At 59.6% G+C, this 57,133-nt stretch carries 51 protein-coding genes and 1 pseudogene (2 of these 52 cut by a window edge); 35 read left to right on the top strand and 17 right to left on the bottom strand.

The features are described 5' to 3' along the window. Nucleotides 1–1,043, bottom strand: the 5' portion of a protein-coding gene (locus HKK53_RS15140; protein ID WP_169371485.1) for a leucyl aminopeptidase. 448 nt of this gene lie to the left of the window's left edge; the window shows 1,043 of its 1,491 coding nt (coding positions 1–1,043); its start codon is at nucleotides 1,041–1,043; its stop codon lies off the left edge, out of view. A 308-nt stretch (nucleotides 1,044–1,351) separates the two neighbouring features. Between HKK53_RS15140 and lptF the strand changes: the two genes are divergently transcribed. The 8 genes from lptF (at nucleotide 1,352) to pdxJ (ending at nucleotide 9,713) form a co-directional block, all read left to right on the top strand. Next, nucleotides 1,352–2,470: an LPS export ABC transporter permease LptF gene (gene lptF, locus HKK53_RS15135; protein WP_169371484.1), complete on the top strand. Its 1,119-nt coding sequence runs from the start codon at nucleotides 1,352–1,354 to the stop codon at nucleotides 2,468–2,470. Further along, nucleotides 2,463–3,524, top strand: a complete 1,062-nt coding sequence (gene lptG, locus HKK53_RS15130) for an LPS export ABC transporter permease LptG (RefSeq protein WP_169371483.1) — start codon at nucleotides 2,463–2,465, stop codon at nucleotides 3,522–3,524. The genes lptF and lptG overlap by 8 nt, the downstream gene beginning before the upstream one ends. A gap of 171 nt (nucleotides 3,525–3,695) precedes the next feature. Further along, nucleotides 3,696–5,495 carry a translation elongation factor 4 gene (gene lepA, locus HKK53_RS15125; protein ID WP_133837151.1) on the top strand — a complete coding sequence of 600 codons (1,800 nt, stop codon included), beginning with the start codon at nucleotides 3,696–3,698 and terminating at the stop codon, nucleotides 5,493–5,495. A 5-nt stretch (nucleotides 5,496–5,500) separates the two neighbouring features. Continuing rightward, on the top strand, nucleotides 5,501–6,355 hold the full coding sequence (lepB, locus tag HKK53_RS15120) for a signal peptidase I (RefSeq protein WP_169371482.1): 855 nt from the start codon (nucleotides 5,501–5,503) through the stop codon (nucleotides 6,353–6,355). Nucleotides 6,356–6,538: 183 nt separating this feature from the next. Continuing rightward, nucleotides 6,539–7,228 (top strand): ribonuclease III, encoded by a 690-nt coding sequence (rnc, locus tag HKK53_RS15115; RefSeq protein WP_123405548.1) that lies wholly within the window; start codon nucleotides 6,539–6,541, stop codon nucleotides 7,226–7,228. Continuing rightward, a complete protein-coding gene (gene era, locus HKK53_RS15110; protein WP_054054777.1) occupies nucleotides 7,221–8,123 on the top strand; it encodes a GTPase Era in 903 nt (300 codons plus the stop codon). The genes rnc and era overlap by 8 nt, the downstream gene beginning before the upstream one ends. A gap of 104 nt (nucleotides 8,124–8,227) precedes the next feature. Next, nucleotides 8,228–8,917, top strand: a complete 690-nt coding sequence (recO, locus tag HKK53_RS15105; RefSeq protein ID WP_169371481.1) for a DNA repair protein RecO — start codon at nucleotides 8,228–8,230, stop codon at nucleotides 8,915–8,917. Nucleotides 8,918–8,966: 49 nt separating this feature from the next. Then, nucleotides 8,967–9,713 carry a pyridoxine 5'-phosphate synthase gene (pdxJ, locus tag HKK53_RS15100; RefSeq protein WP_169371480.1) on the top strand — a complete coding sequence of 249 codons (747 nt, stop codon included), beginning with the start codon at nucleotides 8,967–8,969 and terminating at the stop codon, nucleotides 9,711–9,713. Between the two features lie 137 nt (nucleotides 9,714–9,850). On the opposite strand, the gene mltF is transcribed toward pdxJ, so the two are convergent. Beyond that, nucleotides 9,851–11,311 carry a membrane-bound lytic murein transglycosylase MltF gene (gene mltF / locus HKK53_RS15095; RefSeq protein WP_169371479.1) on the bottom strand — a complete coding sequence of 487 codons (1,461 nt, stop codon included), beginning with the start codon at nucleotides 11,309–11,311 and terminating at the stop codon, nucleotides 9,851–9,853. A 274-nt stretch (nucleotides 11,312–11,585) separates the two neighbouring features. On the opposite strand from mltF, the gene purL reads away from it, so the two are divergent. The 3 genes from purL to HKK53_RS15080 all read left to right on the top strand — a co-directional run bounded on the left by purL (nucleotide 11,586) and on the right by HKK53_RS15080 (nucleotide 16,366). Continuing rightward, nucleotides 11,586–15,482 carry a phosphoribosylformylglycinamidine synthase gene (gene purL, locus HKK53_RS15090; RefSeq protein ID WP_169371478.1) on the top strand — a complete coding sequence of 1,299 codons (3,897 nt, stop codon included), beginning with the start codon at nucleotides 11,586–11,588 and terminating at the stop codon, nucleotides 15,480–15,482. A gap of 5 nt (nucleotides 15,483–15,487) precedes the next feature. After that, nucleotides 15,488–15,799, top strand: coding sequence for a Nif3-like dinuclear metal center hexameric protein (locus HKK53_RS15085; RefSeq protein ID WP_133837157.1), 312 nt, complete (start codon nucleotides 15,488–15,490; stop codon nucleotides 15,797–15,799). Nucleotides 15,800–16,021: 222 nt separating this feature from the next. Then, entirely contained in the window at nucleotides 16,022–16,366 is a 345-nt protein-coding gene (locus tag HKK53_RS15080) for a hypothetical protein (protein WP_169371477.1), read from the top strand. A 95-nt stretch (nucleotides 16,367–16,461) separates the two neighbouring features. Here the strand turns inward: HKK53_RS15080 and nagE are convergent, their stop codons facing one another. The 7 genes from nagE to HKK53_RS15045 all read right to left on the bottom strand — a co-directional run bounded on the left by nagE (nucleotide 16,462) and on the right by HKK53_RS15045 (nucleotide 25,307). After that, nucleotides 16,462–18,171 carry an N-acetylglucosamine-specific PTS transporter subunit IIBC gene (gene nagE, locus HKK53_RS15075; RefSeq protein WP_169371476.1) on the bottom strand — a complete coding sequence of 570 codons (1,710 nt, stop codon included), beginning with the start codon at nucleotides 18,169–18,171 and terminating at the stop codon, nucleotides 16,462–16,464. A 33-nt stretch (nucleotides 18,172–18,204) separates the two neighbouring features. Beyond that, nucleotides 18,205–20,721, bottom strand: a complete 2,517-nt coding sequence (ptsP, locus tag HKK53_RS15070) for a phosphoenolpyruvate--protein phosphotransferase (RefSeq protein WP_169371475.1) — start codon at nucleotides 20,719–20,721, stop codon at nucleotides 18,205–18,207. A gap of 169 nt (nucleotides 20,722–20,890) precedes the next feature. Then, nucleotides 20,891–21,913 carry an SIS domain-containing protein gene (locus tag HKK53_RS15065; protein WP_169371474.1) on the bottom strand — a complete coding sequence of 341 codons (1,023 nt, stop codon included), beginning with the start codon at nucleotides 21,911–21,913 and terminating at the stop codon, nucleotides 20,891–20,893. Then, entirely contained in the window at nucleotides 21,894–23,000 is a 1,107-nt protein-coding gene (gene nagA, locus HKK53_RS15060; protein WP_169371473.1) for an N-acetylglucosamine-6-phosphate deacetylase, read from the bottom strand. Before nagA ends, HKK53_RS15065 begins: the two co-directional genes overlap by 20 nt. Before the next feature lie 21 nt (nucleotides 23,001–23,021). Beyond that, nucleotides 23,022–23,753, bottom strand: coding sequence for a GntR family transcriptional regulator (locus HKK53_RS15055; RefSeq protein ID WP_169371472.1), 732 nt, complete (start codon nucleotides 23,751–23,753; stop codon nucleotides 23,022–23,024). 440 nt (nucleotides 23,754–24,193) lie between these two features. Then, complete coding sequence (locus tag HKK53_RS15050; RefSeq protein WP_169371471.1) at nucleotides 24,194–24,697, bottom strand: L,D-transpeptidase family protein; 504 nt, start codon at nucleotides 24,695–24,697, stop codon at nucleotides 24,194–24,196. Between the two features lie 58 nt (nucleotides 24,698–24,755). Further along, nucleotides 24,756–25,307 (bottom strand): NUDIX hydrolase, encoded by a 552-nt coding sequence (locus HKK53_RS15045; protein WP_169371470.1) that lies wholly within the window; start codon nucleotides 25,305–25,307, stop codon nucleotides 24,756–24,758. Between the two features lie 146 nt (nucleotides 25,308–25,453). On the opposite strand from HKK53_RS15045, the gene HKK53_RS15040 reads away from it, so the two are divergent. The 5 genes from HKK53_RS15040 (at nucleotide 25,454) to purT (ending at nucleotide 28,714) form a co-directional block, all read left to right on the top strand. After that, nucleotides 25,454–26,053, top strand: a complete 600-nt coding sequence (locus HKK53_RS15040) for a CoA pyrophosphatase (RefSeq protein ID WP_133837166.1) — start codon at nucleotides 25,454–25,456, stop codon at nucleotides 26,051–26,053. A gap of 39 nt (nucleotides 26,054–26,092) precedes the next feature. Continuing rightward, nucleotides 26,093–26,617: a gamma carbonic anhydrase family protein gene (locus HKK53_RS15035; RefSeq protein ID WP_007936184.1), complete on the top strand. Its 525-nt coding sequence runs from the start codon at nucleotides 26,093–26,095 to the stop codon at nucleotides 26,615–26,617. After that, nucleotides 26,614–26,829 carry a DUF1289 domain-containing protein gene (locus HKK53_RS15030; protein WP_169371469.1) on the top strand — a complete coding sequence of 72 codons (216 nt, stop codon included), beginning with the start codon at nucleotides 26,614–26,616 and terminating at the stop codon, nucleotides 26,827–26,829. Before HKK53_RS15035 ends, HKK53_RS15030 begins: the two co-directional genes overlap by 4 nt. A 135-nt stretch (nucleotides 26,830–26,964) precedes the next feature. After that, nucleotides 26,965–27,432 carry a VUT family protein gene (locus HKK53_RS15025; RefSeq protein WP_169371468.1) on the top strand — a complete coding sequence of 156 codons (468 nt, stop codon included), beginning with the start codon at nucleotides 26,965–26,967 and terminating at the stop codon, nucleotides 27,430–27,432. Nucleotides 27,433–27,532: 100 nt separating this feature from the next. Next, on the top strand, nucleotides 27,533–28,714 hold the full coding sequence (purT, locus tag HKK53_RS15020) for a formate-dependent phosphoribosylglycinamide formyltransferase (protein WP_169371467.1): 1,182 nt from the start codon (nucleotides 27,533–27,535) through the stop codon (nucleotides 28,712–28,714). A gap of 44 nt (nucleotides 28,715–28,758) precedes the next feature. Here purT and HKK53_RS15015 read toward each other — a convergent pair whose 3' ends face one another. The 3 genes from HKK53_RS15015 to HKK53_RS15005 all read right to left on the bottom strand — a co-directional run bounded on the left by HKK53_RS15015 (nucleotide 28,759) and on the right by HKK53_RS15005 (nucleotide 32,478). Further along, the gene (locus HKK53_RS15015; RefSeq protein ID WP_169371466.1) at nucleotides 28,759–30,075 is read right to left on the bottom strand and encodes an MFS transporter; all 1,317 of its coding nucleotides are present in this window, start codon (nucleotides 30,073–30,075) and stop codon (nucleotides 28,759–28,761) included. A 336-nt stretch (nucleotides 30,076–30,411) separates the two neighbouring features. Then, nucleotides 30,412–31,653, bottom strand: a complete 1,242-nt coding sequence (locus HKK53_RS15010; protein WP_169371465.1) for an HlyC/CorC family transporter — start codon at nucleotides 31,651–31,653, stop codon at nucleotides 30,412–30,414. Nucleotides 31,654–31,665: 12 nt separating this feature from the next. Then, entirely contained in the window at nucleotides 31,666–32,478 is an 813-nt protein-coding gene (locus HKK53_RS15005) for a cytochrome C assembly family protein (RefSeq protein ID WP_169371464.1), read from the bottom strand. A gap of 195 nt (nucleotides 32,479–32,673) precedes the next feature. Here HKK53_RS15005 and ffh point away from each other — a divergent pair, with 195 nt between their 5' ends. The 12 genes from ffh (at nucleotide 32,674) to HKK53_RS14945 (ending at nucleotide 43,840) form a co-directional block, all read left to right on the top strand. Then, nucleotides 32,674–34,050 (top strand): signal recognition particle protein, encoded by a 1,377-nt coding sequence (ffh, locus tag HKK53_RS15000; protein WP_149657447.1) that lies wholly within the window; start codon nucleotides 32,674–32,676, stop codon nucleotides 34,048–34,050. Between the two features lie 250 nt (nucleotides 34,051–34,300). Next, on the top strand, nucleotides 34,301–34,552 hold the full coding sequence (gene rpsP / locus HKK53_RS14995; RefSeq protein ID WP_007944872.1) for a 30S ribosomal protein S16: 252 nt from the start codon (nucleotides 34,301–34,303) through the stop codon (nucleotides 34,550–34,552). 5 nt (nucleotides 34,553–34,557) lie between these two features. Beyond that, the gene (gene rimM / locus HKK53_RS14990; protein ID WP_010565276.1) at nucleotides 34,558–35,094 is read left to right on the top strand and encodes a ribosome maturation factor RimM; all 537 of its coding nucleotides are present in this window, start codon (nucleotides 34,558–34,560) and stop codon (nucleotides 35,092–35,094) included. Continuing rightward, nucleotides 35,076–35,849, top strand: a complete 774-nt coding sequence (gene trmD / locus HKK53_RS14985) for a tRNA (guanosine(37)-N1)-methyltransferase TrmD (RefSeq protein WP_154503229.1) — start codon at nucleotides 35,076–35,078, stop codon at nucleotides 35,847–35,849. Before rimM ends, trmD begins: the two co-directional genes overlap by 19 nt. A gap of 45 nt (nucleotides 35,850–35,894) precedes the next feature. Continuing rightward, nucleotides 35,895–36,245, top strand: a complete 351-nt coding sequence (rplS, locus tag HKK53_RS14980) for a 50S ribosomal protein L19 (protein WP_063322826.1) — start codon at nucleotides 35,895–35,897, stop codon at nucleotides 36,243–36,245. 273 nt (nucleotides 36,246–36,518) lie between these two features. Further along, entirely contained in the window at nucleotides 36,519–37,415 is an 897-nt protein-coding gene (gene xerD, locus HKK53_RS14975; RefSeq protein WP_169371463.1) for a site-specific tyrosine recombinase XerD, read from the top strand. Nucleotides 37,416–37,720: 305 nt separating this feature from the next. Then, entirely contained in the window at nucleotides 37,721–38,452 is a 732-nt protein-coding gene (gene dsbC, locus HKK53_RS14970) for a bifunctional protein-disulfide isomerase/oxidoreductase DsbC (RefSeq protein ID WP_169371462.1), read from the top strand. A gap of 131 nt (nucleotides 38,453–38,583) precedes the next feature. Further along, the gene (locus HKK53_RS14965; protein ID WP_169371461.1) at nucleotides 38,584–39,888 is read left to right on the top strand and encodes a homoserine dehydrogenase; all 1,305 of its coding nucleotides are present in this window, start codon (nucleotides 38,584–38,586) and stop codon (nucleotides 39,886–39,888) included. A gap of 66 nt (nucleotides 39,889–39,954) precedes the next feature. After that, complete coding sequence (gene thrC, locus HKK53_RS14960) at nucleotides 39,955–41,364, top strand: threonine synthase (RefSeq protein ID WP_169371460.1); 1,410 nt, start codon at nucleotides 39,955–39,957, stop codon at nucleotides 41,362–41,364. Nucleotides 41,365–41,483: 119 nt separating this feature from the next. Next, nucleotides 41,484–42,863 (top strand): transporter substrate-binding domain-containing protein, encoded by a 1,380-nt coding sequence (locus tag HKK53_RS14955; RefSeq protein WP_169371459.1) that lies wholly within the window; start codon nucleotides 41,484–41,486, stop codon nucleotides 42,861–42,863. A gap of 111 nt (nucleotides 42,864–42,974) precedes the next feature. After that, complete coding sequence (locus HKK53_RS14950) at nucleotides 42,975–43,382, top strand: response regulator (RefSeq protein ID WP_169371458.1); 408 nt, start codon at nucleotides 42,975–42,977, stop codon at nucleotides 43,380–43,382. 170 nt (nucleotides 43,383–43,552) lie between these two features. Next, nucleotides 43,553–43,840 carry a DUF3509 domain-containing protein gene (locus tag HKK53_RS14945; RefSeq protein ID WP_149657442.1) on the top strand — a complete coding sequence of 96 codons (288 nt, stop codon included), beginning with the start codon at nucleotides 43,553–43,555 and terminating at the stop codon, nucleotides 43,838–43,840. A gap of 170 nt (nucleotides 43,841–44,010) precedes the next feature. Here the strand turns inward: HKK53_RS14945 and HKK53_RS14940 are convergent, their stop codons facing one another. Then, a complete protein-coding gene (locus HKK53_RS14940) occupies nucleotides 44,011–44,958 on the bottom strand; it encodes a TIGR02285 family protein (protein ID WP_169371457.1) in 948 nt (315 codons plus the stop codon). Beyond that, a complete protein-coding gene (locus tag HKK53_RS14935; RefSeq protein ID WP_169371456.1) occupies nucleotides 44,912–46,111 on the bottom strand; it encodes a CaiB/BaiF CoA transferase family protein in 1,200 nt (399 codons plus the stop codon). Before HKK53_RS14935 ends, HKK53_RS14940 begins: the two co-directional genes overlap by 47 nt. A gap of 146 nt (nucleotides 46,112–46,257) precedes the next feature. Here HKK53_RS14935 and HKK53_RS14930 point away from each other — a divergent pair, with 146 nt between their 5' ends. From HKK53_RS14930 to HKK53_RS14920, 3 genes are all read left to right on the top strand, one after another. Beyond that, nucleotides 46,258–46,800, top strand: coding sequence for a YaeQ family protein (locus HKK53_RS14930; protein WP_010462971.1), 543 nt, complete (start codon nucleotides 46,258–46,260; stop codon nucleotides 46,798–46,800). 66 nt (nucleotides 46,801–46,866) lie between these two features. After that, nucleotides 46,867–48,576: a single-stranded-DNA-specific exonuclease RecJ gene (gene recJ, locus HKK53_RS14925; RefSeq protein ID WP_169371455.1), complete on the top strand. Its 1,710-nt coding sequence runs from the start codon at nucleotides 46,867–46,869 to the stop codon at nucleotides 48,574–48,576. Nucleotides 48,577–48,868: 292 nt separating this feature from the next. Next, nucleotides 48,869–49,975 (top strand): NADH:flavin oxidoreductase/NADH oxidase, encoded by a 1,107-nt coding sequence (locus HKK53_RS14920; RefSeq protein WP_169371454.1) that lies wholly within the window; start codon nucleotides 48,869–48,871, stop codon nucleotides 49,973–49,975. A gap of 206 nt (nucleotides 49,976–50,181) precedes the next feature. Here HKK53_RS14920 and HKK53_RS14915 read toward each other — a convergent pair whose 3' ends face one another. After that, the gene (locus HKK53_RS14915; RefSeq protein WP_169371453.1) at nucleotides 50,182–51,807 is read right to left on the bottom strand and encodes a glucan biosynthesis protein D; all 1,626 of its coding nucleotides are present in this window, start codon (nucleotides 51,805–51,807) and stop codon (nucleotides 50,182–50,184) included. A gap of 416 nt (nucleotides 51,808–52,223) precedes the next feature. On the opposite strand from HKK53_RS14915, the gene HKK53_RS14910 reads away from it, so the two are divergent. Continuing rightward, nucleotides 52,224–52,409 carry a hypothetical protein gene (locus HKK53_RS14910; RefSeq protein ID WP_092272760.1) on the top strand — a complete coding sequence of 62 codons (186 nt, stop codon included), beginning with the start codon at nucleotides 52,224–52,226 and terminating at the stop codon, nucleotides 52,407–52,409. 249 nt (nucleotides 52,410–52,658) lie between these two features. Here HKK53_RS14910 and HKK53_RS14905 read toward each other — a convergent pair whose 3' ends face one another. Next, nucleotides 52,659–53,159, bottom strand: coding sequence for a BRO-N domain-containing protein (locus HKK53_RS14905; protein ID WP_169371452.1), 501 nt, complete (start codon nucleotides 53,157–53,159; stop codon nucleotides 52,659–52,661). A gap of 440 nt (nucleotides 53,160–53,599) precedes the next feature. Between HKK53_RS14905 and HKK53_RS14900 the strand changes: the two genes are divergently transcribed. Beyond that, nucleotides 53,600–54,853: an AAA family ATPase gene (locus tag HKK53_RS14900; RefSeq protein WP_169371451.1), complete on the top strand. Its 1,254-nt coding sequence runs from the start codon at nucleotides 53,600–53,602 to the stop codon at nucleotides 54,851–54,853. A gap of 2 nt (nucleotides 54,854–54,855) precedes the next feature. Beyond that, nucleotides 54,856–55,482 carry an RloB family protein gene (locus HKK53_RS14895; protein WP_169371450.1) on the top strand — a complete coding sequence of 209 codons (627 nt, stop codon included), beginning with the start codon at nucleotides 54,856–54,858 and terminating at the stop codon, nucleotides 55,480–55,482. 38 nt (nucleotides 55,483–55,520) lie between these two features. Here HKK53_RS14895 and HKK53_RS14890 read toward each other — a convergent pair. After that, nucleotides 55,521–57,009: pseudogene (locus HKK53_RS14890) on the bottom strand (APC family permease). A gap of 57 nt (nucleotides 57,010–57,066) precedes the next feature. Between HKK53_RS14890 and HKK53_RS14885 the strand changes: the two are divergent. Continuing rightward, a protein-coding gene (locus HKK53_RS14885) for a hypothetical protein (protein ID WP_169371449.1) crosses the window boundary here: on the top strand, nucleotides 57,067–57,133 show its 5' end (the start). 143 nt of this gene lie beyond the right edge of the window; 67 of the gene's 210 nt are visible here — the first part of the coding sequence; the start codon lies at nucleotides 57,067–57,069; its stop codon lies off the right edge, out of view.

Here is a 57,133-nt window from a genome sequence, read left to right as displayed (position 1 = left end):
TCCGTGTTGAGGATTTCCACGGTCTGGCCGCTCATGGTGGTGACGATGTCGCCAGGGCGCGAAGCATTACCGCTAGGCATGTTCTCGGCGCAGGCCAGGATGCACACCAGGTTGATTGGCAGTTTCAGTTCGAGCACGGCACGCAGGGTACCGAAGACGCTGGCAGCGCCGCCCATGTCGTATTTCATTTCATCCATGCCGGCGCCCGGCTTCAGGCTGATGCCGCCGGTGTCGAACGTGATGCCTTTACCAACCAGCGCGTACGGCTTCTCGGATTTCTTGCCGCCGTTGTATTGCATGACGATCAGGCGCGGTGGCTGGGCGCTGCCCTGGCCGACGGCGTAGAACGAACCCATGCCCAGGTCCTTGATCTTCTTCTCATCGAGGACTTCGACTTTCAGGGACTTGAATTCTTTGCCCAGGTTCTTGGCTTGTTCGCCGAGGAACGTCGGGTGGCAGATGTTCGGCGGCAGGTTACCCAGGTTGCGGGTGAAGGCCATGCCGTTGGCGATCGCGGTAGCGTGGGCCACGGCGCGCTCGACTTCAGCCTGGGCGGCCTTGATGGTCACCAGGGTGATTTTTTTCAGGGCGCGGGGTTCGGCTTTCTGGCTCTTGAACTGGTCGAAGGTGTATTCGCCGTCCACCAGGGTTTCCGCCAGCAGGCGGGTCTTGCCGTAGCTGTCGCGGCCCTTGACCACGATTTCGTCCAGCGCCAGCACGGCATCGCTGCCGCCCAGGCCTTTGAGGGTGTTGAGGATGCCGGCGATGGTTTTGCGGAACGGGCGGTCACCCAGTTCTTCGTCCTTGCCCACGCCCACCAGCAAAACACGCTCGGCCTTGAGGTTCGGCAGGCTGTGCAGCAACAGGCTCTGGCCGACTTTGCCGGCCAGGTCGCCGCGCTTGAGTACGGCGCTGATGGCGCCACCGCTCAGTTCGTCGAGCTGTTTGGCGACAGCGCCGAGTTTGCGGCTTTCGCCGACGGCGACCACCAGAGTGGCGGTTTTCAACGTTTCTGGGCTAACGCTTTTTACAACCAGTTCCATGTCCGGGTCCCTGAATTAATGGTCAACACGCGGCGTTCGGCAGTGTGTGCAAACGCCTGCTTATATAGATAGAAAGACGCAGGTCACGGCCCGCGACAAAGGCCGCAGTTTGAACCTCGCTACCGGCGCCTGACAACCCTCGGTTGTACGATCTTCAGTGCTTTGCGCACGTGCTTGAGTATGCGCAGTGACAGGCGCACCCAATCACAGGATAATGCGCCATCTTTTTTCGGCGGCTCTGCCCTGCGGGCCGTCTGATACGTTTGCTTGTTTGGCCGCCTTAGCCTGACAACCCTGGAGTGTCTGGTTTGATCGTCTTCCGTTATCTATCCCGCGAAGTCCTGTTGACCTTGAGCGCCGTCAGCGCCGTGCTGCTGGTCATCATCATGAGCGGTCGCTTCATCAAGTACCTCGCACAGGCGGCTTCGGGCCAACTGGACCCGGGTTCGCTGTTCCTGATCATGGGCTTTCGTCTGCCGGGCTTCCTGCAGCTGATCCTGCCATTGGGACTGTTCCTCGGGATTCTGTTGTCGTACGGCCGGCTGTACCTGGAAAGCGAAATGACCGTGCTGTCGGCCACCGGCATGAGTCAGCAACGGCTGTTTCGTATCACCCTGTTTCCAGCCACTCTGGTGGCGCTGGTAGTCGCATGGCTGAGCCTGAGCCTGGCGCCGCAAGGGGCCAACCAGTTCCAGCTGCTGCTGAACAAGCAGGACGCGCTGACCGAGTTCGATACGCTGGAACCGGGTCGCTTCCAGGCACTGCGTGACGGTACGCGGGTGACCTACACCGAAACGCTGACGGACGATCGTATCCACCTGGGAGGCGTATTCATTTCTCAGAAGAACATCTCTTCAGATAAGAAAGATCGCGGGATTTCCGTACTGGTGGCCGAAAAGGGCCGTCAGGAGATCCGCCCTGACGGCAACCGCTACCTGATTCTCGACAATGGCTACCGCTACGACGGTAATCCGGGGCAGGCCGACTACCGGAAGATCAAGTACGACGAATACGGTGTTTTGCTGCCCAAGCCGGACGTCAGCGACGAAGTGACCGACCGTGACGCCATGACCACCAACTCCTTGCTGGGCAGCGATGACATTCGCTCGCGCACCGAACTTCAATGGCGCCTGTCCCTGCCGTTGCTGGTCTTCATCGTGACCCTGATGGCGGTGCCGCTGTCGCGCGTCAACCCGCGCCAGGGCCGTTTCCTCAAGCTGCTGCCGGCGATTCTTCTTTATATGGCTTACCTGACCATCCTGATTGCCGCTCGCGGCGCCCTCGAAAAGGGCAAGATTCCGCCGGCGCTGGGCTTGTGGTGGGTGCACGGGATCTTCCTGGCCATTGGCCTGGTCTTGCTCTACTGGGAACCGATGCGCCTGAAACTGGCGAGTCGCCGCGATGCGCTGGAGGTGGCTCGTGGTTAAGCTCGATCGCTACATTGGTAGCAGCGTTTTCGTGGCGATCCTGGCGGTGCTGGGGATTATTCTCGGCCTGGCGACGCTGTTCGCCTTCATCGATGAAATGGGCGACGCCACTGATACCTACACTTTGTTGGATGTCCTGAGCTACGTGCTGCTGACCGCGCCACGACGTCTTTACGACATGTTGCCGATGGCGGCGCTGATCGGTTGCCTGATCGGCCTCGGCAGCCTGGCCAGCAACAGCGAACTGACCATCATGCGCGCCGCCGGCGTGTCGATCGGGCGGATCGTCTGGGCGGTCATGAAGCCGATGCTGGTGCTGATGGTGGTGGGCGTGTTGATTGGCGAGTATGTGGCGCCAGCCACCGAAGTCACCGCCCAGGCCAACCGCTCGCTGGCCCAGGGCAGTGGCGATGCGCAAAGCGCCAAGCACGGCCTGTGGCACCGCCAGGGTGACGAGTTCATTCACGTCAACTCGGTGCAGCCGAACGGTTTGTTGTATGGCGTGACCCGTTATCACTTCGACAAAGAGCGCCATATGGTGTCGGCGAGTTTCGCCAAGCGTGCGGAGTTCGATAAGGATCACTGGCAACTGAGCGAAGTGACGACCACGCTGTTCCACGAAAAGAACACTGAAGTGGTCAACACGCCGGTCGAGCGCTGGGAAGTTGCCCTGAGCCCGCAATTGCTCAGCACTGTGGTGATGTCACCCGAGTCACTGTCGATCAGCGGTTTGTGGGGTTACATCCACTACCTGGCTGACCAGGGCCTGGCCAACGGCCGTTACTGGCTGGCATTTTGGGTCAAGGTGTTGCAGCCGCTGGTGACCGCCGCGCTGGTATTGATGGCGATTTCCTTCATCTTCGGTCCGCTGCGTTCGGTGACCCTCGGTCAGCGGGTCTTTACCGGTGTACTGGTGGGCTTCACCTTCCGTATCGTCCAGGATTTGCTCGGGCCGTCGAGCCTGGTGTTCGGCTTCTCGCCGCTGTTTGCGGTGTTGGTGCCGGCCAGCGTGTGTGCCCTGGCCGGGGTCTGGCTGTTACGTCGGGCCGGTTGATTCCGGGGCTTTCCTGACCGTGTCGTTCATTGAAAACGCCCTTGTCGCAAGACCGGGGCGTTTTTGTATTCGCCGTCTGACCTGCGAACGTGACGCTTGCGCCGTGGATCAGGTACAATTCCCGGCTATTTTTCGGCGGGCTATGCCTGCAGCCTTTTTGAGTGTTGATCCGTGAGTGATTTGAGTCATATCCGCAATTTCTCCATCATCGCCCACATTGACCATGGCAAGTCGACGCTGGCCGACCGCTTCATCCAGATGTGCGGCGGCCTTGCCGAGCGCGAAATGGAAGCCCAGGTCCTGGACTCCATGGACCTGGAACGTGAACGCGGGATCACCATCAAGGCCCATAGCGTCACCCTTTATTACACTGCCCGCGATGGCATCAAGTACCAGTTGAACTTCATTGATACCCCCGGCCACGTCGACTTCACCTATGAAGTCAGCCGGTCGCTGGCGGCCTGTGAAGGTGCGTTGCTGGTGGTCGATGCGGGTCAGGGCGTTGAAGCGCAATCGGTTGCCAACTGCTATACGGCGATCGAGCAGGGCCTGGAAGTGATGCCGGTCCTGAACAAGATCGACCTGCCACAGGCCGATCCGGACCGCGTCAAAGAAGAAATCGAGAAAATCATCGGCATCGATGCTACCGATGCAGTCGAGTGCAGTGCCAAGACTGGCCTGGGTGTCGACGAAGTACTCGAACGCCTGGTTCACACCATTCCTGCGCCGACCGGCAACTACGAAGATCCGCTGCAAGCGTTGATCATCGATTCCTGGTTCGACAACTACCTGGGCGTTGTTTCCCTGGTACGCGTGCGCCACGGCCGTGTGAAGAAGGGCGACAAGATCCTGGTCAAGTCCACCGGCAAGATGCACCTGGTGGACAGCGTCGGTGTGTTCAACCCGAAACACACTGCCACCGTCGACCTGAAAGCCGGCGAAGTGGGCTTCATCATCGCCGGTATCAAGGACATTCACGGTGCACCGGTCGGTGACACCCTGACCTTGAGCTCCACCCCCGACGTTGACGTGCTGCCCGGCTTCAAGCGCATTCAGCCGCAGGTTTACGCCGGCCTGTTTCCGGTCAGCTCCGACGACTTCGAAGATTTCCGTGAAGCCCTGCAAAAGCTCACGCTCAACGACTCGTCCCTGCAGTACACCCCGGAAAGCTCCGACGCCCTGGGCTTCGGCTTCCGTTGCGGGTTCCTCGGCATGCTGCACATGGAAATCATCCAGGAGCGCCTCGAGCGCGAGTACGACCTGGACCTGATCACCACGGCGCCGACGGTGATTTTCGAGCTGTTGCTGAAAACCGGTGAAACGATTTACGTCGACAACCCGTCCAAGCTCCCAGACCTGTCCTCGATCGAAGACATGCGTGAGCCGATCGTGCGGGCCAATATTCTTGTGCCGCAAGAGCACCTGGGCAACGTCATTACCCTGTGTATCGAAAAACGTGGCGTCCAGCACGACATGCTGTTCCTCGGTACCCAGGTCCAGGTGACCTACGATTTGCCGATGAACGAAGTGGTCCTGGACTTCTTCGACCGTCTGAAATCCACCAGTCGCGGCTATGCTTCGCTGGATTACCATTTCGATCGTTATCAATCAGCTAATCTGGTGAAACTGGATGTGCTGATCAACGGTGACAAGGTCGACGCCCTGGCGCTGATCGTGCACAAGGATAACGCGCACTACAAAGGTCGCCAGTTGACCGAGAAGATGAAAGAACTGATTCCGCGCCAGATGTTCGACGTCGCGATCCAGGCCGCCATTGGCGGGCAGATCATTGCACGGACCTCCGTCAAGGCACTCAGAAAGAACGTATTGGCCAAATGCTACGGCGGTGACGTTAGCCGTAAGAAAAAACTGCTTGAAAAGCAAAAGGCCGGTAAGAAACGCATGAAGCAAGTGGGCAACGTGGAAATTCCACAAGAAGCCTTCCTTGCAGTGCTCAGGTTGGATAGTTAGGTCCTATGTCACTAAATTTCCCGCTGTTGCTGGTCATCGCCGTGTTCGTCTGCGGCCTGTTGGCGTTGCTCGATCTGGTTTTCCTGGCGCCGCGTCGGCGTGCCGCCATCACCTCCTATCAAGGCAGCGTCAGCCAGCCTGATGGGGTGGTGGTCGAGAAGCTGAACAAAGAGCCGCTGCTGGTTGAATACGGCAAGTCGTTCTTCCCGGTGTTGTTCATCGTGCTGGTGCTGCGTTCGTTCCTGGTGGAACCGTTCCAGATTCCTTCCGGCTCGATGAAACCGACCCTGGACGTGGGCGACTTCATCCTGGTGAGCAAGTTTTCCTACGGGATCCGCCTGCCGGTGCTCGACCAGAAAGTCATCGATGTCGGTGATCCACAGCGTGGCGATGTGATGGTGTTCCGCTATCCGAGCGATCCGAACGTCAACTACATCAAGCGTGTAGTCGGGCTGCCGGGTGACCAGATTCGTTACACCGCGGACAAGCGTCTGTTCGTCAACGGTGAGTCGATCGCCGAGCAGCTGGTCGGTTCCGAGCCGGGCACGCTGGGCAGTGCCGAGCTCTACAAGGAAAAACTCGGCGAAGCCGAGCACTTGATCCGCAAGGAAATGAGCCGCTACCGCGCAACGCCGGACCATACCTGGACCGTGCCTGCCGGGCACTACTTCATGATGGGCGACAACCGCGACAACTCCAACGACAGTCGCTACTGGGATGATCCGAACATTCCCAAGGATCTGCTGGGCATGGTTCCCGACAAGAATATCGTCGGCAAGGCCTTCGCGGTCTGGATGAGCTGGCCGGAACCCAAACTCAGTCACCTGCCGAATTTCTCGCGGGTTGGCCTGATCAAGTAATCACACACGGCGCTGTTGAACACAGCGCCGAATGCATTTCTGGAACCGCCACAATCGGCCCAGAAGCATGAAAACAATGATATTCAGGACGTAATTTTTGAACACAGCGTTAAGTGTCCCAAGCCTGCGCCGCATCATGGCGATGGCGGTGGAATCCAACCACGAACTCAGCGTGGGTAAACCGTGAGCGCCTCCTTAAGCCGTCTAGAGCGTCAGCTCGGCTACACCTTCAAAGACCAGGAACTGATGGTCCTGGCCCTGACTCACCGCAGTTTTGCCGGGCGTAACAACGAGCGCCTGGAATTCCTCGGTGATGCCATCCTCAACTTCGTCGCCGGCGAGGCGCTGTTCGATCGCTTCCCGCTGGCCCGCGAAGGCCAGTTGTCGCGTTTGCGCGCACGCCTGGTGAAAGGTGAGACCCTGGCCGTACTGGCCCGTGGTTTCGATCTGGGCGACTACCTGCGCCTGGGTTCCGGTGAATTGAAAAGTGGCGGTTTCCGTCGCGAGTCGATTCTGGCTGATGCCCTGGAAGCGTTGATAGGTGCGATCTACCTGGACGCCGGCATGGACATGGCGCGCGAACGCGTGCTGGCCTGGCTAACCGGTGAGTTCGAGGGCCTGACCCTGGTCGACACCAACAAGGATCCGAAAACCCGCCTGCAGGAATTCCTGCAATCCCGGGGCTGTGAGCTGCCACGTTACGAAGTGGTGGATATCCAGGGTGAGCCGCATTGCCGAGTCTTCTTCGTCGAATGCGAAATCACCTTACTGAATGAAAAAAGCCGAGGTCAGGGTGTGAGTCGTCGTATTGCCGAACAGGTAGCGGCCGCCGCAGCACTGATTGCCCTGGGTGTGGAGAATGGCAATGACTGATACAACCGCAACACGCTGTGGCTATGTTGCCATCGTCGGCCGTCCCAACGTGGGCAAGTCCACGCTGCTGAACCACATCCTGGGTCAGAAGCTGGCGATCACCTCGCGCAAGCCGCAAACCACCCGCCACAACATGCTGGGCATCAAGACTGAAGGCGCCATCCAGGCTGTCTACGTCGACACCCCGGGCATGCACAAGGGTGGCGAAAAAGCGCTGAACCGCTACATGAACAAAACCGCTTCGGCGGCGTTGAAAGACGTCGACGTGGTGATCTTCGTGGTTGACCGCACCAAGTGGACCGACGAAGACCAGATGGTCCTCGAGCGCGTGCAGTACGTGACTGGCCCGTTGATCGTGGCGCTGAACAAGACCGACCGCATCGAAGACAAAGCCGAACTGATGCCGCACCTGAGCTGGTTGCAGGAGCAGCTGCCGAACGCGCAGATCATGCCGATCTCGGCCCAGCACGGGCACAACCTCGAAGCGCTGGAGCGCGTGATCGCCGGCTACCTGCCGGAAAACGAGCACTTCTTCCCGGAAGACCAGATCACCGACCGCAGCAGCCGCTTCCTCGCCGCTGAACTGGTGCGCGAAAAAATCATGCGCCAGATGGGTGCAGAGCTGCCGTACCAGATCACCGTTGAAATCGAAGAGTTCAAGCAGCAGGGCAAAACCCTGCACATCCATGCCTTGATCCTCGTCGAACGTGATGGCCAGAAAAAGATCATCATTGGTGACAAGGGCGAGCGCATCAAACGCATCGGCACCGAGGCGCGCAAGGACATGGAGCTGCTGTTCGACTCCAAGATCATGCTCAACCTCTGGGTGAAAGTGAAAGGTGGCTGGTCCGACGACGAACGCGCCCTGCGTTCGCTGGGTTACGGCGACCTGTAACACGCTTCAACGATCAAAAGATCGCAGCCTTCGGCAACTCCTTGTAGGAGCTGCCGAAGTCTGCGATCTTTTTTTGCAATCCCTGACCGGGACACAAGACCACCATGTCGACCACCGCGCCCATCGGCCAACTTGCCTACGTGCTCCACAGCCGCGCCTACCGCGAAAGCAGTGCGCTGGTGGACTTCCTCACGCCGCAAGGTCGGCTGAGGGCGGTGTTGCGCAGTGCGCGAGGTAAGGCCGGGACCCTGGCACGGCCATTCGTGCCGCTGGAGGTCGAGTTTCGTGGTCGGGGTGAGCTTAAGAATGTCGGGCGCATGGAGAGTGCGGGGACTTCGACATGGCTCGTTGGCGAGGCGCTGTTCAGTGGCCTCTACCTTAATGAACTGCTGATTCGCCTGCTGCCGGCCGAAGATCCGCATCCCGGTGTGTTCGATCACTACGCTGCGACGTTGCTTGCTCTGGCTGAAGGCCGCCCGCTGGAGCCGTTGCTGCGCTCGTTCGAATGGCGCTTGCTGGACGATCTTGGCTACGGTTTTGCGCTGAACGCCGACATCCACGGCGATCCTATCGCGGCAGATGGTCTCTATCGTCTGCAGGTGGACGCGGGGCTGGAGCGGGTTTACTTGCTGCAACCCGGTCTGTTCAATGGCACTGAGTTGTTGGCTATGTCCGAAGCTGACTGGTCTGCCCCAGGCGCACTGTCCGCCGCCAAGCGTCTGATGCGTCAGGCACTGGCTGTTCACCTGGGTGGTCGTCCGCTCGTCAGTCGCGAGTTGTTTCGCAAGCCCTGATCACCCCGTATGCTGTGCACCGAACTTACCTCTCTTCAGGAGCGCTTCCGTGACCACCAGCAATCGCATTCTTCTTGGCGTGAACATCGACCACGTTGCCACCCTGCGTCAGGCCCGGGGCACTCGCTACCCGGATCCGGTCAAGGCAGCACTGGATGCCGAAGAGGCGGGTGCCAATGGCATCACCGTGCACCTGCGCGAAGACCGCCGGCACATCCAGGAGCGCGACGTGCTGCTGCTCAAGGACGTGCTGCAAACCCGCATGAACTTCGAAATGGGCGTCACCGAAGAAATGATGGCGTTCGCCGAACGCATCCGCCCGGCGCACATTTGCCTGGTCCCGGAAACCCGTCAGGAACTGACCACCGAAGGTGGCCTGGACGTGGCGGGGCAGGAAGCGCGGATCAAGGCTGCGGTGGATCGCCTGTCGAAGATCGGTTGTGAAGTGTCGTTGTTTATCGATGCTGACGAGCGGCAGATCGCGGCGTCCAAGCGCGTTGGTGCCCCCGCTATCGAGCTGCACACCGGCCGTTATGCCGATGCCGAGACGCCGGCCGAAGTGGCAGAAGAACTCAAGCGTGTGGCCGATGGCGTGGCGTTTGGTCTGACCCAGGGCTTGATCGTCAACGCAGGCCATGGCCTGCACTATCACAACGTCGAAGCGGTGGCGGCGATCAAGGGCATCAACGAACTGAACATCGGCCATGCGCTGGTGGCCCATGCGTTGTTTGTCGGGTTCAAGTCGGCGGTTTCGGAGATGAAGGCGCTGATTCTGGCGGCGGCGCTCAAGGGTTGAGGTAGGCGGCGCTACCTTCGCGGGCAAGCCTCGCTCCTACGGGATTGATCGTTCCTACGCTCCGCGTGGGAATGCCGCCGGGGACGCTCCGCGTTCCACTTCACCCGCTGACGCGGAGCGTGGGAACGATCAAAGATCTAAAGCGGCGGTGTTTCCTGATTCGGCTTGGACTTGTCGATCCCCGGCACGTGCAGGTTGCCCTCGGCCACTTGATCGCCTTCAAGCTGCGGCTGCGTGACCCAGGTCAGGATGTCGTAGTAGCGACGGATGTTCGCCACGAAATGCACTGGCTCGCCGCCCCGGGCGTAGCCGTAACGGGTTTTGCTGAACCACTTCTTCTCTGAAAGCCGCGGCAGGATCTTCTTCACATCCAGCCATTTGTCCGGGTTCAACCCTTCCCTGGCTGCCAGTTTGCGCGCGTCATCCAGGTGACCGCTGCCGACGTTGTAGGCTGCCAGCGCAAACCAGGTGCGATCCGGTTCCTGGATCGACTCGTCCAGCTGATCCTTCATGTAGGCCAGGTACTTGGCGCCGCCCATGATGCTCTGCTTGGGGTCGAGGCGGTTGGACACGCCCATGGCCTGCGCGGTGTTCTGGGTCAACATCATCAGGCCGCGCACGCCGGTCTTGGACGTGACCGCCGGTTGCCACAGCGATTCCTGATAACCCACCGCCGCCAGCAGGCGCCAGTCGACTTTCTCTTTCTTGGCGTAGTTCTTGAAGTGCTGTTCGTATTTCGGCAGCCGTTGTTGCAGATGCTGGGCGAAGGTGGTCGCACCCATGTAGCCGAGCACATCGACGTGGCCGTAATACCGGTCTTTCAGGCGTTGCAAGGTGCCGTTTTTCTTCACCTTGTCGAGGTAGGCGTTGATCTCGTTGAGCAGGCTGTTGTCTTCGCCGGCGGCCACCGCCCAGCTCTGGTTGCTGGCATCGCCGAGATCGAAGGCGACCTGGATTTTGGGGAAGTAGACCTGGTTCATCGCCACTTCATTGGAATCGACCAGTGTCAGGTCGATCTGGCCCTCATCCACCATGCGCAGCAGGTCGACGACTTCAACCGCGTCGGACTCTTCGTATTCAATACCGGGATATTTCTTTTTCAGCTCCGCCAGTTGCTCGGCGTGGGTGCTGCCCTTGAGCACCATGATCTTTTTGCCGACCAGATCGCCAGCGTCCGTCGGCCGTGACTGGCCGTTGCGGTAGATGATCTGTGGGGTGACTTCCAGGTAGGAGTGGGAAAACCGTACCTGCTTCTTGCGTTGCTCGCTGCTGACCAGACCGGCAGCAGCCAGCACCGGGCCGTTAGGCTTGCCCACCTGATTGAACAGGTCGTCGAGGTTGTCAGCGGTTTCGATTTTGAGCTCGACCCCCAGATCTTCGGCAAAGCGCTTCACCAGCTCGTATTCGAAGCCGGTTTCGCCGTTACGATCCTGAAAGTAGGTGGCGGGGCTGTTCCGGGTAATGACCCGCAGCACGCCATCCTCCTTTACGCGCTCCAGCGTGTTGGGTTTATCAACACAGCCACTGAGCACCAGGAAGAGTCCGGTTGCGATCAGCCATTTGGCGTACCGCGGACGCAAAGCCGTTGGGGAAAACATCTGCGCAGTATACGCAAAGGACCACGAGCGCCATATCTCGACAGCGAAGGGCTTGTCTGCTAGGCAATGGAAAACTGCCCGGGAGCCCGCAGGAATGGGCCCGAACAGCATTTTGTGACAGAAAAAATAACCCGTGAAACGCACCTGTTCGCGGCCCGGATACCCGGCCCGACGTTCGGGTACGGCCGTGCGTACCGTTTCGGGTGATGTCGCGGGCGGTTTAGGCTAGAATGCACGGCCTCAAAGCACACCCCTTCCCGAGGCTGTCCCGAAGATGTTGATCCTGCGCGGCGCTCCTGCCCTTTCTGCCTTTCGCCACAGCAAACTCCTTGAGCAACTGAGCCAGAAGGTCCCGGCTGTCAGCGGCTTGTATGCTGAATTCGCTCACTTCGCCGAAGTCACCGGCGTCCTGACCGGCGACGAACAGCAGGTGCTCGCGCGCCTTCTGAAGTACGGCCCAAGTGTCCCGGTGCAAGAACCGACCGGTCGTCTGTTCCTGGTGTTGCCGCGTTTCGGCACCATCTCGCCGTGGTCCAGTAAAGCCAGCGACATCGCTCGCAACTGCGGCCTGAGCAAAATCCAGCGTCTGGAACGCGGCATCGCGTTCTACGTCGCCGGCCAGTTCAGCGAAGCCGAAGCGCAGCTGATTGCCGATGGTCTGCACGACCGCATGACGCAAATCGTGTTGGGCAACCTCGAACAGGCCGCCGGCCTGTTCAGCCATGCCGAACCGAAGCCCTTGACTGCGATCGACGTGTTGGGTGGCGGCCGCGCCGCGCTGGAAAAAGCCAACACCGAGCTGGGCCTGGCCCTGGCCGACGACGAGATCGATTACCTGGTCAACGCCTTCATCGGCTTGAAGCGCAACCCGCACGACATCGAATTGATGATGTTCGCCCAGGCGAACTCCGAGCATTGCCGTCACAAGATCTTCAACGCCAGTTGGGACATCGACGGCCAGAGCCAGGAAAAAAGCCTGTTCGGCATGATCAAGAACACCTACGTGATGCACAGCGAAGGCGTTCTGTCGGCTTATAAGGACAACGCTTCGGTGATCGTCGGCAACGTCGCCGGTCGTTTCTTCCCGGACCCTGAAACCCGCCAGTACGGCGCGGTGCAGGAGCCGGTGCACATCCTGATGAAAGTCGAGACCCACAACCACCCGACTGCGATTGCCCCGTTCCCAGGTGCAGCCACCGGTAGTGGCGGCGAGATTCGCGACGAAGGCGCGACCGGTCGTGGCGCCAAGCCAAAGGCTGGCCTGACCGGTTTCACCGTATCGAACTTGCAGATCCCAGGCTTCGAACAGCCGTGGGAAGTGCCATACGGCAAGCCTGAGCGCATCGTGACTGCGCTGGACATCATGATCGAAGGCCCACTGGGTGGCGCCGCGTTCAACAACGAATTCGGCCGTCCAGCCCTGACTGGTTACTTCCGTACCTTCGAACAGTCGATCACCACCCCGCGTGGCGACGAAGTTCGCGGTTACCACAAGCCGATCATGCTGGCCGGCGGCATGGGTAACATCCGTGCCGAACACGTCCAGAAAGCCGAAATCACCGTCGGCTCCAAGCTGATCGTCCTCGGCGGCCCGGCAATGCTGATCGGCCTGGGCGGCGGCGCGGCTTCCTCCATGGCCACCGGCACCAGCTCGGCGGACCTGGACTTCGCATCCGTACAGCGCGAAAACCCTGAGATGGAACGTCGCTGCCAGGAAGTCATCGACCGTTGCTGGCAGTTGGGCGACAAAAACCCGATCAGCTTCATCCACGACGTGGGCGCGGGCGGTCTGTCCAACGCCTTCCCGGAACTGGTCAACGACGGCGACCGGGGTGGCCGCTTCGAACTGCGCAACATTCCAAACGACGAGCCGGGCATGGCCCCGCACGAAATCTGGAGCAACGAATCCCAGGAACGCTACGTTCTGGCCGTCGGCCCGGCGGACTTCGATCGCTTCCAGGCGATCTGCGAACGTGAGCGTTGCCCGTTTGCCGTCGTCGGTGAAGCCACTGCCGAGCCGCAACTGACGGTCACCGACAGCCACTTCGGCAACAGCCCGGTGGACATGCCACTCGAAGTGCTGCTGGGCAAAGCCCCGCGTATGCACCGTTCGGCCGTTCGTGAAAACGAACTGGGCGACGACTTCGATCCGTCGACGCTGGAGATTGCCGACTGCGTTGAACGCGTTCTGCATCACCCGGCTGTCGCGAGCAAAAGCTTCCTGATCACCATCGGCGACCGCACCATCACCGGCCTCGTGGCCCGTGACCAAATGGTCGGCCCGTGGCAGGTTCCGGTGGCCGACGTTGCCGTCACCGCCACCAGCTTCGACGTCTACACCGGTGAAGCCATGGCCATGGGCGAGCGTACTCCGCTGGCACTGCTGGACGCTCCGGCGTCGGGCCGCATGGCCATCGGCGAAACCCTGACCAACATCGCCGCGTCGCGCATCAACAAGATCTCCGACATCAAGTTGTCGGCGAACTGGATGTCCGCTGCCGGTCACCCGGGTGAAGATGCGCGTCTGTACGACACCGTGAAAGCGGTCGGTATGGAACTGTGCCCGGACCTGGGCATTACCATTCCGGTGGGCAAGGACTCGATGTCCATGGCCACGCGCTGGAACGACGAAGGCGTCGACAAGACCGTGACGTCGCCAATGTCCCTGATCGTGACCGGTTTCGCGCCAGTGGCTGACATCCGTCAGACCCTGACCCCGGAACTGCGCATGGATAAAGGCACCACCGACCTGATCCTGATCGACCTGGGCCGTGGCCAGAACCGCATGGGCGCCTCGATCCTGGCCCAGGTTCACGGCAAGCTCGGCTCGCAAGCGCCGGACGTCGATGATGCCGAAGACCTGAAAGCCTTCTTCGCCGTGATCCAGGGCCTCAACGCCGACGGTCACCTGCTGGCTTACCACGACCGTTCCGACGGTGGTCTGCTGACCAGCGTTGTCGAAATGGCCTTCGCCGGTCACTGCGGCTTGAGCCTGAACCTCGACGGTCTGGCGGAAACGTCCGCCGACATCGCCGCGATCCTGTTCAACGAAGAACTCGGCGCGGTAATCCAGGTTCGCCAGGACGCTACTCCAGACATCCTCGCGCAATTCAGCGCGGCCGGTCTGGGCGACTGCGTGTCGGTGATCGGTCAGCCGATGAACAACGGCCAGATCAACATCACCTTCAACGGCGAAACCGTGTTCGAAGGCCAGCGTCGTCTGCTGCAACGGACCTGGGCTGAAACCAGCTACCAGATTCAGCGTCTGCGTGACAACGCCGACTGCGCCGAGCAAGAGTTCGACGTGCTGCTGGAAGAAGACAACCCGGGCCTGAGCGTCAAGCTGAGCTACGACGTCAACCAGGACGTCGCTGCGCCTTACATCAAGAAAAACATCCGCCCACAGGTTGCCGTACTGCGTGAGCAGGGCGTCAACGGTCAGGTGGAAATGGCCGCAGCCTTCGACCGCGCCGGTTTCAACGCGATCGACGTGCACATGAGCGACATTCTGGCCGGCCGTGTCGACCTGAACGAGTTCAAAGGTCTGGTCGCTTGCGGCGGTTTCTCCTACGGCGACGTATTGGGTGCTGGTGAAGGCTGGGCCAAATCCGCGCTGTTCAACAGCCGCGCTCGCGATGCGTTCCAGGGCTTCTTCGAACGTAACGACAGCTTCACCCTCGGCGTGTGCAACGGTTGCCAGATGATGTCCAACCTGCACGAGCTGATCCCGGGCAGCGAGTTCTGGCCGCACTTCGTGCGCAACCGTTCCGAGCAGTTCGAAGCCCGCGTGGCGATGGTCCAGGTCCAGGAGTCGAACTCGATCTTCCTGCAAGGCATGGCCGGTTCGCGCATGCCGATCGCCATCGCTCACGGTGAAGGTCATGCCGAGTTCGCCAGCGAAGAAGCGTTGCTGGAAGCCGATCTGTCCGGTTGCGTGGCCATGCGTTTCGTCGACAACCACGGCAAGGTCACCGAGAAATACCCGGCCAACCCGAACGGCTCGCCGCGCGGGATCACCGGTTTGACCAGCCGCGACGGTCGCGTAACGATCATGATGCCGCACCCGGAACGTGTGTTCCGCGCCGTGCAGAACTCGTGGCGCTCGGAAGACTGGAACGAAGACGCACCTTGGATGCGTATGTTCCGTAACGCACGCGTCTGGGTGAACTAAGGCCTGTGTACAAGCTCTGCTTTTTTGTGCCGGCCAGTCATGTGGAACAGGTCAAGAGTGCCGTATTCGCCGCCGGTGGTGGGCGGATCGGTGCTTATGATCACTGCGCCTGGCAGGTGTTGGGCCTGGGCCAGTTTCGCCCTTTGGACGGCAGTCAGCCGTTTATTGGCGAAGCAGGGCAGGTCGAGCAGGTCGAGGAATGGAAGGTCGAGCTGGTGGTGGCGGATGAGTTGATCGTGGCCGCGGTGGCCGCGTTGAAACTCAGCCATCCCTACGAGACGCCGGCTTATGAAGTGTGGCGGTTGGAGGATTTCTGATCTTCCAGACCGCTGAAATGAGAAACCCGCTGATGCAGATCAGCGGGTTTTTTGTTGTTTGGGAGTTGTTGCTTCCCGCTGCTTCCCAAGCCAATTGTTCGTTGGAACACTCTTACCGCTTGCCGAAAATCTTCAAATACCTGTCAGGTCTGACAGTAGGCAGCGGGCCCAGGAAGAGGTTTTATAGGTCTCCAATCCGGTCTGTTCAAATGGAGTATTAAAATGGAACCTTCTATTACTGCGGTCTATGATTATTTTTTTAATCCAGTTCCTGATAAAGGGATTGTTAAAGATCATATGGTGATATTTGAGGGAACGACGTATGAGTTTAAAGACCTTAATTTATACGACAACGGTGCACTGATAGGGCCAATGGAAATGTTCGGGTCAAATACTTGGCAAACTATGCTGACTCAGATGACTCCGGGGCCTCATGCACTTCAGGTTGAAACTCAAGCTGATGGAACACGCTCTAATGTGTGGCGTTTTTTTGTTGATCTAAGCGACCAAGAAAAACAGGCATCCGAGCCAAGGTTGATTAACCTTAAACCACCAGTGAAACAATAGGACGGCGCTTTCGGTGAGAGGCCGCTATCTGAGAAGTCCTTTTCTCGTGTTATCGCGAGCAAGCTCGCGATAACGAGTTGTCAGGCGCTGACGATCTAAACCTTCGCACTCACCTCACTACGATTAACCAATGCCTCCAACGCCCCGCTCAAACTGGGCGCCTTGTCGCCTATCAACAAGTGCCAAACCCCACCCTCAAGCTGACTGACACCCTGACACCCCAATTCCTTCAACTGACACTCCGACAACGCCTTGCCGTCCGCCAGTTGCAGGCGAATCCGGGTCATGGCGATGCAGTCCATTTGCAGCACATTGTCGCCACCGCCCAAGGCATTCAGCCATTGCTGGGCTTCAGGCAGCGCAACAGGTTTCGCCACTTCGACCACAACGGCGGGGCTGGTAATAACCGCGCGACCCAACGCCGGCATCGCCAGCCGAATTTCATCAGCAATGCTGTCCGCCATCGGCCCGACCACTACCTGCAAACTCCCGCCCTTGCCCGGACGCACCACGGCCATCGCGCCCAGCGCTTTCAACTCGGCATCATTGGCTTTGTTGCGATCCACCATGTCCAGTCGCAAACGCGTAGTGCAGGCACCGACGGTGATCAAGTTGTCCGCGCCGCCCAACGCCTTGATGTAGGCGCCGGCGCGCTCGTTCTCAGCAAACACGACCTTCTCGGCGGAAGCCACATCTTCGCGCCCCGGCGTCTTGAGGTTGAAGCGGCGAATACAGAAGTCGAACACCACGTAGTAGATCACCGCGTAGGCCAAGCCAACCGGGATCACCAGCCAGCCATTGGTGGATTTACCCCAGCCGAGGACCATGTCGATGAAACCGCCAGAGAAGGTAAACCCGAGGTGAATGTTCAGCATATTGGTGATGGCCATCGATAGGCCGGTCAGCACGGCGTGCACCAGATACAGCATCGGCGCGAGGAACATGAACGCAAACTCGATCGGCTCGGTCACGCCGGTCAGGAACGAGGTGAGGGCCATCGACAGGAAGATCCCGCCCATGACTTTGCGCCGTTCCGGCAGGGCGTTGCGGTACATCGCCAGGCACGCGGCAGGTAGGCCGAAGATCATCATCGGGAACATGCCGGTCATGAACTGGCCACCCTTCGGATCGCCAGCGAAGTAGCGCGACAGGTCGCCGGTGACGAGGGCGCCCGTGGTCGGGTCGGTGAAGTTGCCAAACACGAACCACGCCATGTTGTTGAGGATGTGGTGCAGGCCGGTGACGATCAGCAGCCGGTTGAACACGCCGAAGACAAACGCGCCGAAGCTGCCGCTTTCCATCATCAGCGCGCCGAAGCTGTTGATGCCTTGCTGGATCGGCGGCCAGACCAGGCCAAAGATCAGGCCGAGGCCAACGGCGGCAAACCCGGTGACAATCGGCACAAAGCGTCGGCCACCGAAGAAGGCGAGGTACTCCGGCAACTTGATGTCCTTGAAGCGGTTGTACAGCGCGCCGGCCATCAAGCCGCTGACGATCCCGGCGAGCATACCCATGTTGATGCTGGCATCGAGCACCTTGAGGGTGGAGACCATCACCAGGTAACCAATGACCCCGGCCAGACCCGCCGTGCCGTTGTTGTCCTTGGCGAACCCGACCGCGATGCCGATGGCGAAGATCATCGCCAGGTTGGCGAAGATCACCTGACCGGCGTCGTGGATGATCGCGATGTTCAGCAGGTCGGTGTCGCCCAGGCGCAGCAACAGGCCGGCAATCGGCAGGATCGCGATCGGCAGCATCAGCGCGCGGCCGAGGCGCTGCAGGCCTTCGATAAAGTATTGGTACATGGCGTATCTCCCTGGATTCTTTTTGTAGTTGTTTCAGCTCAGAGGCCAATGTTGGTGACAGGCATGACGCACCGCGCTGGCGCTGCTCAATTTGAGCAAGCCCTGGCTGATGCGTCGGCATTCGCTCGCGTCCAGATGCCGGACGCGGTCCTTGATTTCACCGACCTGCACCGGGCTTACCGACAACTCACTGACACCCAGCCCGATCAGTACTGGCGTGGCCAACGGATCGGAGGCGAGCGCACCGCACACCCCGACCCAACGGTTATGCACCGCCGCGCCAGCACAGGTTTGCGCGATCAATCGCAGCAGCGCCGGGTGCAGCGCATCGATCCGCGAGGCCAATCCCGCGTGGTCGCGGTCCATGGCCAGGGTGTACTGGGACAAATCGTTGGTGCCGATGGACAGGAAGTCCGCGTGTTCGGCCAATTGCTCGGCCAGCAGCGCGGCGGCCGGAACTTCGATCATCACCCCCAGCTCCGGGCGCTGGGTCAGTTCCAACTCAGTGCACAAGGCATCGAGGCGTTGGCGGATGTGCAGCAACTCATCGACTTCGGTGACCATCGGCAACAGGATCCGGCAGCGCGACAACGGGCTGACGTGCAGCAGCGCGCGCAGTTGCTGATCGAGCAGTTCCGGGCGCACCTGAGCCAGGCGAATGCCGCGCAAACCGAGCACCGGATTGGCTTCGGCAGGCAGTGGCAGGTAGTCGAGTTGCTTGTCGCCGCCGACGTCGATGGTGCGGATAATCACCGATTTGTCGCCCATGGCATCGAGCACGGCTTGGTAGGCGAGACGCTGTTCCTGTTCGTCCGGCGCGGTGTTGCGGTCGACGAAGAGAAACTCGGTACGTAGCAGGCCGACACCATCGGCGCCATTGGCCAACGCATCCGCCGCTTCGGCACTGGACGCGACATTGGCTGCGACTTCAACGTGCAAGCCATCGAGGGTCAACGCCGGGGTGTGCGCTTGCGCCTGTTGTTGGGCGCGACGTTGTTGGTGATCGAGTTGCGCCTGCTGCACCTCGGCCAGGCGTCCGGCGGTCGGCGTCAGTTCGAGGCGACCGCCGTCGGCATCCAGCACCACCGCTTGGCCTTGCGCCTGATCCAGCAGCGCTGAACCGAGTGCCACCAGGCATGGCAGGCCTTTGCCCCGAGCGAGAATGGCGACGTGAGAAGTCGCGCCACCCGCCGCCATGCACAACCCGGCGACACCGTGCTGGCTGAGTTGCAGCAAGTCGGACGGGGTCAGTTCATGGGCCGCCACGATGGCGCCAACGGGAATGTCGTAGTGCCAGGTTTCCCCAAGCAGGGCGCGCAGCACCCGTTGCTTGAGGTCGCGCAGATCGTTGGCGCGCTCGGCCAGTAACGGACTGCCGAGTTGCTGGAGGACGTCGCACTGCACGTCGATGGATTCACTCCAGGCGTGAGTCGCGGCCATGCCCTTGTCGATGGATTGCGCCGCGGCGTCGAGCAATGCCGGGTCTTCGAGCAGCGCAAGGTGTGCGGCGAAGATCGCTTCTTCATCGGTGTGCTTGTGCTTTCTGGCCTGGGTCAGCGTGTGATCGATTTCGCTGCGCGCCACGGCCAGCGCGGCATCGAGGGCTTGCAGTTGTTGCTCGGGATCGTGGTTGCCGGCGTCCACCGGCAGACTGATCGCGTTCAAGCGAAACAGCGGCCCGGCGACCAGACCAGGCGCGGCGCAAACGCCATGCAACACACCGGCTTCGGCAGGGCGATTGCGCTGGGCAATCGGCGCTGGCGCGGCGGCGTGACTGTCTTCGGCCAGCGCTGTGGATAACGCGGTCAACAACGCTTGCAACGCTGCTTCCGCATCCGGGCCCTGACTGCTGACCTGTACTTCTTCCTGTTCGCCGACGGCCAGGCTCATCAGGCCGATCAAGCTGTCGCAGGACGCCGACTTACCAGCGAAATGCAGCTGCGATTTGCTCTTGAAACCTTGCGCGGTCTGGCGAATCAGCGCTGCTGGCCGGGCGTGCAAACCACCACGATGGGCGACGCGAATATGGCCGTGAACTTCGATGCCGGACAGGTCGATTTCGGCCGGCACGCCAGTGGCCAACCGCCGCACGATATGCAGCAGCGGATCGCCGACCTTCACCGATTTCAACGTGATCGGCCGCGCCTGAAAGTCCTGGCTGTTGGTCAGGATCATCAGGCTGACCAGGCTTTTGCACTGCTGCGCGACCTTGTCCAGGTCATAGCGCAACAGCGGTTGGCCGTTGGCAACCCGCGCACCTTCCTTGACCAGCATCGAAAAACCTTCGCCCTGCAACTCAACCGTGTCCAGGCCCAGGTGCAGGAGCAATTCGGCACCGTTGTCGGCGCGCAAGGTCACGGCGTGGCCGGTGCGGGCGACGTGCACCACGACGCCGGCGCAAGGGGCGTGAAGGGTGTCGTTCAATGGATCGATAGCAATCCCGTCCCCCATGGCGCCACTGGCGAACACCGGGTCGGGGACTCTGGCGAGCGTGAGCACCGGGCCGCTGAGCGGGGCGCTTAAGGTCAGCTCTTTATTATTGTTGTGCATGGCTCGGTACTCATCAGTAAACAATACGGTTCGGATCACTCAACCCTTGTAGGAGCTGACGAGTGAAACGAGGCTGCGATCTTTTGATCTTGCTTTTGAAAATCAAAGTCAAAAGATCGCAGCCTCGTTTCACTCGTCAGCCCCTACAGGGATTTGCACGCCGTTCGACTTAGTGCGTGCGCGTCACTTTGCTCAAATGCCGTGGCTGGTCCGGGTCCATGCCTCGGGCGACGGCCAAACCGGCGGCCATTACATAGAAACTCTGGATCGCCAGAATCGGGTCGAGGGCCGGGTGCTCGGCGCGGGTCAGGGTCAGGTCGCGTTCAGTGACATCGTCCGGCGCCGCCAGCAAGACGCGGGCGCCGCGTTGGCGCATGTCGGCGGCCAGGCTCAGCAAACCGGCCTGCTCGGCACCGCGCGGAGCGAACACCAGCAATGGGTATTGGTCGCCGATCAACGCCATCGGGCCGTGGCGCACTTCGGCACTGCTGAAGGCTTCAGCCTGGATCGCCGAGGTTTCCTTGAACTTCAGCGCGGCTTCCTGGGCAATGGCAAAACCGGCGCCACGGCCGATCACCATCAGGCGTTCACAATCGCGCAAGGCGTCGATGGCCAGGCTCCAGTCCTGTTGCGCCGCCTCGCGCAGGCCTTCCGGCAGTGCGTTGCCGGCCTCCAGCAATTCCACGTCTTCTTTCCAATGCGCGATCAACCGGGCGCTGGCGCTGAGGGTGGCGATAAAGCTTTTGGTCGCGGCGACGCTGCTTTCGGTGCCGGCCAACAGTGGCAGGCTGAATTCACAGGCGGCTTCCAGTGGCGAGCCTTCGGCATTGACCATGGAAATGCTCAGGGCGCCGCGCTTACGCAGCAGACGCAGGCTGTTCACCAGGTCCGGACTTTGCCCCGATTGCGAGAAGGCGAACGCCACCTGGCCGCTGACCTTCAACGGCGCTTGCTGCATGGTCACCACCGACATCGGCAACGACGCCACCGGGATGCCCAGTTGCTGCATGGTCAGGTAGGCGAAGTAACTCGCCGCATGGTCGGAGCTGCCACGGGCGACGGTCATCGCCACTTGCGGCGGCTGACGGCGCAGGCGCCCGGCGATCTCGATCATGTGCGGGTCGAGTTGCTGCAATTGGGCTTGCACGGCCTCGAACGAGGACAGCGCCTCTTCAAGCATTTTTGAAGTCAATGTCTTCTCCTTCGACCATGACGGCGGTCAGTGTGAGTGAGCGATCCAGCCGCACGCAGTCGGCCCAGGCGCCGGGTTGCAGGCGTCCGCGTTCGGGGATGCCGAGGTAGTCGGCGGGGAATTGCGAGAGGCGTTGCGAGGCTTCGGCGATCGGCAATCCGATCTTCACCAGGTTGCGCAACGCCTGATCCATGGTCAGGGTGCTGCCGGCCAAAGTGCCGTCGGCCAGGCGCACACCGCCCAGGCATTTGGTCACGGTGTGGCTGCCGAGTTTGTATTCACCGTCCGGCATGCCTGCGGCAGCGGTGGAATCGGTGACGCAATACAGGCACGGGATCGAGCGCAGGGCCACGCGCATGGCGCCGGGGTGTACGTGCAGCAAATCCGGAATCAGTTCGGCGTACTTGGCGTGGGCCAGGGCCGCGCCGACGATGCCGGGCTCGCGGTGGTGCAGCGGGCTCATGGCGTTATAGAGGTGGGTGAAACTGCTGGCGCCGGCATCCAGCGCAGCCACGCCTTCCTCGTAACTGCCGAGGGTGTGGCCGATTTGCATGCGTACGCCGCGAGCGCTGAGGGCGCGGATCAAACCGTCGTGGCCGGCGATTTCCGGAGCGATGGTGATCACGCGGATCGGCGCCAGGGCCAAGTACTCTTCGACTTCGGCCATCAACGCGGTGTGGGCGAAATTCGGTTGCGCGCCGAGTTTGCCGGGGTTGATGTACGGGCCTTCGAGGTGCACGCCGAGCACCCGGGCGCTACCTTTCGGCCGCTGCTCGCAGAACTCGCCGACGGCTTTGAGCACGCTGGAAATCTCTTCGCTCGGCGCAGTCATGGTGGTGGCCAGCAGCGACGTCGTGCCGAAACGCACGTGGGTTTTGGTGATGGTTTCGAAAGCGCTCGCGCCTTCCATGATGTCTTTGCCGCCGCCGCCGTGAACGTGCAGGTCGATGAAACCCGGCAGCAGGTAAGGCAAGTCGTTGTCGACCGGATCGCAGGGCACGCCTTCGATGGACACGACTTTGCCGTGTTGGTGAATCAGCCGGCCGCGAACCCAGCCGTGGGCGGTGAGGATGTTGTCTTCGGACATGATCGGTTCTCGGTAGCTTGTTTAGCGACGAAGCTCTGCAACAAAGTCGTAGTAGTCGTTGCGGCAATAGGTGTCGGTGACTTCGATGGGCGTGTTGTCTTCCAGGTAGCCGACCCGGGTCATCAGCAGCATGGCGGTGCCCGGTGCGATGCCGACCAGCGCGGCGAATTCGTCCGAGGCGTTGATCGCCTGGATGTGTTGCAAGGCGCGGACAATCGGTTTGCCGATGCCGTCGAGGAACTCGTAGAGGGAATCGCCCACGGCTTGCGGCTTGGGGATGATCGAGGCGGGCAGGGTGCTCATTTCGATCGCCATCACCGTGTCATCGGCTTTACGCAGGCGTTTGAGCCGCGCGACCTTATCGTTGGGCGAGAGGCCGAGGCGGATCAGTTCTTCGTGGGTCGGCGGGGTGATTTCCCGCTCCAGCCATTGCGAACCGGGGACGAAGCCTTTCAGGCGGAGCATTTCGCTGAAACCGGAGAGGCGCGACAGCGGTTGTTCCAGCCGTGGCGTGATGAAGGTGCCTGAACCCTGGTTGCGCCGGATCAGACCTTGTTCGAACAACACTTCCAGTGCTTTGCGGGCGGTGACGCGGGAGATGCCCAGCATTTCGCTGAGGCTGCGCTCCGACGGCATGGCCTGTTCGGCTTTCCATTGGCCGGCGTGGATCGCGGCTTCCAGGTTGCGCGCCAGTTGCAGGTACAGCGGCGTCGGCTGGGTGTCGTCAGGACGTAGGGCCTGGATGTCGTTCATGTAGGCTGTTTCCGATGCGGATATAGGATTGTTGTCGCCCGGTTGTAGGGCGAAAACTAATACCACTTAGATACCATGTCAATGAGGCCACTTTGCTTTAGGCGCAGGAAAACCGGGCCTGTTGGGCGGGTTTAGTGGGGGTTGGCTTGAAGTGGTATTACAGGTAGGGATTTCGGAAGCAAAGATCGCAGCCTTCGGCAGCGCCTACGGGTGGGAGTGGTATCAACCCTGTAGGCGCTGCCGAAGGCTGCGATCTTTTGATTTATTTTTTCGAAGGGCGACGGAAGGTAGCGGTCGGAACACTATCGTTGAGTTGATCGTTCCCACGCTCCGCGTGGGAATGCCTCAAGGGACGCTCTGCGTTCCAGCTCTAAAGGGGAACGCGGAGCGTCCCGGGCTGCATTCCCACGCGGAGCGTGGGAACGATCATGCGGGGAGTGTTACGGCCGAATCTCAATCATCGTCCCATCCGGCACCAACCCCCAGACCTCGCGCATGTCCATGTTGCGCATGGCGATGCAGCCGTCGGTCCAGTCCAGGGTGTGGAACAGGTTTTCCGGGTAGTCATAGGTGTCGGGGGTGCCGTGGATCATGATCATGCCGCCGGGGCTGACCCCTTCGCGTCGGGAGCGGGCGGAGTCGGTAACGTTTGGATAAGAGATGTGCATCGCCAGGTTGAAGCGATCACTGACCTTGCGCCAGTCCACCCAGTAAAAGCCCTCTGGCGTGCGCTTGTCGCCTTCCATCAGCTTCGTGCCCCGGGGGTTTTTGCCCAGGGAGATGCGGTAGGTTCGCAGCGGCTTGCCGTCGGCGATCAATTGCAGTTGATGGGCGGATTTGAGCACCAGCACTTTTTCGATGGGTTTGCCGTCCAGGGTGACCACGGTGGAGGCCTGGGACACCATAACGAACGACAGGCAAAACAAGGCAAGCAACCAGCGCATTGAAACGATATCCCTAGAGGTGTCGCGACTATATATAAGTTGTTTTATGGATAAGAGCTTAGATGATGGCAGGCTGAGCGAGTGGTGGAATCGATTCGGAGCGCACCGGATAGACCTCCGTCCTCCGGTCAGCAAAGAAGCATTCTAAGGTACGGCCCACCGTGCGGAAAGCCAGCTCTGACCAAGGGATGTCGGCTTCATCGAACAGCATGACTTCCAGGCTCTCGGGGCCGGCAGCAAAATCCAGGTCCACCAGCTCGGCGCGGAAGAACACATGCACCTGACTGATGTGCGGCACATCGATCAGCGTATAGATGCTCAGGTTACGCACCCGGGCGCATGCCTCTTCGGCGGTCTCGCGCACGGCGGCCTGCTCGATGGTCTCGCCGTTTTCCATGAAGCCGGCAGGCAGGGTCCAGTAACCGAGGCGCGGCTCGATGGCGCGACGGCACAGCAACACCTTCGAGCCCCAGGTCGCGACGCAACCGGCGACGATATTGGGGTTCTGGTAGTGAATGGTCTGACAGCTGTCACAGACAAAACGCAGGCGCGAATCGCCTTCGGGAATGCGCTGGGTGACCGGGTTACCGCACTGACTGCAAAATTTCATGCTTGGGTTCCTGGAGGCTGCGCCTATCTTGGCGTGCGGCGGTGTCAGTCGGCAAGTTGTCGTTTCGCGACATGGGCCAGTTCGGGGGTTGGGCGGTCGGTTCTATTGGTGCATGATGCAAGGTAGCGAACAGATCGAGAACACTCATGCTGGACGAGCTACTGCATCGGGTAAGCAACCACACGCCACGCACCCTTGAAACCGACAAGCGTTTCCCCGAGGCTGCTGTTTTGGTGCCGATCACCCGCAGCGACGAACCGGAACTGGTTCTGACCCTGCGCGCCAGCGGGCTCTCGACCCATGGCGGCGAAGTCGCCTTCCCCGGCGGGCGACGCGACCCCGAAGACCCCGACCTGATCTTCACCGCCCTGCGCGAGGCCGAAGAAGAAATCGGCCTGCCGCCGGGCCTGGTGGAAGTGATCGGCCCGCTCAGTCCACTGATTTCCTTGCACGGGATCAAGGTCACGCCTTATGTCGGCGTGATTCCCGATTACGTCGAATACCTGGCCAACGATGCCGAGATCGCGGCGGTGTTCAGCGTACCCCTGGAGTTCTTCCGCAAGGACCCGCGGGAACACACCCACCGCATCGATTATCAGGGCCGTAGCTGGTATGTACCGAGCTATCGTTATGGCGAATACAAGATCTGGGGTTTGACGGCGATCATGATCGTCGAATTGATCAATCTGCTGTATGACGCCGACATCAGCCTGCACCGTCCCCCGAAAAGCTTTATCAATACCTGAATGTGAACCCGCGGCTGCCTGAGCCTTGAGGACAACAAGATGAAATATCGCCTGGGCGACGCCCGCGTCGAAACCCATCCACAGAGCTGGGTCGCCCCCAATGCCGTTCTGGTGGGCAAGGTCAAACTGGAAGAGGGCGCCAACGTCTGGTTCAACGCCGTGTTGCGCGGCGACAACGAATTGATCCTGATCGGCAAGAACAGCAACGTCCAGGATGGCACCGTGATGCACACCGACATGGGCTACCCGCTGACCATCGGCACCGGCGTGACCATCGGCCACAACGCCATGCTCCACGGCTGCACCGTGGGCGACTACAGCCTGATCGGTATCAACGCGGTGATCCTCAACGGTGCGAAAATCGGCAAGAACTGCATCATCGGCGCCAACTCGCTGATCGGCGAAGGCAAGGAGATTCCCGACGGCTCGCTGGTCATGGGTTCGCCGGGCAAAGTCGTGCGCGAACTCACCGAACCGCAGAAGAAAATGCTCGAAGCCAGCGCCGCCCACTATGTGCACAACTCGCAGCGCTATGCCCGCGACCTGGTCGAGCAGGAACAATGAACGCCACTGAACGGCCGGTGTTATCGCCGTGTGTGAACATCTGCGCACTGGATGACGACGATATTTGCACCGGGTGCCAGCGCACGGTGGAGGAGATTACCCGCTGGAGTCGGATGGACAACGATGAGCGCCGCAAGGTGTTGGGGCTGTGTCATGAACGGGCCAAGTCGAGTGGGTTGCTTTGGATGCTAGGCAAAACCCCCGACGTGTAGGAGCTGTCGAGTGCAACGAGGCTGCGATCTTTTGATCTTGCCCTTCAAAAACAACATCAAAAGATCGCAGCCTCGTTGCACTCGACAGCTCCTACGGTAATCTGTGCACCAAATTGACAGGTACTCCCACACACCATGCTCTTCCTGATTTCCTACATCAGCAGCGTCGTGCTGATCAACTACGCCTTTTCCACCGCCCCGCACCTGGACATCATCTGGTCGGCCTGGGGTGGCTTGGTGTTTGTGCTGCGCGATATGGTGCAAACCCGCTTCGGCCACGGCGCCATCGCCGCGATGCTGGCGGCGCTGGTGCTGTCCTACGTCACGTCCGATCCGTCCATCGCCCTGGCCAGCGCCACGGCGTTCGCGGTGTCCGAGTGTATCGACTGGCTGGTGTTCAGCATCACCAAGCGCCCGTTGCACGATCGCCTGTGGATAAGTTCCGCCCTGAGCATTCCCCTCGATACCTTCATCTTCTTCGGCATGATCGACGCCTTCACCCCGGCCGTGATCCTCACCGCCATGGGCTCGAAGTTCGCCGGTGTGACGGTAGTGTGGTTGATCATGGCCTGGCGCCTGCGCAAACAGGCCGTCGCCAGCTGAAGCCAAACCCCGCAGTTCATGTAAAATGCCGCGCTTTCTCCCCATGGGAAGCGCGCCAAGCGTTGCATCCCTCGATGATCCGCTTCTTTGAGGACCTGAGATGACCCGTATCGGAACTCCATTGTCGCCAACCGCGACCCGCGTATTGCTGTGTGGCTGTGGCGAGTTGGGCAAGGAAGTGGTGATCGAGCTGCAACGCCTGGGTGTTGAAGTGATCGCCGTGGATCGCTACGCCAACGCGCCAGCCATGCAAGTCGCCCACCGCAGCCATGTGATCAACATGCTCGATGGCGCCGCCCTGCGTGCGGTGATCGAAGCCGAGAAGCCGCACTTCATCGTGCCGGAAATCGAGGCCATCGCCACCGCAACCCTGGTCGAACTGGAAGCCGAAGGCTTCACCGTGATCCCGACTGCCCGCGCCACGCAGCTGACCATGAACCGCGAAGGCATCCGTCGTCTGGCCGCCGAAGAGCTGGACCTGCCGACCTCGCCGTACCACTTCGCCGACACCTTCGAGGACTACAGCAAAGCTGTTGAAGACCTGGGTTTCCCTTGTGTGGTCAAACCGGTCATGAGCTCGTCGGGTAAAGGCCAGAGCCTGTTGCGCAGCGTCGATGACGTGAAAACCGCGTGGGATTACGCGCAAGAAGGCGGCCGTGCCGGTAAAGGTCGGGTGATCGTCGAGGGCTTTATCGATTTCGACTACGAAATCACCCTGCTGACCGTACGCCACATCGGCGGCACCACATTCTGCGCGCCGGTCGGTCACCGTCAGGAGAAGGGCGACTACCAGGAATCCTGGCAGCCACAAGCCATGAGCCCGATTGCCCTGGCCGAATCCGAGCGCGTTGCCAAAGCCGTGACCGAGGCCTTGGGTGGCCGTGGTCTGTTTGGCGTCGAGCTGTTCATCAAAGGCGATCAGGTGTGGTTCAGCGAAGTCTCGCCGCGCCCGCATGACACCGGTTTGGTGACCCTGATTTCCCAGGACTTGTCGCAATTTGCGCTGCACGCCCGGGCGATCCTGGGCCTGCCGATTCCATTGATTCGTCAGTTCGGCCCTTCGGCGTCGGCGGTGATTCTGGTGGAAGGGCAGTCGACTCAGACGGCGTTTGCCAACCTGGGTGCTGCACTGAGCGAGCCGGATACGGCATTGCGTCTGTTCGGCAAGCCTGAAGTCAACGGCCAGCGCCGGATGGGTGTGGCGTTGGCGCGGGATGAGTCGATTGAAGCGGCTCGCGCTAAAGCGACCCGTGCTTCCCAGGCTGTAAAGGTAGAGCTGTAAGACTACGCAGATCGTTCCCACGCTCTGCGTGGGAACGATCCTTGTCAGGCCACGCTATTCAAATCGTTATGCCGTGTCTCCTTCAGGCACAACACGGCAATCAAACTCAGCACCGCCGCCCCCGACACATACCCGCCGACATAACTCAAACCGCCCATCGCCACCAGTTTCTGCGCGAAGAACGGCGCCGCCGAGGCCCCGACGATGCCGCCCAAATTGTAGGCTGCCGACGCGCCGGTATACCGCACGTGGGTCGGAAACAACTCCGGCAACAACGCCCCCATCGGCGCAAACGTCACGCCCATCAGAAACAGTTCGATGCACAGGAACAGCGCCACGCCCCAGGTCGTGCCGTGGGTCAGCAGCGGTTCCATCAGGAAACCGGACAGAATCGCCAGTACACCACCGATAATCAGCACCGGTTTGCGCCCGTAACGGTCACTGGCCCAAGCCGACAAAGGCGTCGCGGCGGCCATGAACAGCACGGCAAAGCACAGCAGCGCGAGGAAGGTTTCGCGGGTGTAGCCGAGGGTCGAAACGCCGTAGCTCAGGGAAAACACCGTCGAGATGTAGAACAGCGCATAGCAGACCACCATCGACCCGGCCCCCAGCAACATCGGCGCCCAGTACTGGCTGAACAGCTCGACCAGCGGGATCTTCACCCGTTCCTGGCGCGCCATCGCATTGGCGAATACCGGGGTTTCGTGGAGTTTGAGGCGCACATACAGGCCAACCATCACCAGCACGGCGCTCAGCAGGAACGGAATCCGCCAGCCCCACGAGCGGAACTGATCGTCGCTCAGGGTCATGGCCAGTGTCAGGAAAAGACCGTTGGCCGCGAGGAAGCCAATCGAAGGACCCAACTGCGGGAACATGCCAAACCACGCGCGTTTACCCTTGGGCGCATTCTCCGTCGCCAGCAACGCGGCGCCGCCCCATTCGCCGCCCAACCCCAGGCCCTGGCCGAACCGCAGCACACAAAGCAGGATTGGTGCCCAGGCGCCGATGCTGTCATAACCCGGCAGCACGCCGATCAATGTGGTACAGACGCCCATCAACAGCAAGGATGCAACCAGCGTCGATTTACGCCCGATGCGGTCACCGAAATGCCCGAACAGCGCCGAACCCAGCGGCCGCGCCAGGAAGGCGATACCAAAGGTGAGAAACGCCGAAAGCATCTGGGCCGTGCCGGAGGTCTGCGGAAAGAACACCGGCCCGATCACCAGCGCGGCGGCGGTGGCGTAGACGTAGAAGTCGTAGAACTCGATGGCGGTGCCGATGAAACTCGCGGTGGCCACGCGGGTGGCAGAGTTCGTCGGTTGGGCAGGCGTGGTATCGCTGTAAGCGGTGCTGGTCGTCATGCGGTGATCCCTGACAGTCATGCTCCAGTGGAGCGAATTATTATGGTCGAACACCCAGGGATGTGGGTTTAACGCAGCGTGCGGGTAGCACTGGGGTAGGGCGGCGCTTGGGTAAGCGGCTCGATTATAGGAAGGCGGCTAACGATCAAACAAGGGGGCAAGGGGTGGTGGTGGCTTTTGTGGCGAGGGAGCTTGCTCCCGCTCGGGCGCGCAGCGGCCGCAAATTGGCTGAATGAGCTTTTTCAGGATAATTGCGGTGTGTGATTGGGACTGCTTCGCAGTCCAGCGGGAGCAAGCTCCCTCGCCACAGGTAAGCCCTTCGCCAAAGAGGCCGTGTCAGGTTTTGGACAGCACCGGCACCGAACTGGTATGCCAGACCAACACCCGCGTAACGCGGTTATCTTCGGTCTCAAGAATCTCTAGCCGATAACGCCCGATCTTCAGGCACACCGAGCTCTCCGGAATGGTCTCCAGCGCCTCGGTGACCAAGCCGTTAAGGGTTTTCGGACCATCGCTGGGCAGGTGCCAGCCCAGGCTCTTGTTCAGTTCGCGAATCGACGCCGCGCCTTCAATCACCAGTCGGCCATCGGCCTGTGGATGGACGTGCGGGTTGTCCAGGCTGTGCTCGCTTTCGAACTCGCCGACGATTTCTTCGAGGATGTCCTCCAGGGTGACGATGCCGAGCACTTCGCCGTACTCGTCCACCACCATGCCCAGGCGCCGCTGTTGCTTGTGGAAGTTCAGCAACTGCAACTGCAACGGGGTGCTTTCGGGCACGAAGTAGGGTTCGTGGCAGGCCGCCAGCAACGCCTCCAGGGTCAAGGTGCCATCCGGCAGCAAATGACGGATCTGCCGGGTATTGAGCACCGCCTCGACCTGATTGATGTCGCTGTGGAATATCGGCAGGCGTGTGCGCCGGTTGTTGCGCAACTGTTCAATGATTTCTTCGAGGGAGTCGTCGAGGTTGATCCCGTCGACGTCACTGCGTGGCACCAGGATGTCGTTGACCGTGATGTTATCCAGCGCGTGGATGCCCGACAGCGCGTGGGGGCGGCAGGGCGCGTGTTCGTTATCTTCGTGCCGATCCACCGGCGCCTCGTCTTCGCTCTGTCGCACCACTTTGACTTTGCGGGCGAACGGTCGCGTCAGCAATTGGCTGAAGCCGTTGAGCAACCAGGCGGCGGGGTAGATGATTTTCAGTGGCGCGCCGAGCAAGGTGTTGCCCAGGCTCAGGATCGCGTCCGGATAGCGCACGGCGAGGGTACGCGGCAGGTAGTCGGCGAACACCAGCAGGATCACGCCAGCGCCGATGCAAGCGACCCAGGGACCGTTCTCTGCCCAGGTGAAAATCGCCAGCAAGGTGCTGATGACCATCGCCAGCGCACGGCACAGGGTGTTGCAGAGGATCAGGCTGTTGAGCGGGAAGCTCAGCTTCGCCACCGGCTTGTCGCTTGAGCGCGACGCGGTGCGTTGGGCCAGCAAGTGTTGTTGCGCGACTTCGATGGCGGTAAACAGCCCCGACCACAAAATCAGCAGGGCGATCACTGCAAGCATCGGCCCTATGGGCAAGTCGTCCATTATTGCCGCCCGTCAGATGTGCAGAATGTATTCACGAACCAGCTTGCTGCCGAAATAGGCCAGCATCAGCAGGCAGAAACCGGCGAGGGTCCAGCGAATGGCCTTGTGTCCGCGCCAGCCGAGGCGATTACGGCCCCACAGCAACACGCTGAACACGATCCAGGCCAGGCAGGCCAGCAGGGTCTTGTGCACCAGGTGCTGGGCAAACAGGTTCTCGACGAACAGCCAGCCGGAAATCAGCGACAGCGACAGCAGGGTCCAGCCGGCCCACAGGAAACCGAACAGCAGGCTTTCCATGGTTTGCAGCGGCGGGAAGTTCTTGATCAGCCCGGACGGATGCTTGTGCTTGAGCTGGTGATCCTGCACCAGCAGCAGCAAGGCCTGGAACACCGCGATGGTGAACATGCCGTAGGCCAGGATCGACAAGAGAATGTGGGCGAGGATGCCCGGCTCTTCATCGATGATCTGCACGGTGCCGGCGGGAGCGAACTGCGCCAGCAGCACCGTTGCCAGCCCCAGCGGGAACAGCAGGATCAGCAGGTTCTCCACCGGAATCCGCGAGCAGGCGATCAGGGTCAGGGCGATGACCGCCGCGGCAATCAGGCTGGCGGCACTGAAGAAGTCCAGGCCCAGGCCGATTGGCGTCAGCAAGTGGGTAAACAGGCTGGCGCTGTGAGCCAGCACGGCCAGTACGCCGAGCGTGACCAGCAGGCGCTTGTTCGCCTTGGCACCGGAGGCCAGGCGAGTGCCTTGATAGATAGTCGCAGCGGCATATAAGCAGGCGGCGGCGAGAGTGGTAAGCAAACTGGGTGACAAGGGGAGCATAAATCCTGTTAGGCAAGCCCGAAAGGCGCTGAGTTTGGCATAGAACCCACATCACACGAAAGTGCGAGGTGTCCGCCAGACGCAGTCTTCGCTATAATCCGCGACCTGCCCACGCCGCAGGCTCGCCGAGCACATGTTTATTCCGGTCTGGGCCGCCATTATCCCGGTCTACACAGGGCCTGAAAGGATCGCGCAATGTTTGAAAACTTAACCGACCGTCTCTCGCAGACGCTGCGCCATGTCACCGGCAAGGCCAAGCTGACCGAGGACAACATCAAAGACACCCTGCGCGAAGTGCGCATGGCGTTGCTCGAAGCCGACGTCGCCCTGCCGGTGGTCAAGGACTTCGTCAATTCGGTCAAGGAACGCGCCGTCGGCACCGAGGTGTCGCGCAGCCTGACGCCGGGCCAGGCCTTCGTGAAGATCGTCCAGGCCGAACTCGAAAGCCTGATGGGCGCGGCCAACGAAGACTTGAACCTGAGCGCCGTTCCACCAGCCGTCGTGCTGATGGCCGGTTTGCAGGGCGCCGGTAAAACCACCACCGCCGGTAAACTTGCGCGCTTCCTTAAAGAGCGTAAGAAGAAGACCGTCATGGTCGTGTCTGCGGACGTTTACCGTCCGGCGGCGATCAAGCAGCTGGAAATGCTCGCTGGTGAAGTGGGCGTGACCTTCTTCCCGTCCGACCTGAGTCAGAAGCCGGTCGACATCGCACAAGCGGCTATTAAAGAAGCGCGGCTGAAATTCATCGACGTGGTCATCGTCGATACCGCCGGTCGTCTGCACATCGACGAAGAGATGATGGGCGAGATCAAGGCGCTGCATGCCGCGATCAACCCGGTCGAAACCCTGTTCGTGGTCGATGCCATGACCGGCCAGGACGCCGCCAACACGGCCAAGGCTTTCGGCGACGCATTGCCGCTGACCGGCGTGATCCTGACCAAGGTCGACGGCGACGCCCGTGGCGGTGCCGCCCTGTCGGTTCGTGCCATCACCGGCAAGCCGATCAAGTTCATCGGTATGGGCGAGAAGAGCGAAGCGCTCGAACCGTTCCACCCTGAGCGTATTGCTTCGCGCATCCTCGGCATGGGCGACGTGCTCAGCCTGATCGAACAGGCCGAACAGACCCTCGACAAGGACAAGGCCGACAAACTGGCCAAGAAGCTGAAGAAGGGCAAGGGCTTCGACCTCGAAGACTTCCGCGATCAGCTGCAACAGATGAAGAACATGGGCGGCCTCGGCGGCCTCATGGACAAACTGCCGAACATCGGCGGTGTGAACCTGGCGCAAATGGGCAATGCCCAGGGCGCGGCAGAGAAGCAATTCAAGCAGATGGAAGCCATCATCAACTCCATGACCCCGGCCGAGCGCCGCGACCCTGAGCTGATCAGCGGTTCGCGCAAACGCCGGATCGCCATGGGTTCCGGCACCCAGGTGCAGGACATCGGTCGCTTGATCAAGCAACACAAGCAGATGCAGAAGATGATGAAGAAATTCTCCGCAAAAGGCGGAATGGCCAAAATGATGCGCGGCATGGGCGGTATGTTGCCCGGCGGCGGCATGCCCAAGATGTAAAGAATCCGCGCCGCCAGTGATGTCGGCGCAGTACCACAGCAATGTGGGATCTCCAGCAAACCCGCACTTGGCGGGAGCTGACTGGCCGTTTTCAACGACGGCTCTATAGCAAATCTTGATGGCGACCGGAAGGCCGCCGGAAAAAGACATTTGCAAAAGTCCGGATATTCCTTAGAATATGCGGCCTTTCGGGCACCTATGCCCGCTGTGCCTTTAGATTTGCAGCACCGACTACAGGAACGATGTTCACATGCTAACAATCCGTCTTGCCCTTGGCGGCTCCAAAAAGCGCCCGTTTTACCACTTGACCGTAACCGACAGCCGCAACCCGCGCGACGGTTCGCACAAGGAACAGGTTGGTTTCTTCAACCCTGTTGCTCGTGGTCAAGAAGTCCGTCTGTCCGTGAACCAAGAGCGCGTAGCCTACTGGCTGAGCGTTGGTGCACAACCTTCTGAGCGTGTTGCTCAGTTGTTGAAGGACGCTGCTAAGGCTGCGGCCTGAGCAATATGAACGCGACGCCTGCTGTTGCTGATGATTTGATCGTTATCGGCAAAATTTATTCTGTTCATGGCGTTCGCGGCGAAGTGAAGGTGTATTCCTTTACTGATCCAACAGAAAACCTCTTGCAATACAAAACCTGGACGCTCAAGCGCGAAGGCAGCGTAAAGCAGGTTGAGCTGGTCAGCGGACGCGGGAACGACAAGTTCCTGGTCGCAAAGCTCAAGGGTCTTGATGATCGTGAAGAAGCTCGTCTTCTGGCCGGTTATGAGATCTGCGTGCCGCGCAACCTGTTCCCTGAATTGACCGACGGCGAGTACTACTGGTACCAGCTGGAAGGTCTGAAGGTTATTGACCAACTCGGGCAATTGCTCGGGAAGATCGATCATCTTCTGGAAACCGGCGCCAATGATGTCATGGTGGTCAAGCCTTGCGCTGGCAGCCTGGACGATCGCGAACGCCTGTTGCCCTATACGGAGCAATGCGTGTTGGCAGTCGACCTTGCCGCAGGCGAGATGAAGGTGGAATGGGATGCGGACTTCTAAGCGTGGCTAATTTGCGCGTAGAAGTGATCAGTTTGTTTCCCGAGATGTTCTCCGCCATCAGCGAGTACGGCATCACCAGTCGTGCGGTGAAACAGGGGCTGTTGCAGCTCACCTGTTGGAATCCGCGAGACTACACGACGGATCGACATCACACTGTGGACGATCGCCCATTTGGCGGTGGCCCGGGCATGGTGATGAAGATCAAGCCCCTGGAAGATGCTCTGGTTCAGGCCAAGGCAGCAGCCGGGGAGGCGGCGAAGGTAATTTACCTGTCCCCCCAAGGCCGTCAACTGACTCAGTCGGCGGTACGCGAGTTGGCGAATCTGGATGCATTGATCCTGATTGCCGGCCGCTATGAAGGCATTGACGAGCGTTTTATTGAAGCTCATGTCGATGAAGAGTGGTCGATTGGCGACTATGTACTGTCTGGCGGCGAGCTGCCGGCGATGGTCCTGATCGATGCGGTTACACGACTGCTGCCTGGAGCTTTAGGGCATGCGGACTCCGCCGAGGAAGATTCCTTTACGGATGGTCTGCTGGATTGCCCGCACTACACCCGACCGGAGGTGTATGCGGATCAGCGTGTTCCCGACGTGTTGCTTAGTGGCAATCACGCGCATATCCGGCGTTGGCGTTTACAGCAGTCCCTTGGTAGGACCTTTGAACGACGCGCCGATCTTCTGGAAAGCCGCTCGCTTTCTGGAGAAGAGAAGAAGCTGCTCGAGGAATACATCCGCGAGCGGGACGATAGTTAACAACGTATCGATGGTAAATCCGACGATTTACCTTAGGAGCACAGCATGACTAACAAAATCATTCTTGCACTCGAAGCAGAGCAGATGACCAAAGAGATCCCTACCTTTGCCCCGGGCGACACTGTTGTCGTTCAGGTGAAAGTGAAGGAAGGCGACCGTTCGCGTCTGCAAGCGTTCGAAGGTGTTGTTATCGCCAAGCGTAACCGCGGCGTAAACAGTGCATTCACCGTTCGCAAAATCTCCAACGGTGTTGGCGTAGAGCGTACTTTCCAGACCTACAGCCCGCAAATCGACAGCATGGCCGTTAAACGTCGCGGTGACGTACGTAAAGCCAAGCTGTACTACCTGCGTGACCTGTCCGGTAAAGCAGCTCGCATCAAGGAAAAACTGGCTTAAGTCCAGCTTCCGATGCAAAAAAAGCAGCCTGCGGGCTGCTTTTTTGTTGCCTGCGATTTATCGATGCTGCCGGGGTATGCGTGCCTGGTCCGGGACCGTGTTGCGGCATTCGCGGGCAAGCCTCGCTCCTACAGAATCGAAGAACGATTCAATCCTGTAGGAGCGAGGCTTGCCCGCGAACCGATCTACCCGTCACCGCAATTGCATCAGGCTCTATAAAGCCCCGGCAGGCTATGAAAGACTTACCCTCAGTTCCCCGCTACCTGAGCCTCTATGCCCGCCATCGACCATCCCCTGATAGACCAATTCCTCGACGCCCTGTGGCTGGAAAAAGGCCTCTCCGATAACACCCGCGATGCCTACCGCAGCGACCTGGCCCTGTTCAACGGCTGGCTCCAGGAAAAGAACCTGGAACTGATCAACGCCGGGCGCGAGTTGATCCTCGACCACTTGGCCTGGCGCCTCGAGCAAAACTACAAACCCCGTTCCACCGCCAGATTTCTCTCCGGTGTACGTGGCTTTTATCGCTATCTGCTGCGGGAAAAGCTGATCGCAGTCGATCCGACCTTGCGCGTTGATATGCCGCAACTCGGTAGGCCGCTGCCCAAATCCCTGTCGGAAGCCGACGTCGAGGCGTTGTTAAAAGCACCGGACCTGAGCGAAGCCATCGGCCAGCGCGACCGCGCCATGCTGGAAGTGCTGTACGCCTGTGGTTTGCGGGTGACCGAGCTGATCAGCCTGACCCTGGAACAGGTCAACCTGCGTCAGGGCGTGTTGCGCGTGATGGGCAAGGGCAGCAAGGAGCGGCTGGTACCTATGGGCGAGGAAGCGATTGTCTGGGTCGAGCGCTACCTGCGTGACGGCCGTGGCGAGCTGCTCGGCGGGCGGCCCAGCGATGTGATGTTCCCGAGCCAGCGCGGCGAGCAGATGACCCGCCAGACCTTCTGGCACCGCATCAAGCACCAGGCCAAGGTCGCCGGAATCGGCAAGTCGCTGTCGCCGCACACCCTGCGCCACGCCTTCGCCACGCACCTGCTCAACCACGGCGCCGACCTGCGGGTGGTACAAATGCTGCTCGGCCACAGCGACCTGTCGACCACGCAGATCTACACCCACGTCGCCCGCGCGCGCTTGCAGGACCTGCACGCCAAACACCATCCGCGCGGCTGAACACAACATTTGTAGCAGCTGGCGAAGCCTGCGTTCGGCTGCGTAGCAGTCGTAAATCCTGAGCTCGCGGTTTAACTGAAACACTGCAGTGTCTGATTTCACGACTGCTACGCAGCCGAACGCAGGCTTCGCCAGCTGCTACATAAAGTCGTCGTGCGCCGTGAGCGAGATGTCGTGCATCACCCGCATTCGGCCCCACCAGCCTTATGTGGTAGGCTTTGCCGGTTTGCACGATGGGTGATTATGACCCGGTGTTTCGGCACGGGCGTTCTGATCGTCCCATTTGTCCGCCTTCAGGAGTTCTCATGCGTCTGACCCCTATTTTCGCCGCCGCAGCCATTGCGTTGGTCAGCACCTTTGCCGTCGCCGATGACGCGGCCGACAAAGCCATTCGTAAAAGCCTGGAAAGCCTTCAGCTTGAAACCCCGATCGACAGCATCAGCGCCAGCCCGCTGGCCGGCCTGTACGAAGTCAAGCTCAAGGGCAGCCGCGTGCTCTACGCCAGCGCCGATGGCCAGTACGTGATGCAGGGCTACATGTTCCAGCTCAAGGACGGCAAACCGGTCAACCTGACCGAGAAGACCGAGCGTCTGGGCGTTTCCAAGTTGATCAACGACATCCCGGTCGCGGAAACCGTGGTCTACCCGGCGATCGGCGAAACCAAATCGCACATCACCGTGTTCACCGACACCACCTGCCCGTACTGCCACAAACTGCACGCCGAAGTGCCTGAGCTGAACAAGCGCGGCATCGAAGTGCGTTATGTTGCGTTCCCGCGCCAGGGCCTGGGCTCGCCGGGTGACGAACAGCTGCAAGCGGTCTGGTGCTCGAAAGACAAGAAAGCCGCGATGGACAAGATGGTCGATGGCAAGGAAATCAAGGCCGCCAAGTGCGATAACCCGGTGTCCAAGCAATTCGCCCTCGGTCAGTCGATTGGCGTGAACGGCACGCCGGCCATCGTTTTGGCCGACGGCCAGGTCATTCCGGGCTACCAGCCTGCGCCACAAGTCGCCAAACTGGCGCTGGGCGCGAAATAATTCGCATCGTCACGGTCAGCCTTTGACGATCATGGTCTGGCGGCAACTCGCCTGACCATTAATAGAGAACCGCGAGTATGCGGTTGTTTTCACGGCCGACCTTGCGTCGGCCGTTTTATGGGGAGTTCACAGTGAAACCGGTCAAAGTAGGCATCTGTGGGTTAGGGACCGTCGGTGGCGGTACCTTCAACGTACTTCAGCGTAACGCCGAGGAAATTGCTCGTCGTGCCGGGCGTGGAATCGAAGTGGCACAAATTGCCACGCGCACGCCAAAGCCTCAGTTCCAGACGACCGGTATTGCGATTACCAACGATGTGTTCGAAGTGGCCACGAACCCTGAGATCGACATCGTCATAGAGTTGGTGGGCGGCTACACCGTTGCCCGCGAGCTGGTACTCAAGGCCATCGAGAATGGCAAGCATGTGGTCACCGCGAACAAGGCACTGATCGCCGTTCACGGTAATGAAATTTTCGCCAAGGCTCGCGCGAAGGGCGTGATCGTTGCGTTCGAAGCGGCCGTGGCCGGTGGCATTCCGGTGATCAAGGCGATCCGTGAAGGCCTGTCCGCCAACCGTATCAACTGGGTCGCCGGCATCATCAACGGCACCGGCAACTTCATCCTGACCGAGATGCGTGAGAAGGGTCGCACCTTCGAAGACGTACTCGCCGAGGCGCAAGCCCTGGGTTACGCCGAAGCCGATCCGACCTTCGACGTCGAAGGCATCGACGCCGCCCACAAACTGACGATCCTGGCGTCCATCGCGTTCGGCATTCCGCTGCAATTCGACAAGGCCTACACCGAAGGCATCACCCAGCTGACCACCGCTGACGTCAACTACGCCGAAGCATTGGGCTACCGCATCAAGCACCTGGGCGTAGCGCGCAGCACCGCCGCCGGTATTGAGTTGCGCGTACACCCGACATTGATCCCGGCCGATCGCTTGATCGCCAACGTCAACGGCGTGATGAACGCAGTGATGGTCAACGGCGACGCCGCCGGTTCGACTCTGTTCTACGGCGCCGGCGCCGGCATGGAGCCGACCGCTTCGTCGGTGATCGCCGACCTGGTGGACGTGGTTCGCGCCATGACCTCCGACCCGGAAAACCGCGTACCGCACCTGGCCTTCCAGCCGGATTCGCTGTCGGCGCACCCGATCCTGCCGATCGAAGCCTGCGAAAGTGCCTACTACCTGCGGATCCAGGCCAAGGATCATCCTGGCGTGCTGGCCCAAGTGGCGAGCATCCTGTCGGAGCGCGGCATCAACATCGAATCGATCATGCAGAAGGAAGTCGAAGAACACGACGGCCTGGTGCCGATGATCCTGCTGACCCATCGTGTGCTGGAGCAGCACATGAACGACGCGATCACCGCCCTGGAAGCGTTGGCGGGTGTTGTCGGTCCGGTTGTGCGGATCCGTGTCGAGCACCTGAACTAAGCCGTTATCGTTCACCGGGCTCGCGTGCGGGCCCGGGTTTGCGAACACTGTCTATTGGAGCCAGTCATGCGTTATATCAGTACCCGCGGCCAGGCACCGGCCCTGAATTTCGAAGACGTCCTGCTGGCCGGTCTGGCCACGGACGGCGGCCTGTATGTGCCGGAATGCCTGCCACGTTTTACTCAGGAAGAAATCGCTTCCTGGGCCGGCCTGCCGTATCACGAGCTGGCCTTCCGGGTGATGCGCCCCTTCGTGGCCGGCAGCATTCCCGATGCCGATTTCAAAAAGATTCTTGAAGAAACCTACGGCGTGTTTTCCCACAACGCCGTGGCGCCGTTGCGTCAGCTCAATGGCAACGAATGGGTTCTGGAACTGTTCCACGGTCCGACCCTGGCGTTCAAGGACTTCGCCCTGCAACTGCTCGGTCGCCTGCTCGACTACACGCTGGAAAAACGCGGCGAGCGCGTGGTGATCGTTGGTGCAACGTCCGGCGATACCGGTTCGGCCGCCATCGAAGGTTGCAAGCACTGCGAAAACGTCGACATCTTCATCCTGCACCCGCACAACCGTGTGTCCGACGTGCAGCGTCGCCAGATGACCACCATCTTCGGCGAGAACATCCACAACATCGCCATCGAAGGCAACTTCGATGACTGCCAGGAAATGGTCAAGAACAGCTTCGCCGACCAGAGCTTCCTCAAAGGCACGCGCCTGGTGGCGGTGAACTCGATCAACTGGGCGCGGATCATGGCCCAGATCGTTTACTACTTCCACGCCGCCCTGCAATTGGGTGGCCCGGCGCGTTCGGTGTCGTTCTCGGTGCCGACCGGTAACTTCGGCGACATCTTCGCCGGTTACCTGGCGCGCAACATGGGCCTGCCGATCAACCAGTTGATCGTCGCCACCAACCGCAACGACATCTTGCATCGCTTCATGAGCGGCAATCAGTACGTCAAGGAAACCCTGCACGCCACGCTGTCGCCGTCGATGGACATCATGGTCTCGTCGAACTTCGAACGCCTGCTGTTCGACCTGCACGGTCGCAGCGGTGCCGCGATTGCCGGCTTGATGGACAACTTCAAGCAGGGCGGCGGTTTCAGCGTCGAGCAAGAGCGCTGGACTGAAGCCCGCAAGCTGTTCGACTCCCTGGCCGTGGATGACGCACAAACCTGCGAAACCATCGCCGAAGTCTTCGAACAGACGGGCGAGGTGCTGGACCCGCACACCGCCATCGGCGTCAAGGCTGCACGCGAGTGCCGTCGTAGCCTGGATATCCCGATGGTGATCCTGGGCACGGCCCATCCGGTCAAATTCCCTGACGCGGTGGAAAAAGCCGGTGTAGGAAAAGCTCTCGAACTACCTGCACATCTTTCTGATTTGTTTGAGAGAGAAGAGCGCTGCACCGTGTTGCCGAACGACCTGAAAGCCGTGCAGGCCTTTGTCAGTCAGCATGGCAACCGCGGCAAGCCGCTTTAAGCCCGAAAAACTGTCACATTTTGAAGCCCGTCTCCTGACGGGCTTTTTTGTTTCTGCGTGCACACTTGTCGTGTTTTCGCCCTTGAAGGACGGGCGAGTTGATCACGAAGGAAATGGCAATGTTGTTTTCAAGAGGGTTGAAACCAGCCGTGTGCTGGCTTTTTTTGTTGAGCGTTCTGGGTCTTGGCCAGTGCACGCTGGCCGCACAATTAGTGGCTCATGAGTCCACCGAGTCCGTGAATGTCGATGTCATTGAGTTGGATGCCGAAGAGCGACAATGGCTACGCGCGCACCCGAAGGTCATCGTCGCGTCGACGCAGTACCCGCTGTACCTGTTCAAGGACGAGCACGGTCATTGGAGCGGCCTGAACAATGATGTGCTCAACCGCATCAGCGCAATGACGGGGTTGCATTTCGTCCATGAGGAATCGTTCTCCACCGATCAATTGCTCGGGCGCCTGGAAAGCGGTACGGCGGACATGAGCACAACGCTGGCGTTCAATGACGAGCGCAAGCAGTTCCTGGATTTCAGCCATGCGTTTGGCGGTTCTGCCTGGGTTCTGGTCGGGCGGGCCGGGGCGCCGCTGTTGCAATCCCTGGAACAGCTGTCGAAACGGGTGCTGGTATTGCCGGCCAGGCATGCCATGGAGGAAACCATTCGCCGGGACTATCCGGCCATCGAGCTGCGCTCGGTCAAGACCTATGCCGAGGCTCGGGCACTGGTTGAAAGCGGCGAGGCATACGCCACCATCGAGAATGAAACCGGGGCGCAGCTCTATCCGATCGGGCAGTTGAAGGTAGGACATACCGTGGAGGGGTCGTGGGAGGCTGACCACTTGGCCGTGCGCAAAGGGCAGCCACAGTTGCTGAGTATTCTCAACAAGGCGCTTGAAGCCTTTCCACCGGCCGAGTTGCGGGCCATTCGCCTGAAGTGGCTCGACGGTGTGGCCCCCAAGCCAGCGCTTACCTTCTGGCAACGCGTGACTCAGTGGGGCTGCTGGGGCATGTTTTTCGTCAGCCTGTTCGGCCTGCTGTCCTTGCTCTGGAACCGACGACTCGCCGCGTTGGTCAAGCAACGCCTGGACGCCGAAAAAGACCTCAGTGACCAACTCGCCTTTCAGCATGCGTTGATTGATGCGATGCCCGACCCGGTGTTCGTTCGTGATCTGCAGGGACGGCTGATCATGTGCAACAAAAGTTATGAGGAGGGTTTATCGACCCGCTTCGACCAGGTTCAGGGGCGCCAACTGATCGAAGTCGACGTCTTGCCCCGGGAGACCGCGCAGATGTTGCATGCCGAGTTCATGGTCCAGTTGAGTACGCGTAAAACCCGGTTCAGTCAGCGTCAGTTACGATTCAACGGCGGCGTCAGGGACATCTATCAGTGGACCGTCCCGTTTTACAGCGCCGACGGGCAGTTGCGGGGGCTGCTTGGCGGGTGGACCGATATCGATCAGCGCAGAGGGGCGTGTAACTGCCGGGGGGCTGCGCGAGTTTAGGAATTGTCCTATGGGGTGCGGCTCCTTTTCCGATGGGAGGCTGAAGGAGGCTGTCCTAGAGTGTTCGACAACTGCGGTGAAAGTCCGCGAGTGTCGTTCCAGAGGTCGCCTATGCGCACGCTCAAAATCCTGATTCTTGAACACAATCCTTTCCAGATGATGGCGTTGCACCAAATGCTCAACGCCATCGGTGTCTACGACGTGCTGACGGCGCCGTCGATGTCGGCGGCACTGCGTTCCCTGGGACGCCGGGGCACGGTCGACATCGCTTTCTGCGACCCACAACTCAAGGGCGGCGATGGTTTGGCACTGGTGCGGCATCTGGCGGAACACCGCGAGGCGCGGGCGTTGATCCTGCTTGGCAACGTGGCGTCGAGCGTCATGTCGGACGTGACGGCCATGCTGGCGGACAACGACGTGAAACTCCTAGGGCACTTGCATACACCCGTCTCCGCGGTGTTGATGCGCAGGCTGCTGGATGTCTATCTGCTGGAATCGATGCTGCAAGCCCGGGCGTGAAACCGGCTGTTTTTTCCTTGTCATCTTTGCGGTGCATGCTCAATTTCCCCCGAGACGCCGGTACCGCTGCCTTGCGGTATTCAGAACTTTCTTCTCGGGCCAGGGGTCATTAACTGTAGACACGCCCTCCCAGGCACTTTGTTTTCGGACTATTGAGTGGTGATCGCGAGATGGAAAGTATCAGCCTATTGCTCGGCGAGGCTCTGAGCCCGTATCAAGTTTCGTTGACCCCGTCGGGTGCCCATGGCGAATGCCTGGTGACCTTGAAGAATGCGGCTGGCGCCATTGTCGTTGAGCGTGCGTTCAACCAGGCGCAGTTGCGCGACAAGTGGCAGCTGACGGATGTCGTCGACGGATTGCACCGCGATGTGCTGATCGCTGAAGGACGCCTGGAGCCCTGTGTGATCGCGGCGTTGCGCAATGCGGCCCAGGACAAGATCCTGGCCAATCGCAATTGAATTGCCTTTTCGTGGGAACCTTCCTGCGCCAAGGTCGTCAGACCATGTAACAGCAGGATCAAGCATTGTGCTCCGGTGCTTGTAGCTTGCTGCCACTGGTCTTTATGTAGGCCACGTTTAACCCCGAGTCGTCTCCCCACTTCTCGGGGTTTCTTTTTGCCAAAAATTTATCATTGTCCGGTCTGTTGTTCGAAAAAGGCCTTGGCTTGCTCCAGGTAATCGCCGCGCCGCTGTGGATCGAGCCATTTCGCATAAGCCTGGGCCAGGCGCTCGTGGGGCAGGGTGCGCAACAGCTGATTGATCTCGCTGATGGCTTGCCGACCCTGGGCCGTATTGGAGCAGCCGATGTAGGTGGAAATGTACTTGGCCGCGCCCCTGACCGGATAGAACACCAGCTCGTTGTCGGCAATCTGTTCCTGTTGGGCCAGGTAGCGAATCTCCGGCCAGTAACCCAAGACTCCCAGCAACCGCCCCAGGCGCTGCATCTGTAACAGGCTGCCGAGTGCGTCGTTGCCATAATGAAGAGTCAGCGTATTGGCGGGCGCCTGTTTCAATTCGGCATCGACAAACTGCCCATAACTGCGCTCGGCCACCGCACCGAGCTTCTTGCTGCCATTGGCCAGCAATGCCGCCAGATCGACTTCACCATTCACCAAAAAAGGTTTCAGTTCCGGTCGATCTTCCTGCCGCACAGCCAGGCCATTGCTGACGGCGCGAAACACCGGAATCGAAAACGCAATCCACTGTTCCCGTTCCTTGCTCCAGATCAGCGAGGGATCGCAGGTGAAGGACTCTTCGCGAAGCATCTGCATGCCACGGGCGCGATTGACCCGCATCCGTGTGTGAGCGTATTGCGGCATCCCGGCGATCAACAGCGGCATCAACTGATCGACCACCCCTTGGCCTTTTTCCGGGCCTTCGAAAATGGTCAGTGGCGGCAAATCGCGCAGCAACCAGATCAGCGTCTCTTTTGGTTGAGCCCAAACGGTTGAGCTTAATCCGAGCAACAATAACGCCAGCGCATACCCGCAGCTGACACGTTTGATGAAGACTGAAAGCAGGCGCTTCAGCTTAAATGGCCCCGTCTTCACGCAGCTTTGCGATCTGTTCCTTGTCATAGCCAAGATCGTTGAGCACCTGCGCATTGTGTTCACCCAACTGCGGTCCGACCCATTCGGAGGTGCCGGGTGTCTCAGAGAGTTTCGGCACGATCCCCGGCATCTTGAAGTCCTTGCCATCCGGCAGCTTGGCGTGCAGGAACATCTCCCGGGCCAGGTACTGCGGATCGCTGAACATGTCTTCAGCACTGAAGATCCGGCTGGCCGGCACGTCGGCCTGGTTCAATTGCGCGATCACGCTGTCGAGCGGCAGCGAGTTGACCCAGCGATCGATCACCCCGTAGATCTCATCGCGCCGGCTGTCACGGCCATCGTTGCTCGCCAGTACCGGATCGTTGGCCAGGTCTTCGCGACCGATGATCAGCATGAAGCGCTTGAAAATCGCATCGCCATTGGCGCCGATCTGCACGTGCTTGCCGTCGGCGCTGGTGTGGATGGAGGAGGGTGTGATGCCCGGCATGATGTTGCCGGTGCGCTCGCGGATAAAACCGAACACATCGAACTCCGGCACCATGCTTTCCATCATGGCGAAAATCGCCTCATACAGCGCCACGTCCACCACTTGGCCCAGACCGCCGTTGACTTCGCGATGACGCAAGGCCATCAGCGCGCCGATCACGCCCCACAGCGCCGCAATCGAGTCGCCGATGGAAATCCCGGTGCGCACCGGCGGTCGGTCTTCGAAGCCGGTGATGTAGCGCAAGCCGCCCATGGATTCACCGACCGCGCCAAACCCCGGTTGATCTTTCATCGGCCCGGTCTGGCCGAAACCCGACAGACGCACCATCACCAGTTTCGGGTTCAGGGCATGTAAAACTTCCCACCCCAGGCCGAGCTTTTCCAACACACCAGGGCGAAAATTCTCGATCAGGATGTCGGCTTCGCTGAGCAGTTGTTTCAGGATCGCCAGGCCGTCGGGGTGCTTGAGGTTCAACGTCAGGGACTTTTTGTTGCGCGCCTGGACGAACCACCACAGCGAGGTGCCTTCATATAACTTGCGCCATTTGCGCAACGGGTCGCCGCCGTCCGGGGATTCGATCTTGATCACTTCAGCGCCGAACTCGCCGCAAATGCGCGAGGCAAACGGCCCGGCGATCAACGTACCCAATTCGATGACTTTCAGACCTGAGAGCGGTTTTCCGGTGAATGGCATGCGCGATCCTGTAGGACAAAGACGTGTGAATAGTGCGTTTTAACATAGCCGCGTGTCAGTCGCCCAAAGTTGATGGTCGTCAATGCTCTGATTGCCTGTTGCATCGGTTAGACTTGCCGCCTTTCCTCGTATCAAGAAGCCCGTTCATGGCCCAGCCGTCCACGACCTACAAGTTTGAACTGAACCTTACCGACCTCGACCGCAGTGTGTACGAGAGCGTGAAGCAGACCATCGCCCGTCACCCTTCGGAAACCGAAGAGCGCATGACCGTGCGGCTGCTGGCCTACGCCTTCTGGTACAACGAGCAACTGTCGTTCGGGCGTGGTCTGTCAGACGTGGATGAACCAGCCCTGTGGGAAAAGAGCCTGGATGACCGTGTCCTGCACTGGATCGAAGTCGGCCAGCCGGACGCTGATCGCCTGACCTGGTGCTCGCGCCGCACCGAGCGCACCAGCCTGCTGGCCTACGGCAGCCTGCGGGTCTGGGAAACCAAAGTGATCCCGGCGATCAAGAACTTGAAAAACGTGCACATCGCCGCCGTGCCTCAGGACATCCTGGAAACCCTCGCCAAAGACATGCCCCGCGTTATCAAGTGGGACGTGATGATCAGCGAAGGGACGATTTTCGTCACCGACGACCGTGGTCAGCACGAAGTGCAGTTGCAGTGGCTGAGCGGCGAACGCGGCTGATTTTTCGCCGCTTTCCCGTTTCACCCGGTTTTATCCTACGTATTCAAGAGAAGCACCTGTCACCCCATGCGCATCGAACCTCGCCTGTTGCCCGACACCCTGCCATTCCTCGGTGATCTGCCGCCGCTGTTGACCCGCCTGTATGCGGCGCGGGGCGTGCAGACCGAGGCTGAACTGGATAAGAGCCTGGCACGGCTGATCCCCTTCCAGCAGCTCAAGGGCATCGATGCGGCGGTGGGCCTGCTGGTGACGGCGCTGGAACAGCGTCAGCGCATTCTGATCGTCGGCGACTTCGATGCTGATGGCGCGACCGCCAGCACCGTCGGTGTGCTCGGTTTGCGCTTGCTGGGCGCGGCGCACGTCGATTACCTGGTGCCGAACCGTTTCGAATATGGCTACGGTCTGACCCCGGAAATCGTCGAAGTGGCGCTGACCCGCACCCCGCAATTGCTGATCACCGTGGACAACGGCATCTCCAGCGTCGAAGGCGTGGCGGCGGCGAAGAAGGCCGGGCTCAAGGTGCTGGTCACCGATCACCACTTGCCCGGCGATGAACTGCCGCTGGCCGATGCCATCGTCAACCCGAACCAGCCTGGGTGCGAGTTCCCGAGCAAGGCGCTGGCCGGCGTCGGCGTGATCTTTTATGTGCTGATGGCCCTGCGCGCGCGTTTGCGCAGCCTCGGCTGGTATGAAAGCAAGCCGCAGCCGAACATCGGCGAATTGCTCGATCTGGTGGCGCTGGGCAGCGTCGCCGACGTGGTGCCGCTGGATGCCAACAATCGGATCCTCGTGCATCAGGGCCTGGAACGAATTCGCGCCGGGCGCGCGCGGCCGGGGATCAAGGCGATCCTCGAAGTAGCCAAGCGTGAACCTGCGCGCATCACCTCTACCGATTTGGGTTTCATCGTCGGTCCTCGCTTGAACGCAGCCGGGCGCCTGGATGACATGAGCCTGGGCATCGAATGCCTGCTCACGGAAGACGCCGGCCTCGCCCGGGAAATGGCCGGCCAACTCGACGGCATGAACCAGGACCGCAAATCCATTGAGCAGGGCATGCAGCGTGAAGCGCTGGCCCAGCTCAAGGATTTGCCGGTGGAGTCGATGCCGTTCGGCTTGTGCCTGTTCGATCCGGAATGGCACCAGGGCGTCATCGGCATCCTCGCGTCACGGATGAAAGAGCGTTATTTCCGCCCGACCATTGCCTTTGCCGATGCCGGCGATGGTTTGCTCAAGGGCTCGGGACGTTCGGTGCAGGGCTTTCATATTCGCGACGCCTTGAGCGTGGTGGCGGCGCAGCATCCGAACCTGATCAGCAAATACGGCGGTCACGCGATGGCGGCTGGTCTGACCTTGCCGGAAGCGAATTTCCCGCTGTTCGCCGAAGCCTTTGACGCTGAAGTGCGTCGGCAATTGCGCGAAGAAGACCTGACCGGGCGCCTGCTGTCGGACGGCACGTTGGCGGTCGAGGAATTCCACCTGGAACTGGCCCGCGCCCTGCGCCATGCCGGGCCTTGGGGGCAGCACTTCCCGGAGCCGTTGTTCCACGGGGTGTTCCAGTTGGTCGAGCAGCGGGTGGTCGGCGAGCGGCACCTGAAAGTGGTGCTCAGAAGTGAATGTGGTTCGGTGAAGCTCGATGGCATTGCCTTTGGCATTGACCGCGATATCTGGCCGAATCCGACCATCAAATGGGTGGAATTGGCCTACAAACTCGATCTCAACGAGTTTCGCGGGAATGAGACGGTGCAGTTGATGATTGCCCATATCGAACCGCGTTAAGCCCTTCGCGGGCAAGCCTTGCTCCTACAGGATTTGTGGCGTGCGCCAATCATTCGGACGCCAAACCCGCAGGAGCGAGGCTTGCCCGCGAAAGCGATTTTTCTGACACCGAATCCCTCTGAACCCTCCCTCATCCCCCGTTGTCGACTAGGCTCTAAGCACTGCTTGATTGGCCTTGTGACGTCTTGTCGAATTTTTTACCCGCGGGGGCGGGTGTTGCACCTTTTTCTTGTCACTCGTCGACTTTTCAAACAGAACCCTGGAGCCTGCCCACTGATTCGAGAGGTGCCCCATGAGTCTGCTGCTTGAACCCTATACCCTTCGCCAATTGACCCTGCTCAACCGCATTGCCGTGTCGCCAATGTGCCAGTACTCCAGCGTCGATGGCCTGGCCAATGACTGGCACCTGGTTCACCTCGGCAGTCGCGCGGTCGGCGGGGCCGGTCTGATTTTTACCGAAGCCACGGCGGTCACTGCCGATGGCCGTATCACCGCCGAAGACCTCGGCCTGTGGAATGACGAACAGATCGAACCGCTGCAACGCATCACCCGTTTTATCGCCGCCCAAGGCGCGGTCGCCGGCATTCAACTGGCCCACGCCGGGCGCAAGGCCAGCACCCATCGCCCGTGGATCGGCAAGCACGGCAGCCTCAAACCCGAAGACGGCGGCTGGACCCCGGTCGGGCCTTCGCCGATTGCTTTCGATCCACAGCACACCCCGCCCAAGCAACTCGACGAAGCGCAAATCGCTGAAGTCATCCAGGCGTTTGTCGATTCGGCCAAACGCGCACTGACTGCCGGTTTCAAAGTGGTCGAGATCCATGCCGCCCACGGTTATCTGTTGCACCAGTTCCTTTCGCCATTGAGCAATCAGCGACGCGATCAATACGGCGGCTCGTTCGAAAACCGCATTCGCCTGGTGCTGCAAGTCACCGAAGCGGTGCGCGCGGTCTGGCCTGAGGAGTTGCCGCTGTTTGTGCGAGTGTCGGCCACCGACTGGGTGGAAGACGGCTGGAACCCGGATGAAACCGTGGAACTGGCGCGACGCCTCAAGGATCTGGGCGTGGATTTGATCGACGTCTCTTCAGGTGGCACCGCGGCCAATGCGGAAATTCCTACAGGGCCGGGTTATCAGACCCGCTTCGCTGAGCGCGTGCGTAAGGAGTCAGGCATCGCCACGGGCACCGTGGGCATGATTACCGAACCTGCGCAGGCTGAGCACATCCTGCGGACCTGTCAGGCCGACATCATCTTCCTGGCTCGGGAGCTGTTGCGCGATCCGTACTGGCCGCTGCATGCCGATGATGATCTGGGTGGGCGCAAAGCGGTGTGGCCGGCGCAGTATCAGCGGGCGACCCATCGGGATCAGCCGGTTCATGAGTCTGATTTGCGCGACTGATTAGCGCTGTAAAAACAAAAAGCCCCGGTCACATTGATCGGGGCTTTTGCGTTTCTGAGTCGGGATTTTTGTTGCCTGTACCGTCCTCTTCGTGGGCAAGCCTCGCTCCTACAGGGTTTGTGGTGTGTGCCAATGATGCGGACGACACAAAACCCGTAGGAGCGAGGCTTGCCCGCGAAGAGGCCCGCCCAGGCGACCCTTTACCCTCAGGTGTACTTACGCTTTTCCGGCGCCGGCGGGAAATACTGGTACAACCAGGTTTCACTCAGCGTCCGGTCATTGGTGCGAATAAACAACCGCAGCTCCACCGGTGCCACGCTGTCATTGGTCGGGAACCAGTCAAAGGTAATCCGGTAACCCTTGATGTCATCGAGCACCAGCACGTTGAAGTCCTTCACCTCGCCATTCGAGCAGGTGACCACCGGCTCGATCGCTGCACCTTCCGGCAAACGGTCCAGGCCGCCACCGGTGAAGTCCACGGCAAAGCGTCGCGCCCAGACTTCAGGATAATGCTCACCCGGTGCCCAGCCTTCGATAAAGCCACCCATGCCCGAACGCGTCGCGTTGACCCGCGCCAGCGGCGTGCTGACCGGCGGCAATGCGCTCCAGTACAGCTTGTAGCCGAAGTTCAGCGAGTCACCGGCCGCGACCGGCTTCTTCGGCGTCCAGAACGTGACGATGTTATCCAGGGTCTCGCCGGTCGTAGGAATTTCCAACAGATCGATAGAGCCTTCGCCCCACTCGGTCGTAGGTTCTACCCACAGGCTTGGGCGCTTGCTGTACCAGTCGACAGTATCTTGATAGCTGGCGAACTCGTGATCGGTCTGCACCAGGCCGAAACCTTTCGGATTGGTGTCGGCGAAGGCATTGAACTGCAGGGTCGCCGGGTTGTTCAGCGGGCGGCAGATCCACTCGCCGTTACCGCGCCACATGGCCAGGCGATCGGAGTCGTGAATTTGCGGGTGAATGGTGTCGCACATGCGCCGCTCGTGGGTACCGCAGCTGAACATGCTGGTCATCGGCGAAATGCCCAGTTGTTCGATGGCCGTGCGCGCGTTGATGTGGGCGTCGATGGCCATCACCACCTGGCTGGCCTGGCAATCGATATCAAAACGGTAGGCGCCGGTGGCACTCGGCGAGTCGAGCAAGGCATAGACCACGAAACGGGTGCTGTCCTTGTCCGGCGTCTCGAACCAGAACTTGGTGAAGTCCGGGAATTCCTCACGCTTCTTGGCGTAAGTGTCGATCGCCAGGCCGCGGGCCGAGAGGCCATATTGGCCAGATGCATCGACTGCGCGGAAGTAGCTGGCGCCGAGGAAAGACAGGATGTCGTGCTTGTCCAGCTCCGGGGCCTTGAACAACTTGAACCCGGAAAAGCCCAGGTCGCCCGTAAGCTGCTTGGTGTCGACCGTGGTTTTTTCATAGTTGAACAGCGACGGACGGAAGTGCACTTCCCGCGCCTGACGCGTCTTCGGATCGACGCTGTACATGCGCACAGGTTGCTTGAAGCCCATGCCGACGTGGAAAAACCGCACGTCCAACTGACCGTTCAAGTCATTCCACAGCGAGTGCTTGCCGTCGTACTGGATCGCGTTGAATTGTTGTGGCGCCATGGTCGCCAGGGTCGGCGGCAGCACCTGCTTGGTGTCCTGATAGCGACTGGTGGCGAGCTGCTTGGCCTGGATCTTCAGCGCTTCGAAGTCGAAGGCCTGGGCGTCGCCATCAGCGGCGCCATTGCCGGCCCAGGCACGGGCGGCCAATAGGCCGGTGGCGGACAGACCGGTGTAGGCAGCGATAGCCATGGACGCTTTAAGCAAATTCCTGCGGTGCATAAGTACAACCTGTCGTGAACAATCCCGCGCCGTTCCTGGCACTGCTGGGATCAAAAATAGAGGTTCGGACATGCCTTCGGCCAAACGCAACGGACTCTAAACAGATGCCAAATAGCTTAAACCGTTCGGTCGGGAAGAAAAAATGATTGATAGCACAACGATGTTGCGGCAATGAAACAAGACATGTCCGGTAACGTTTCCCACAGTACTTTCTGTTTTATAAGGCATTTGTGCCTTTTTCGACTAATTACTCTAAAAACCACTTTTCAGCGCCGATTAAATTCCTATTCTATGGACATGACCGGTTTCGCGGCCCTTCAGGCCGGTGGGTTCAGCGCGCACCAAGCGACTGCTGAAAGTAGTAGGGCGATGCGGTTTTCTGAAGTTTTCTTTGACGTATTAAAAGGACATCGTCCATGTCGAAAGTACAAGGCATCACCGAACTGTTGGGAATCTTTCCCTGCCTGACCACCGGTCGGCGCAGGCGTCGGCTCAATTCGGAGGAAATGAAACTGGTGGAGCGGTATCGGGAGTTGTCCGAGAGTGATCGGATAGCGATGCGGTATCTGGTGGATGCGATGAGGAGTGTTTCGAGGTTTTGAGGAGGGGATTCTGGCCGTGACAGGGTGTTGCGGCCGAAAGGCGATCATGTAGCAGCTGGCGAAGCCTGCGTCCGGCTGCGAAGCAGTCGTGAAATCAGACTGCGCGGTGCTTCAGGAAGACCGTGCGTTCAGGGTTTACGACTGCTGCGCAGCCGGACGCAGGCTTCGCCAGCTGCTACAAGGAGGGTGTTTCGACTAACCCAAAGGGGTGGGCCGTAAGGTCGGCCCCTTTTCATTTTTACCCTGCCTTCAACTGCAAGTGCCCATGATCTTGAAGGGACGCTGTACCTGCATCAGATCAGGCATGTCCCGCCATTTGATCCAGGCCTGGTGCTGCCAGTGCAGCAGCGGCACCGAGATGCCGGCCCATTGCAACGAACTCAGGCTCGGAATGTTATCCACAGATGCCGCGTCCGACTCGCGCAGCATCGGGATGACTTCGTTGCTCAGCCATTGGCGCAGGTTTCGGTTTTCCGGGATGAAATGGTGGACCAGAAGGGCGTACATCCCGGATTCGCTGACCATCAGTGATTCGACGGTGTTGCCGCTTTTCAGCAGTCGGACGTTTCGACGCTGATCGGGATCGAGTTTCAGGGTGAGGCGTTCGTCCATTGGGCGGCCCATCAGGCGACCGAGATCGTGGACGCAGAACCAGGCTTGGTTGTCTTGCATAAGGGTGTGGAGGAAGCGGTTGTGGCGGGTGAAGACTGTGGGGATGAAGTAAGGCGAATTTTGAGCGTGCTTAGGCATGAAGGTAACTTCCGTTTTGATCAGGAAAGTCGCCACCAACCCTTCGACAGGTTGGGTGGCGGACCGAGTGGCGTTCGAAGTCGGGATACTTCCTGTCAAAACGGCAAAGCCGGAAGGCCCGCGCCACACGGCCCGCCATAAAGCAGAACTATAGGCACGAAACAGCCGTAGTTCTATGGAGGGCACGCAAGCACCGTTTTGACTTTTTCCGGCTTCGACCCCGGGTCGCTGATTTGGCAGCGACGAGGTAAAGCCTATCGTCCAGGCGCTCGCGGTGCCAAGTCTACTCTGGCGCCGCGTATTGTAGGAATTGGCTCTTTTACAAGAAAGTTCGATCTGTAGGAATATTCTGTTTTTTAGCGAGCTGCAAAAAAAATGTACTTCGGTGGTATATTGGCTATATTCAGTTAAATTTCTCGTGCGAAGTGTAGGCTTTTTACATGTTGATTGAATTTTCAGTTTCAAATTATCGTTCGTTTCGCGAGAGGCAGACATTTTCTATGGTTGCTACTCCTCGTCTGAGTAAAAAGAGAAACGTATTCAAGCCAGCGGTAGACGGGGAGAAATTTCCAAATCTACTTAAAGTCGCGGCAATTTATGGTCCTAATGCCTCCGGAAAGTCATCGCTTATACACGCAATGGGGATTATGGGACGGTTAATCGCAACGACTCCACTTACGAATGACCAGTCACTACCTGTTTCTCCTTTTCGTTTCGATCCGGAGCTGAAAGATAAACCCAGCTATTTTGAATATAATTTTATTAGAAAGGGGGTTAGATATAATTTTGTTCTTGGGTTGACGTCGGAGCGAATTATTGAGGAGAAATTGACTTCTTATCCGAAAGGAAAAGAAAGCCTGCTTTACGACCGCAAGTTTACTTCTGGTGGTGAGCAATATGTTTTTGGAGTTGGTTTTGAGGGAGGTAAAGAAGTTCATAGTGCTTGGAGGCGCTTAACCAGCCCCAAAGCATTGTTTATTGCTCAGGCGGTTAATAATAGCAGCGAAGAGTTGTCGCAGTTGAAAGAGCCTTTCGGGTGGTTTCAAACCGGTTTGTCTATCATTGGTCATGACGATCTAGGTACTTGGTCAAAAGCATCAATTAGGTTTCTAAAAATGGCTTCGGATTACACGGAGGAGCTGAAAGATTTTTTGAAGGAAATAGATATCCCTATATCGTCGATTCGGTTAGATGATAATGGTGACGACCATGAGGAGAAAGGGCGAAGTCTTACTATCCAGGAATTTTTTGCAGCCGCAAAAAAAGACAAGATTATTCTGACTCATATCAGTGGGTTGGGCAGCGCCGAATTTGATTTTTCAGAAGAGTCCGGTGGTACAAAAAATCTAATAGGATTCTGGTTGCCTTGGTTTATGTTGCGATTGGCAGGGGGCGAAGGGGTCTTAGCTGTGGATGAGTTGGATAGTAGCCTGCATCCAGAGCTGGTCGCAGATCTAATTGTCAAGCATTTAGATAGTGGGTTGGACGCGCAGTTAATTTTTACAACTCATGATACGCACTTGATGAATACTAAAACTTTGCGTAGAGACCAGTTTTGGATTACGGATCGTGATGCGAATGGTGCTACCAATTTGTTTTCTATTCATGATTTTGAAGGGCGTGAAGGGGAGGATGTAGAAAAGCGCTATTTCGAAGGTCGCTACTTTGGTTTGCCTTTGATCCGGCGGAGGTAGTTATGGGGCGCTCTATTAGTTCATTTAACAGAGGGGAGGCGCGCTTAAAGTATCGCCCTAAGGTGTTGATTCTTTGCGAGGATAGCAAGTCGGGAAAACGATATTTGGAGGATGCAGCGTTTCATTTTCGTGCCAATGCACAGGTGGAAATCGCCCATTGCGGCGTAACGCATCCAAGTGGGATTGTCGAAAGAGCAATTGCTAGTCAGAAGAATTTTGATAAGGTATTTTGTGCGTTGGATCGCGATACACATCTGTGCTTTGATCGGGCAATTGATCTTGCAAAACCGCACCCTAAAATAAAAATAATCGCATCTTTCCCCTGTTTCGAGTTCTGGTTGCTTTTGCACTTTGGTTATAACAGAAAGCCCTTTACTGCCGTAGGTAAACATTCTCCTGGGGATCTTGTTGCGAAAAGTCTAAGAGAAAAGCCAAATATGGATAAGTACGAGAAGGGCAAAGGCACCAGCTATTTTGCTCTACTTTTGGGGGAGCCTTTCGAAAGGGCTAGATCTCTGGCGCCTAGGATCCTAGAGGATGTCGTAAAAAGCGGGGAGCCCAACCCCAGCACCGAAATTCATCTACTGATGGACGAGTTTGAAACCCTCTCCAAACCTCAACCCATCTAACAACCCAGCCCGCATCCCTGCGGGCTGAGCAACATCATTTACCGACTAACTTTCCAAGCATCCCCCGCAGGCGCAGTCCCGTGGTCATACGGCTTGGCAATCCACATGTAGATCAACCCCAACCCGATAACAATGGCCGTACTCAACACCATCGCGTAGTTGATATACCAAGCCGCATCCGGCGTACGTGGCCACGCCATGTTGATGATCGCGCCGACGCCATAAACCAGCGCGCCAATGTTGACCGGCAACCCCCACGCGCCGAGGGTGAATTTGCCGCTCGGTTTCCAGCCTTTTATCCGTGCGTATAGCGCGGCCAACACGATCATCTGGAACGCCAGGTAAATCCCGATCGCCGCGAAGCTGACGATGGTCGCCACCGCGTCTTGCAGGAAGAATCCGAGCACGATGATCAACGCCGGCAGGACACCCGACACAAATAACGCCGCCACCGGCACTTGAGTCGTAGGAGAAATCTTCTTCAGCAATTTGCTGCCGATGACCATTTCATCCCGAGCGTAGGAATACAGCAGACGACTCGCCGCGGCTTGTAGGCTGATGACGCAGGAGATGAAGGAAATCATCACTACGCCCATCACTACTTTCGAACCGACCGTGCCGAAGGCGTTGTTGAGGATGGTGGTGACCGGGTCTTTGTCGGTGCCGTTGATCACGGCTTGCATGTCGGGCACGGCGAGGATCAGGGCCAGGCAGGCGAACATCGCCGAGATGCCGCCGATGTAGATGGTCATGCGCATCGCAATCGGGATTTGTTTGCTCGGGTTCGGGGTTTCTTCGGCGACGTCGCCGCAGGCTTCGAAGCCGTAGTACAGGAACATCCCGGCCAGCGAAGCGGTGAGGAAGGCTGGCAGGTAGGAGCCGTCGATGCGAATGTCGAAGGTGTTGAACAACACGCTGATCGGTTGGTGCCGTTCAAACACCAGGAGATACACACCAACGACCACTGCGCCGATCAACTCGCACAGGAAGCCGAACATGGCGATCCGCGCCAGCACTTTGGTGCCGCTGAGGTTGACCAGGGTGGCGAACAGCGTCAGGAACAGCGCGATGACGATGTTGGTGTTGTTGCTCGGTTCAAAACCCATCATTGCAGCGAGATATGGACCGGCGCCGACGGCAACGGCGGCGATGGTCACGCACAGGGCGATGGAGTAGATCCAGCCGACCATCCACGCCCATTTTTTGCCCACCAGGCGGCGGGCCCACGGGTAGACGCCGCCGGAAATCGGGAACTGCGACACCACTTCACCGAAGATCAGGCACACCAGCAACTGGCCGCAACCGACCAGCAGATAGGCCCAGAACATCGGTGGCCCGCCCGCCCGCGGCGAGGCACAGGCCGAACAGGGTATAAACCCCGACGACCGGCGAGAGGTAAGTGAAGCCCAGGGCGAAGTTTTCCCACAGGCTCATGCTGCGATTGAAATTTGAGGTGTAGCCCAGCTTGCGCAGTTGTTCGGCATCGCTGTCGGCAACGGCGGTGGAGAGGTCGGGTGATGCACTCATGGTCTGTCAGCTCCGGAAAATCGGCAGATTTCGGATGTCCGAAACCGTGGCGGGGCCGTGAAGGCGCTGCCCGGGTCGGTGGTTATTGTTTTGGTTTGTCTGGGTGGAACCTGGGTGGTGCTAA

The organism is Pseudomonas sp. ADAK7 (genome assembly GCF_012935675.1).
Taxonomy (GTDB): domain Bacteria; phylum Pseudomonadota; class Gammaproteobacteria; order Pseudomonadales; family Pseudomonadaceae; genus Aquipseudomonas.
Note: the sequence above shows the minus strand (reverse complement) of the source record. Positions and strands in the feature narration are given on the sequence as shown.

What these genes read in the sequence shown, in the direction of transcription:
- lepB (WP_169371482.1), top strand. Translation starts at nt 5,501, where the DNA reads ATGTCACTAAATTTCCCGCTGTTGCTGGTCATCGCCGTGTTCGTCTGC.
- era (WP_054054777.1), top strand. Translation starts at nt 7,221, where the DNA reads ATGACTGATACAACCGCAACACGCTGTGGCTATGTTGCCATCGTCGGC.
- recO (WP_169371481.1), top strand. Translation starts at nt 8,228, where the DNA reads ATGTCGACCACCGCGCCCATCGGCCAACTTGCCTACGTGCTCCACAGC.
- mltF (WP_169371479.1), bottom strand. Translation starts at nt 11,311, where the DNA reads ATGTTTTCCCCAACGGCTTTGCGTCCGCGGTACGCCAAATGGCTGATC.
- purL (WP_169371478.1), top strand. Translation starts at nt 11,586, where the DNA reads ATGTTGATCCTGCGCGGCGCTCCTGCCCTTTCTGCCTTTCGCCACAGC.
- HKK53_RS15080 (WP_169371477.1), top strand. Translation starts at nt 16,022, where the DNA reads ATGGAACCTTCTATTACTGCGGTCTATGATTATTTTTTTAATCCAGTT.
- nagE (WP_169371476.1), bottom strand. Translation starts at nt 18,171, where the DNA reads ATGTACCAATACTTTATCGAAGGCCTGCAGCGCCTCGGCCGCGCGCTG.
- ptsP (WP_169371475.1), bottom strand. Translation starts at nt 20,721, where the DNA reads ATGCACAACAATAATAAAGAGCTGACCTTAAGCGCCCCGCTCAGCGGC.
- nagA (WP_169371473.1), bottom strand. Translation starts at nt 23,000, where the DNA reads ATGTCCGAAGACAACATCCTCACCGCCCACGGCTGGGTTCGCGGCCGG.
- HKK53_RS15055 (WP_169371472.1), bottom strand. Translation starts at nt 23,753, where the DNA reads ATGAACGACATCCAGGCCCTACGTCCTGACGACACCCAGCCGACGCCG.
- HKK53_RS15050 (WP_169371471.1), bottom strand. Translation starts at nt 24,697, where the DNA reads ATGCGCTGGTTGCTTGCCTTGTTTTGCCTGTCGTTCGTTATGGTGTCC.
- HKK53_RS15045 (WP_169371470.1), bottom strand. Translation starts at nt 25,307, where the DNA reads ATGAAATTTTGCAGTCAGTGCGGTAACCCGGTCACCCAGCGCATTCCC.
- HKK53_RS15040 (WP_133837166.1), top strand. Translation starts at nt 25,454, where the DNA reads ATGCTGGACGAGCTACTGCATCGGGTAAGCAACCACACGCCACGCACC.
- HKK53_RS15035 (WP_007936184.1), top strand. Translation starts at nt 26,093, where the DNA reads ATGAAATATCGCCTGGGCGACGCCCGCGTCGAAACCCATCCACAGAGC.
- HKK53_RS15030 (WP_169371469.1), top strand. Translation starts at nt 26,614, where the DNA reads ATGAACGCCACTGAACGGCCGGTGTTATCGCCGTGTGTGAACATCTGC.
- HKK53_RS15025 (WP_169371468.1), top strand. Translation starts at nt 26,965, where the DNA reads ATGCTCTTCCTGATTTCCTACATCAGCAGCGTCGTGCTGATCAACTAC.
- purT (WP_169371467.1), top strand. Translation starts at nt 27,533, where the DNA reads ATGACCCGTATCGGAACTCCATTGTCGCCAACCGCGACCCGCGTATTG.
- HKK53_RS15015 (WP_169371466.1), bottom strand. Translation starts at nt 30,075, where the DNA reads ATGACGACCAGCACCGCTTACAGCGATACCACGCCTGCCCAACCGACG.
- HKK53_RS15010 (WP_169371465.1), bottom strand. Translation starts at nt 31,653, where the DNA reads ATGGACGACTTGCCCATAGGGCCGATGCTTGCAGTGATCGCCCTGCTG.
- HKK53_RS15005 (WP_169371464.1), bottom strand. Translation starts at nt 32,478, where the DNA reads ATGCTCCCCTTGTCACCCAGTTTGCTTACCACTCTCGCCGCCGCCTGC.
- ffh (WP_149657447.1), top strand. Translation starts at nt 32,674, where the DNA reads ATGTTTGAAAACTTAACCGACCGTCTCTCGCAGACGCTGCGCCATGTC.
- rpsP (WP_007944872.1), top strand. Translation starts at nt 34,301, where the DNA reads ATGCTAACAATCCGTCTTGCCCTTGGCGGCTCCAAAAAGCGCCCGTTT.
- rimM (WP_010565276.1), top strand. Translation starts at nt 34,558, where the DNA reads ATGAACGCGACGCCTGCTGTTGCTGATGATTTGATCGTTATCGGCAAA.
- trmD (WP_154503229.1), top strand. Translation starts at nt 35,076, where the DNA reads ATGGGATGCGGACTTCTAAGCGTGGCTAATTTGCGCGTAGAAGTGATC.
- rplS (WP_063322826.1), top strand. Translation starts at nt 35,895, where the DNA reads ATGACTAACAAAATCATTCTTGCACTCGAAGCAGAGCAGATGACCAAA.
- xerD (WP_169371463.1), top strand. Translation starts at nt 36,519, where the DNA reads ATGCCCGCCATCGACCATCCCCTGATAGACCAATTCCTCGACGCCCTG.
- dsbC (WP_169371462.1), top strand. Translation starts at nt 37,721, where the DNA reads ATGCGTCTGACCCCTATTTTCGCCGCCGCAGCCATTGCGTTGGTCAGC.
- thrC (WP_169371460.1), top strand. Translation starts at nt 39,955, where the DNA reads ATGCGTTATATCAGTACCCGCGGCCAGGCACCGGCCCTGAATTTCGAA.
- HKK53_RS14955 (WP_169371459.1), top strand. Translation starts at nt 41,484, where the DNA reads ATGTTGTTTTCAAGAGGGTTGAAACCAGCCGTGTGCTGGCTTTTTTTG.
- HKK53_RS14950 (WP_169371458.1), top strand. Translation starts at nt 42,975, where the DNA reads ATGCGCACGCTCAAAATCCTGATTCTTGAACACAATCCTTTCCAGATG.
- HKK53_RS14945 (WP_149657442.1), top strand. Translation starts at nt 43,553, where the DNA reads ATGGAAAGTATCAGCCTATTGCTCGGCGAGGCTCTGAGCCCGTATCAA.
- HKK53_RS14940 (WP_169371457.1), bottom strand. Translation starts at nt 44,958, where the DNA reads ATGACAAGGAACAGATCGCAAAGCTGCGTGAAGACGGGGCCATTTAAG.
- HKK53_RS14935 (WP_169371456.1), bottom strand. Translation starts at nt 46,111, where the DNA reads ATGCCATTCACCGGAAAACCGCTCTCAGGTCTGAAAGTCATCGAATTG.
- HKK53_RS14930 (WP_010462971.1), top strand. Translation starts at nt 46,258, where the DNA reads ATGGCCCAGCCGTCCACGACCTACAAGTTTGAACTGAACCTTACCGAC.
- recJ (WP_169371455.1), top strand. Translation starts at nt 46,867, where the DNA reads ATGCGCATCGAACCTCGCCTGTTGCCCGACACCCTGCCATTCCTCGGT.
- HKK53_RS14920 (WP_169371454.1), top strand. Translation starts at nt 48,869, where the DNA reads ATGAGTCTGCTGCTTGAACCCTATACCCTTCGCCAATTGACCCTGCTC.
- HKK53_RS14915 (WP_169371453.1), bottom strand. Translation starts at nt 51,807, where the DNA reads ATGCACCGCAGGAATTTGCTTAAAGCGTCCATGGCTATCGCTGCCTAC.
- HKK53_RS14910 (WP_092272760.1), top strand. Translation starts at nt 52,224, where the DNA reads ATGTCGAAAGTACAAGGCATCACCGAACTGTTGGGAATCTTTCCCTGC.
- HKK53_RS14905 (WP_169371452.1), bottom strand. Translation starts at nt 53,159, where the DNA reads ATGCCTAAGCACGCTCAAAATTCGCCTTACTTCATCCCCACAGTCTTC.
- HKK53_RS14900 (WP_169371451.1), top strand. Translation starts at nt 53,600, where the DNA reads ATGTTGATTGAATTTTCAGTTTCAAATTATCGTTCGTTTCGCGAGAGG.
- HKK53_RS14895 (WP_169371450.1), top strand. Translation starts at nt 54,856, where the DNA reads ATGGGGCGCTCTATTAGTTCATTTAACAGAGGGGAGGCGCGCTTAAAG.